Genomic DNA, 56,773 nt, shown 5'->3' on the forward strand with positions numbered 1-56,773 from the left:
CAGAACCTTCGCAAGATGGCCAAGCTGATCCCAATGCCCACCTTGGGGTAGAAACCGCCAAAGCCATTGGGCCGCATCGCGCTGACGCCAATACATCCGATTACTGTTTCCCTTTTTCAACGGAATCGGTCGAAGGCAGACGAAAGTTGTCGCGCGTTGAACGTCGCTCAACTTATCAAAATACGAATTGAGCGGATGAACGCTGCCTGCACGTCGCAAGCTGACCGCTGCCGTTGACATCGCGTGCGCGATGCAAGCGCCGAGAAGCGTGGGTCCTCGATCAAGGCGGGGAGGCCGACGGCACTGCAGAAGCGCGGCCAGTCGCGTTCTCCTGCACCAGGCTGATCATGAACTAGCGGTCGTCGGCACAGCGATAAAAACATGTTAAAGCGTTCCGGGCCGCCGTCCGCGGCAGGCGGTACTGGATTTCGCCACCGCACAGGACAGCCTGAATCGACGCCGCGTTCGACCACGCTCCGTTGGCGAGCAGTGAGGTCGTGACGCAACTGCCTCGCCCGGTTCGCTCCCGGTGTAGAAGCGCGGTGACGATGCCGGCGTAGAGCGTGACGGCCGTCGGCTGATCGCCCATTCCCAGAGTAGGCGATGCAGGAGGACTCTCTCCATCAGGCCGCACGTTGTCGCCAATCCCGATCGAGCCCAGTAGGCGTGGGCGTCGAATCCCGGTCTCTCTGCTTCGGGGCCCGTCTCGCCGTAGCCGGTGAGCGCCGCATAGACGAGACGCGGATTGACCCGCGAAAGCTGCTCGTAGCTGATGCCGAGCCGGGTGCGCGAGGCCGGGGACTGGTTGGTGATGAAGACATCGGCCGAACTTACGAGCTGTGCCAGGATCGTTCGGCTGGCCTCGTTCTTGAGGTCCAGCGCCAGCGCACGTTTGCTGCGCGAGGCAATCGTCCAGGCGTAATTGTAATCGGCCTTCGGCAGGTTCGGGAGACGGCCGAGGACGCGTTGCGGATCTCCGGCGCCGACCGGCTCGACCTTGACGACGTCCGCGCCGAAATCCGCGAGGATCACCGCTGCGGCCGGGCCGGCGACGAAGGTGGCGCTGTCGATGACTTTCAGGCCCTGGAACACGCCGGTCACTAGATCCTCCCTTCCATCGAGCAGACTCGTCGCCGGCTGTGCCAACGCCAGCCGGTCATCTGGTTAAGCCCCATTTAGCGTGTCGCAAAGGTTCAACCATTCAGGCTTGCAGCAATCCTGGCCACGTTGTATCAATGGTCCAACCAATAATAGGAGGATAGCGATCCATGGCAAGACGAGGCATTGCTGCGCTCGCGGGCTTGTTCTTGTCGAGCGGCTTGGCGCTCGGCGAGCCGCTCAAGATCGGTGTCTTGACCGATATGTCGGGCGTCATCGCCGATACGGTTGGGCGCGGCTCCGTTGTTGCTGCGGAACTCGCGGCCAGCGATGCCGGCGGCGCTGTTCTCGGTCGGCCGATCGAGATCGTCTCGGCCGACCACCAGTTGAAGCCCGACGTCGGCCTGACCGTCGCCCGGCGCTGGTTCGATGAGGAGCATGTGGAGGCCATCGCCGACATTCCCGTATCCACCATCGCTCTCGGCGTCCAAAATCTCGCCAAAACCAAGGGGAGGATCGCTCTGATTTCGGGCTCCGGGACACTGGATCTCTACGGCAAGTCGTGCTCACCGACCGGATTTGTGTGGACGTTCGATACCACCGTGCTTCCTCGCGCCCCCGTTCTGACTGCGGCGGAATCCGGTGTGAAGAAGTGGTTCGCGATCGGGCCCGACTACTCCTTCGGACATCAGATGGAGCGCGCGGTCGCGGACGCTGTGAAGGAGACCGGCGGGCAACTGGTCGGCACGCGGCGCGCGGCGATAGGGACCTCGGATTATGCCTCGCTGCTTCTGGCGGCGGAGGAAGCGCGGCCCGACGCGATTGCCTCGTCCTTTGCCGGTCATGATGGGGTGCTTCTCATCGAGAATGCGGTCGAGTTCGGCCTGCTGCAGAAGGGTATTCGCATCGCGGGCCTGATGCTGTTCGAGTCCGACGTGCACAGCCTCGGGCTCGACCGTATGAAGGGCATCTATACGACGACGGCATTCTATTGGGATACCGACGACAATACCCGCAGCTTCGCAAGGCGCTTCCGCGAGAAGATGGGGCGACCGCCATCCGCACTCCAGGCGGGAGTCTATAGCTCGGTCACGCACTACCTGAAGGCCGTCAAGGCGGCAGGCACAACATCCGGCTCCGAAGTGGCAAAGAAGATGCATGAGTTGCCGATCTCGGACCTCACGACGCCATCCGCCAGGATCCGCGCAGATGGCCGCGTCCTGCGCGACATGTTCCTGGTCCAGGTCAAATCGCCGGAAGAATCAAAAGGACCCTGGGACTATTTCAAGATCGTCCGCTCGATGAAGGCGGCAGAATTGATGTCGGAGGCCCCCAATCCGGATTGCAAGCTGCCGACACCGTAGCCCCTTGGGTCTGTCGCAAAAACCCACCCGCTTCACCAGAAGCGCTCGATGTCCCGAACATTGTTTGAGGAATGATGACTTCGCCACTGATCTTTCTCGATCGAACGTCACGCGCCCGCGACGAAGTGCTGAGCAACGCCGCGCGTGCCGCCACCGGGCTGCAAGCTTGCGGCGTTGCCGAGGGCGACACTGTCGCGCTGCTGTTGCGCAACGACTTCGCCTTCGTCGAGGCGACACAGGCCGCCGCCCTGATCGGCGCCTATTGCGTGCCGATCAACTGGCACGGCCGGGCGCAGGAGATCGGCTACATCCTCAAGGATGCGAAGCCAAAAGTGTTGGTGGCCCATGCGGACCTCCTCGCGGCCGCACGCGATGAGCTCCGGGAGATATTGAGCGACATTCAGGTGCTGAGCGTGCCGACGCCGCCAGAACTCATCCGGCAGTTCGGCGTTTCAGCGGGTGCCGAAACACCGATAGCAACGGACCGCAGCTGGCCGGACTGGCTGGCGGAATTCCAGCCCTGGAGCGCTGCCCCGCCACGCAGCCGCGCCACACTGATCTACACGTCGGGCACGACGGGACATCCGAAAGGCGTCAAGCGCGAGCCGGCGACACCCGAACAGACCAAAGCGTATGGCGAGTTGATGCGATCGGTCTACGGCATCACGCCCGGCGTTCGTGTCCTGATCGGCGGGCCGCTCTACCATGCGTCTCCCAACGCCTGCTTGCGTCAGGCCATCACTCAGGCCGAATTGATCGCGTTTCAATCGAAGTTCGAGCCCGAAGACACCTTGGCGATAATCGAGCGAGAGCGCATCACGCATGCCGTCATGGTGCCCACCATGTTCGTGCGTCTGATGCGCCTGCCGGAAGAGATACGCCGCCGCCACGATGTGAGCTCGCTTCGCTGGGTGATCCACACTGGTGCGCCCTGTGCACCGGAAATCAAGAAGGCGCTGATGGACTGGTGGGGGCCGGTCATCTACGAGACCTATGGCGGCACCGAGGTTGGTGCGGTGATGCTGAGCACGCCGGAGGACTGGCTGGCGCATTCCGGTAGCGTCGGGCGCCCCACGCCCGGCGCGCGGATCGCGCTCTATGGTGAGGACGGCCAGCCCGTCGGGCCCGGCGAAATCGGCGAAATCTATGTCCGGCAGGATTCGCTGGCGGATTTCGTTTATCTCAACGACGCGGCCAAGCGCAAATCGGTCGAGCGTGACGGGCTGATCAGCGTCGGCGACGTCGGCTATCTCAAGGACGGCCGGCTCTATCTGTGCGATCGGCGGTCGGACATGGTGATCTCGGCGGGCGTGAATATCTATCCGGCGGAGATCGAAACGGCGCTGATCCAATGTCCGGGCGTCCGGGATTGCGCCGTGTTCGGCATTCCCGATGAGGAATTCGGTGAGTCGCTTGCCGCTGCGATCGAGGCGGAGCCGGGATCCGAGCTGACGACGGACATGGTTCGCGCCTATCTCGCTGAGCGGATCGCCAAGTACAAGGTGCCGCGCCGGATCGACTTCCATGCCGCGCTTCCGCGCGAGGAAAGCGGAAAAATCTTCAAACGTCGGCTCAAGGATCCCTTCTGGAAGGACGCGGGCCGCCGCATCTGATCATCGGCGTGAGCGCCGGAGTGCAGCGCGCTCCGGTGGCCATCGCTTTCGCGTCAGCTTGCGGTTCCGAATGCGCCCGCCGCTGTCAGCTCAGCGACGCGTTCGGGTCCATAACCGAGCACGCGCTCCAGCACCTCCGCCGTATGCTGTCCGAGAGTAGGGGCAGCGACGGGATCGAGGATGGGCGTTTCGCTGAAGCGCAATGGGGATGAGATGTTTGGTATCTCGCCTGCCGTCGGATGCGCAATGGACGACGCGAGCGCACGCTCGGCCATTTCGAAGGAGCTGAAGGCACCCTCGACGGTTCTGACGACGCCGGACGGGACGCCTGCGGCCTTCATTTTTGCGGCCCATCGTTCGCTGGAATCGCTGGCGAGAATCCCTTCGATGATGGCGGTCAACTCCTCGCGATGCGCCATCCGGTCGCGATTGCTCAGGAAGCGCGGATCCTCGGCCAGTCCGGGCCGTTGCAGCGCGTTGGTGACGAGGCGCCGGTAGGTCCGATCATTCGCGCAGGTGATGTAGAGCGGGCCGTCTGCAGTCTGGAAGGTGCCGGTCGGGGTGCTGTCGGCGCTGCGGTTGCCGGCGCGCGTCGGATTGCGGCCCGTCGCGAGATAATTCATGGCATGAAAGCCGAGCATCAGCGCGGCAGTGTCGAACAACGCTGTCTCGACCCGCTGCCCACGTCCCGTGCTCTGGCGTGCGGCGAGCGCGCCGAGCACCGCAATCGCGGCTGTCATGCCGGTTGAGATGTCCATGACCGCAGGGCCGGTGCGAACGCCTTCCTGATCCGGAAAACCGTTCATCGACATGAAGCCGGTCTCCGCCTGGATGACAGGATCGAAGCCCAGGCGATCGGCCATTGCCCCGTCGCGGCCATAGGCCGAGACGCTGCAATAGATCAGGCGAGGGTTGCGTTCATGCATCGCGTCGTAGCCGAGGCCGAACCGCTCCATCACCCCGCGCGAGAAATTCTCCACCAGGATGTCGGCCGACGCCACGAGCTCAACCGCGATTTTTTGCGCAGCCTCATTGGTGAGATCGAGCGCAATGCCCTTCTTGTTGCGATTGACCCAGAGGAACGGCACGCCCTCACCGCCGAGGTGAGGTTGGAAGCGGCGAAAATCGTCGCCGTTCGCAGCGTTCTCGATCTTGATCACCTCGGCGCCCATATCCGCAAGGAAGAGCGTGCACATGGGTCCCGCGATGAAGTGTGAGAAGTCGATGACGCGCAAGCCTTGAAGCGGGGAGGGCGCGCCTGGCGCTCGCGGGCGCGGCGGCGGGAGCTGGGGACGGGCTGTGGTCACATGTCACCTCCAAGCTATCGCGGCAGTCCGAGCCCGCGTTGGGCGATCAGGCTGCGCTGGATTTCATTGGTGCCGATGCTGATCACCCACATCAGCGAATGCCGGAGCATCTGCTCGATCCGCCCGCGCAGGATTGCACCCGGGCTGTGCTCGCTGAGCAGCGCCTCCGGCCCCAAGAGGTCCAGCGCGATCTCCCCGAAACGCTCCATCAGCTCGCCGGAATAGACTTTGCTGACCGCCGCCTCGTCCGGCGGCGTCTCGCCCTTGTCCACCTGCTCGGCGCAATGGACCATCATGCGCCGGCCGGCCTCGATCTCGGCCGCCAGCGCCCCGACCCTGGCGCGCACCAGCGGATCGCGCCGCATCGGCCTGCCGTGACGTTCGGCGGTGCGGATATATTCACACAACAGCTCGAACATGTGGGCAACCTTCAAGACGATGCCACCGCCGATGAAGCCGCGTTCGGTCGCGAGGGCCCCCGTGAGGACCTTCCAGCCTTCGCCTTCGGCGCCGATGCGGTTTTCGGCGGGTACCCGCACCTCGTCATAGAAGACATTGGCGAAGGTGCCGCCATACATGGTCTCGGAGGGGCGGATGATGATGCCGGATGTCGTCATCGGAACGATGAACATGGTGATCCCGGCATGAGGCGGCGATGCATTCGGATCGGTCCGGGTCGCGAGGAGCATGTACTCGCCCCAATAGGTCGTGGTCCAGATCTTCTGCCCATTGATCACATAGTGGTCGCCGTCGCGAACGGCGCGCGTCTTCAGCGATGCCAGATCGGAGCCCGCCTGAGGCTCACTGTAACCCATGCCGTAGATCGCTTCGCCGTGGAGGATTTCCGGCAGATAGCGCTGCTGCTGCTCGGGAGTGCCGTAGACCTGGAGCATGGCAGCCTGCACGGGCGCACCGGCCCGCGGTGCTCCGGAGCGCTCCATTTCCTCCATGAAGGCAAGCTGCTCGAAAGCGCCACGCTCCTGACCGCCGAATCGCTTCGGCCAATTCAGGCCGATCCAGCCGGTCGCACCGAGCGCTCGGGCGAACTCGCGGTCATATTCCCGTTCAGCGAACGAGAGCTGCTCATGCCTGTCGCGGCGCTCGCCCGACCAATGCGTATCGAGCCAGGCACGGACTTCACGACGGAAGGCATTCCCCGCTGGTCCCAGATCGTACTCCGGAAACCGGACGTCGCCGTCGCGATCGAGAAAATGGCTCGCCAGTTGCTCGACCGGCGAGCGCTGGCCGCCGTAGCGAAGCACGCCGACATGCACCTGCCTGAAGTGGCGGGGAGCCTCGTGCTCCTCGCTGTAGCCGATCGCGCCGAAGGCGTGGTGGGTCTCGAGCGACACCCGGCGAAGCGAACTTGCGGCGGTCGCCAGGGCCGCAGCCGCGAACCAGCGCCATGGTGCGGCTTCGAGGTCGTATTGAGCGGCCGCATTCGCGATCGTGAGCTGGACCGCGCGCAATGCGATGTGGCAGTTCGCGAGCTTGTGCTGGATGGCCTGGAAACGCCCGATGGGTTGCCCGAACTGGCAGCGCTCGCCGGCATAGGCGACGACCTGTTCGAATGCACGCTGAGCCGCACCGAAGGCCCGCGCGTCTTCTGCCACGGCCGCGACTGCGAGCAGATCCCGGACCTCGCGTTCGGTGAACGGAACGGTCGCGAGCGGGGGTGCGTCGATCCTGACCCGCCACCAGCCCGGCTTTCCCATCATCGGGGTCGGCTCAGCGGTGACGCCTTCTCCGGTCTTGACGATCACTAGCGCCGGCCCCGGCACGAACACGGCGAGATGTGTGACGATGTCTGCGGATTCGATGAAGGCCAACTCCGCATTCAGGTTGCCACCTTGCAGTTGCGCCCAGCCCGCGGCTCCATCATGATCGAAGCTTGCGAAAGACAGGGCCGTCATCGCCTCGCCGGCATGGAGGTCATCCAGGAACGCACGCAGGGCGGGGGACTCGTTCCGAGCCGCAGGCTGCATGAGGTTGACCAAGCCTGCATCCGCGAGCGGTGCCGGGCAGGCGGCCCGGCCGGCCTCTAGTTGGACCAGCACGATCTCGCGCAAACCGCCTTCGGCGGGGGACGCGGCAATCTGGGTCAGTCCCTGGGCGGCCAGTTGCTTCCAGAGTTGCGCCGTCACCACGACTGCCCTGTCCGACAGGTCCGCAAAAAATCCGCGGACGGCTTCTTGCAGGATCTGGCGATCCTCGTCCGACGGCAACTCCCGCAGCATCCCGCGATCTCTCTTTGGATTTTGGTTCAACCATTCTACTTTTGTACAAGCTGTGGGTCAATGGCAGCGCCCAACTGGCGGGAATCGTCGGCTTCGCCTATATGTCGTTATCTGTCGAACATCCGGGTTGATATGAGCGCTTCACAATTGCCAGCCAAATCCAGCGCCGAGGCTGCGCCGCTGGCACAGTTCCAGCGAATCCGCTCGTCGCGCGCGTTCGACGAGATCGCTGCCCAGATCCGCACCGAGCTCGCCTCCGGCAGGCTTGCGGTCGGCAGCCGCCTGCCGTCCGAGCGGGCGCTGTCGGAGCAGTTTGGCGTCTCCCGCAACACGCTTCGCGAAGCCTTGCGCTCGCTCGAGCATGCCGGGCTGATCCGGTTGCAGAAAGGGGCTCGTGGCGGCGCCTTCATCAGCCAGCACAGTGGCGAAGCGATCGCGACCGGGCTGATGGACATGTACCACGTCGGCACCATCCAGCCGGCGCAATTGACCGAGGCCCGTATCTGGCTCGAATCGATCGTGGTGCGGGAAGCCTGCCGGCGTGCAACGGCCGCCGATATCGACATGCTGAACCGCAATATCGATGAGGCGCAGGAAGCGCGACGGCGCGGCGATTTCGCCAGCCGCGCGGAGCGGCACATCGAGTTCCACAGGATGCTCGCGCGCCTTACCGACAATCCGATCATGGTCATTGTCATGAACGGCGTGCTCGACGTGCTCGCTCATTTCGTGCAGCGGATCGGCGAGTACGACAACAGCTTCGTGTTGCCCTCGCGTCGCCGATTCATGGAGCACTTCGCGGCGGGCGATGCCGACGCCGCCGTGGCCGAAATGGAATCCTGCCTGAAACGGCTGCAGCGAAGCTACATGTCGCGTATTCAGGCTGCTGAAGGCGCGCCGGCGGCCAAAGCCGCTTCACGCGCCCGCCGGAATCCACCGGCCGCCCAGCGCTAAATCCTTCACACCGCGCAAACCGGGTCGCCTGTCGTTCGCGCGGCTAGTCCCACACAAATCCACTTCGGAATGAATGCAGCCCCGCCCATCCCGGCGGGTGATGGCCCACGTCCGAACTGCCGGATGCGAACCGGTGCGCGGCCTCGCGCCGGCCCTTGCTCCGTTGACATCGGGGGCGCGCGTCGATACTGTGGCAATGGTTCAACCAATAGGTCGGAAACGCAAATGTCCGCAAATCCATCCCTCGGTGAGACGCTGGCGGTGTTGCTGGCGCGCGACATGGCCGACGGCGAGAAGGTCATTATCGGGACCAACTCCGACATCCAGCTCGCCGCCTGCAACCTCGCGCGGCGCATGCAGGCGCCGCGGCTATGGTGGATTTCCGGTCCGGGCGGCATGGTCAATCCGACCCGCGATCACCTGTTGTCCACTGCTGACTACGAAAACGTCGAGTCGGCAGAAGCATGGATGGATCTGCCGGTCATGATCGACTTCATCGACTGGAAGGTCCACTTCTTCGATTTTGCCATCCTGTCCGCGCTGCAGGTCGACCGCTTCGGTAACATCAACACGGTCGTGGTCGGCGACCAGCGCAAGCCGCGTGTCCGCGGCCCCGGAACCGTCGGTATTAGTGCGCTCTGCGGTCTCGCCAAGCGCTTCTATGTGTGCCTGACCCGTCATGACCGCAGCGCGTTCGTGCCGCGGGTCGATTTCCTGTGCGGACCCGGTCACATGGAAGGCGGCGATTCCCGCGAGCGCATGGGCTTGCCGCCGGGCGGGCCGAAATTGGTGCTCTCGCCGTTGGGCGTGTTTGATTTTGCGCCCGGCAGCAAGGCCATGCGCGTGAAGTCGATCGGTCCGGGGGTGACGCTGGAGCAGATCCGCGACTGCACGGCCTTCGACGTCGTCATGGACAGCTCGCCGCCGGTGACGACCATGCCCACCGATCAGGAGCTCGCGCTGCTGCGCAAGCATGTCGACCGCCGCGGCGATCTTCGGCGCAAATTTCCCTGAACCTACGGCAGGCGTCCTCCCAATCAGACCGACAGGCAAGCTGAAGTCCCATGACAAAGAGCAAGATCGTTTCTGCCGACGAGGCCGTCGCCGAGATCCAGGATGGAGCCAAAGTTGCGCTCGGCGGCTGGATCTTCAACTCGCAACCGATGGCGCTGGTGCGGGCGTTGATCCGTAAAGGTGCGCGCGACCTGCACCTCATCCCGGCGCCAGGCTCGATCGCGCCGGACATGCTGATCGGTGCGGGGTGTGCCGCCTCCACCGTCTGCGTCTTCATCAGCTTCGAGCAGTTCGGCTTGGCGCCGCATTTCCGCCGTCAGGCGGAGAGCGGCGCGCTCAAGGTTTACGATCTGGATGGACCGGGTATTGCCGGCGGACTGCGGGCAGGAATTTGTGACTTGCCTTACATGCCCGTGCCCGACCTCGGCACCGATCTGCCGAAATTCGCGCCGGAGCATTATTGGCCGCTGCCGTCCAAACCCGGCGAGCGCAAGATGCTCGCGGTCGCCGCCGTCAAGCCGGATGTGTGCCTGCTGCACGCGCAGCAGGCCGACGAGCACGGCAATGTCCAGCATTTGGGGCCGCCCTTCTTCGACGCGATGATCGCGCAGGCGTCCCGGCGGGTCATCGTCTCCGTGGATCGTATCGTCTCGTCCGACACCATCCGGCGCAGCAATCACCTGACCAAGCTGCCGAGCGCGATGGTCGATGCGGTGGTCGAGGCGCCGTTCGGTGCGCATCCGACTGCCTCGCCATCACTCTATCGCTCCGATGAGGCGCATCTGAAGGAGTATGTGATGAGCAGCGCCAGCGTCGAGGCTTTCGGCGGCTATCTGGAGCGCTATGTGCGGAGCGCATCGCCCACGGCGTATCTCGACGTCATTGGCGGCAGCCGGCTGGGTGCCCTTGCCGTGTCCGAAACCAATCTGAAATGAGCATCGACATGGCAGCCGGAGCGGTAACCGGATCGACCCGTCCGGGGATTCTCGACGGAATTCGTGTCCTCGATTTCACCGCCATGATGTCGGGTCCTTACTGTACGCGCCTGATGGCGGATCTCGGCGCCGAGGTCATCAAAGTCGAGCCGCCCGAGGGCGACCACATCCGCTTGCGGCCGCCGCTGCGGCATGGGCGAAGCGCCTATTTCGCCCAGCTCAATGCCGGCAAGAGCAGCATCGCCCTCGATCTCAAGCGGCCTGAGGCGCGCAACCTGATCTACGAGCTGGTGCCGCATTGCGACGTGCTCGTGGAGAATTATCGTCCGGGCGTGATGCAGCGGCTTGCGTTGGACTACGAAGCTGTCGCCAAGCTCAATCCCAAGCTGGTGTATTGCTCGATCTCTGGCTTTGGCCAGGAGGGATCCTGGTCTGGGCGGAGCGCCTATGCGCCGGTGCTGCACGCGACGTCCGGCTACGACATGGCCAATCTCGATTACCAGGAGGGCGACATTGCGCGTCCGCTGAAGAACGGCATCTTCATCGCCGATGTGCTGGGCGGCTCGACCGCCTTCGGAGCCATTCAAGCGGCACTATTTCGGACGCTCAAAACCGGACAGGGCGAATATGTCGACGTCTCCCTGCTCGACGCCATGGTCAGCATGCTGGTGTACGAGTGCCAGGAGGCGCAATTCCCGGCCGAGCGTCGCCGGCCGCTCTATCGACCGACGCAAGCCAGCGATGGCTTCCTGCTCGTCGCTCCCGTGAGCCAGAACAATTTCGAGGCCTTGGCGCGCGGCGTCGGCCATCCCGAATGGATCAGTGACGTGCGTTTCGCAACCAGCAGCGCCCGCGAGCATCACTGGTCGGAGTTGATGAACTTGCTCGACGATTGGGCGGCGTCGCGAACGGCCGCCGAGTGCGAGGCCGTCCTCACCAAGGTCGGCGTGCCGTGCTCGCAATACCGAACGATCCACGAGACGATGACGCTGCCCCCCATCCAGGAGCGCGGCGTTCTCGAGGAGATCGATGATGGGGCCGGGCCGATGCACATTCCCAATCCCGCATTCCGATTCGCGCACAGTGCAGCCCATGTCCGGAACAAGGTGCCTGCGCTCGGCGAGGACGGGCCAGGGCTGTTGCAACGCCTCCTGGGGCTGACTCCTCAGGCGATTGCGACACTGCGCGCGGACAAGGTTCTCCGGGGCGTGGAAGAACAAGCTGTCGCGGCGGCCGAGTAGACGGGGCAAGCACGAGGAACGGAGGGGGCCAGAGTTGAGCGCGGCGAACTTTCCCATCCCCGAGAACATCGTGGCGGTGCTGACGGATCCTGCGGCCTATGGCGATCACCGCATCTTCGACGCCTATCGATGGCTGCGCGCCAACCAGCCGCTCGGGATAGCCAACCCTCGCGGCTTCAATCCGTTCTGGGTCGTGACGCGCCACACCGATATTCAAGTCGTCAGCCAAAACAACCAGCTGTTTCGCAGCAGTGATCGCCCGATAGCTCTGATGAGCAGCAAGGCCGAAGCCAGGATGGAGGCGGCAACGGGCGGTAAAGGCCTGCTCCGCTCGCTGGTGCAGATGGATCTCCCTGACCATCCCAAGTTCCGGGCCCTGACGCAGAAATGGTTCACGCCTGGCAATCTGCGTTCGATCGAAGGCAACGTGCGCGCCATCGCGAAGAGCTATGCGGATCGGCTCGCAGCATCCGGCGGACATTGCGACTTCGTGTCCGACATCGCGCTGGGCTTTCCGCTGCGGGTGGTCATGAGCATTCTCGGCGTCGATGCGGATGACGAGCCCAAGATGCTACGTCTGACACAGGAGTTCTTCGGCACCAAGGATCCCGATAACGCGCGCAAGGGACAGAATGATGGGGTCGCAGCGCTCTCGGACGTCGTGTCGGAATTCGGCGAGTTCTTTTTTTCCGTCGTCACCAACAGGCGCGTCAACCCGTCCGACGATCTCGCCAGCGTCATCGCCAATGCGCAGTTCGACGGCGAACCGATATCCGACCTGGATGCACTCAGCTATTTCGTGACCATCGCGACCGCGGGTCACGACACGACGTCGTCTTCGAGTGCAGGCGGGATGTGGGCGCTTTGCGAGCATCCGGAGCAGTTTGCGAAGCTGAAAGCCAATCCCGCCCTGATCCCCGGCTTCGTCGACGAGGCGATCCGTTGGAGCACGCCTGTCAAGCATTTCATGCGGACGGCGGCCGCCGACACCGAGCTGGGCGGCCGTCCCATCAGCCGCGGCGATTGGCTCATGCTGTGCTACGCGTCGGCAAATCGCGATGAAGCTGTTTTTCAGGATTCGGAGGCGTTCCGGATCGATCGCTCTCCGAACCGGCATCTCGCCTTCGGCTACGGAGCCCATCTGTGTCTGGGGCAGTATCTTGCCAAGCTCGAGATGCGGATACTCTTCGAAGAGTTGCTGCAGCGGATTTCGTCGGTCGAGCTCGACGGCGCAGGCGCAATGACCGTCTCCTGGTTCGTCAACGGGCCCAAGCGACTCCCGATCCGGTACCAACTCCATTGAACCGACTCGCCACCCCGGTCCCGCAGCTTCGGCGGGGACCAGAAAACGAGCAGACACGAGCATGAAAATCACAGCGGCAGTAGCACTTGCGCCGGAGAGTCCGTTCGAACTGATTAGTTGCGATCTGTCCGATGAGCTCGCGCCGGGACAGGTGCTCGTCCGCATCGAGGCCTGCGGCATCTGCCATACCGATCTGGCGGTGAAGCTGCAGCACATGCCGGTGCCGCTGCCCAAGGTTCTCGGCCATGAGGGCGCCGGCGTCATCGAACGTGTTGGTCCTGATGTGGCTGGGCTGGCGGAGGGCGACCACGTGCTGATGAGCTTCGGCTCATGCGGAGCGTGCGGACAATGCCAGCTCGGCGCGCCCGGCTATTGCGACGAGTTCGGTATGATCAACCTGTTCGGCCAGCGGCGCGGTGGGTCGGGGCTTCGCTACCGTGGCGCCGAACTCGGTGGTTCCTTCTTTGCGCAATCGGCGTTCGCGAGTCATGCCATTGCTACTGCGCGGAACGTGGTCAAGATCGACAAGGAGCTGCCGCTGGAACTGCTCGCTCCGCTCGGCTGCGGAATCCAAACCGGTGCGGGTGCGGTGCTGAACGTCCTGGCGCCCCGTGCCGGTGCATCGATCGCGGTGTTCGGCGTCGGCGCCGTCGGAATGGCCGGGGTCATGGGCGCGAGGCTCGCGGGCTGCGGCACGATCATCGCGGTCGATGTCCGCACCGAGCGGCTTACCCGTGCGCTCGACCTCGGAGCAACGCATACCATCGATGGCCGGACACCTGAATTGGCGAGGGCGGTTGCTGCATTGGGGAAAGGCCGTGGTGTCGATCACTCGCTCGATACCACGGGTGTTCCGGAAGCGGTCGCAGCGTCGATCGCTTGCTTGCGGCAGCGCGGCTCGTCCGCTCAGGTCGCCGCCCCGCCGCGCGGGACGCGGTTTCCCGTTGAGGCGAGCATTCTGGTCGGCGGAGGGTTGACCGTGCGTGGCGTCGTCGAAGGCGATGCCGTGCCCAGCCTCTTCCTGCCGCGGCTTATCGACTTCTTCCGCCAGGGGCAGCTGCCGCTCGACAGGATCGTCAGCTTCTATCCGTTCGAAGCGATCAATCGGGCCATCGAGGACATGGAGACCGGCGCAACCATCAAGCCGGTGCTGCGGATGAACTGAATAGCGCAAGAGGGGAGGACACGATGCAGGACGCGACTCTGGATCAAGCGATCGTTGACCACAAGACCTATGGAACTCTCGACAGGCAGCACGTCCTGTTCTCGATGCTTCGCAAGGACGATCCGGTGCATTTGACGGAGCCGTCGGGATTCCGTCCATTCTGGACCATCAGCAAGCACCAGGACATCATCGAGATCGAGCGCCAGAACGAGCGCTTCATCAACGCGCCCCGCACCAAGATCTTGTCCATCGAATTCGAGAACAAGGTGCGCGAGGCGATGGCCGGCCGTCCAATGCTGGTCCGCGCCATCAATCACATGGATAATCCCGAGCATGCCAAATACAAGAAGATCACGCATGCCTGGTTTCAGCCGCGTGAGGTGCGGCGCCTCGAAGAAAGCATCGGGTCGCTCGCCCGCGCGAGCGTCGACCAGATGCTGCAGAAAGGCAATGAGTGCGATTTCTATAACGACGTCGCGGTGTGGTACCCGCTCAAGGTGATCATGCTGATCCTGGGGATTCCGGACGAGCATGGTCAGCGCCTGCTCGACATCACCAAGGCCTATTTCGGCGGCGGCGATCCGGAGATGCAGCGTGGCAGCGACCTGATCGACGCCACGTTCGCCTATGTGAACTTCTTCAGGGAAGTAGCGCAGGAGCGGCGGCAGAACCCGAAGGATGACCTCGCAAGCATCATTGCGACGGCCGAGGTCGACGGCAAGCCGATCGGCGAGTTCGAGACCTCGTCCTACTACGTGGCGCTCGCCAGCGCCGGTCACGATACCGCCAGCGCAACGCTCTCCGGCGGTCTGCTCGCCCTGATCGAGAATCCGGCCGAGATGCAGAAGCTGAGGGGCAATCCCGATCTCATTCCGCTGGCGGTCGAGGAGATGGTGCGCTGGGTATCTCCGGTGAAGCATTTCTTCCGGACCGCGACCGAGACTTACACCTTGCGCGGCAAGACGATCAAGCAAGGAGATAACCTGCTGCTGGCCTACCCCTCCGCCAACCGGGACGAAGACGCCTTCGAGCGCCCGTTCGCATTCGTCGCCGACCGGACGCCGAACCGCCATGTCGGCTTCGGCTTCGGCATCCACGCATGCCTCGGCATGTATCTCGCCAAGGTCGAAATGATCGCCTTCATGCGCGAGCTGTTGTCGCGCGTGGGCAGCATCGACCTCACTGGTGATCCGGCTTGGACTGAGACATCCTTCGTCGGCGGCCTGAAGCGGCTTCCGATCCGCTTCTCACGACTCCATTAACCCGATCTGCAGCGACCGAGATCGGTACATGATCAGGAGCGGAGCATAGGTATGGACTTGGCGCCCACCGAAGCGCAACAGATGTTGCGCCATAGCATCGAACGGTTCGTCGCCGAGCATTACGACTCGGCAGCGCGTCGTCGCGCGATGCAGGCTCCCGAGGGATTTAAGCGCGACAATTGGCGCCGCTTCGCCGAACTGGGCTGGCTCGGGCTGCCGTTTGCGGAGCAGGTTGGCGGTTTCGGCGGAGGCCCGCCGGAAGTGGCCATCCTGATGGAGGAACTTGGCCGAGGCCTCGCGACCGAACCTTATCTCTCGACGGTGCTGCTGGGCGGTGCGCTGATCGCGGAGTGCGGCAGCGAGGAGCAACAAGGGACCTTACTGCCCGCCATCATGAACGGCGAGCGGTTGCTGTCGTTTGCCCATTACGAGACGGACGCAAGAGCGGGCCTTTCGGCGGTTCGAACCATGGTGAGGAGCGAGGACCAAGGTTGGACGCTGCACGGTCGGAAGATAGCCGTCCTCGATGCCACCTCGGCCGACGTCCACCTCGTATCGGCGCGGTTGCCCGATCAGCAGGGCCGAGACCTCGCGCTGTTTCTGGTACCGAAGGACGCGGCCGGTGTGCGCTTGCGCGAAGCGCCCCGCCTGGGCGGAGGCCGCGTTGCGGAGTTGATATTCGAACAGGTTCGGCTTCCCGCGAATGCCCGCCTCGGAACGAGTGCGGATGTGCTGCCCGCGATCGAGGCCGTCGTGGATCGGGCGATCGCCGCACTCGGTGCTGAGGCGGCCGGCATGATGCGAGCCATGTTCGACGCGACCCTCGCATACACCAAGGTGCGCAACCAGTTTGGCCGTCCCCTGGCCGCCAACCAGGTCATCCGGCACAGGCTGGCCGACATGTACATCCAATGCGAAGAGGCGCAAGCGATGGCGGCGCGTGCGGCTCTGCTGATCGGGAACGAGGCCAATGCGACGGAGCGGTCGCTCGTCGCCTCGGGCGCGAAGGTGAAGATCGGTCGAGCCGCACGCTACGTTGCGGAGCAAGCCGTTCAGCTTCATGGCGCGATGGGCGTGACGGACGAACTCGATCTCGGCTTCTATTTCAAACGCCTGCTGGTCTTTGAGGCGCTATTCGGAAGCGTGGACTTCCATCTCCAGCGTCACGCCGCTTTGTTCGGCAACTCGTGCCCGGAATGAGATCGAACGATGTCCCTGTCACTCACCCCCGATGAACTGCGCTTCAGAGATGAGGTGCGAGCCTTCATTGCGGCGCATCTTTCGCCCGAGTCGCGGCGCGCCAGCTTTCTGAATGTCTCCTTCTTCTCCGATCCCGATATCGTCGCGCCCTGGCAAAAGGCTTTGCACGAGCGCGGCTGGGTCGCGCCAGGCTGGCCGCACGAGCATGGCGGGCCCGGCTGGTCGGCGGCGCAGCGCTGGATTTTCGAATCCGAATGTGCGCGCGCCGGCGCACCGCAGCTGTCGCCCATGGGCATCAAGATGGTGGGGCCAGTGTTGATGCGTTTTGGGACCACTGAGCAGAAGAAGTTCTATCTGCCCCGTATCCTCAGCGGCGAGGACCGCTGGTGCCAGGGTTATTCGGAGCCGGGGTCCGGCTCGGACCTTGCTTCGCTGAAGACGCGCGCGGTCCGCCGTGGGGAGCGCTACGTCGTCAACGGCACCAAGATCTGGACCACGCACGCGCATTTTGCAAATCGCATGTTCGCGCTGGTCCGCACCAGCGACGAGCCCCGGCAACAGGACGGCATCAGCTTCCTGCTGATTGATATGAAATCGCCCGGCATCACCATCCGCCCGATCATGATGATCAGCGGCGACCACGACGTCAACCAAGTGTTCTTCGACGACGTCGAAGTCCCCTTGGCCAACCTGGTCGGCGAGGAGGGGCGGGGCTGGACTTACGGCAAGTATCTGCTGGAGTTCGAGCGAGGTGGCGGGGTCAACTCGCCGAAACTAAAATATGCACTGGAGAAAGTTCGGCTACTCGCCAACTCCGACCTGTCCTGTCACGCGATTTCGCGCCCGGAGATCGCAACCAAACTGTCGGAGATCGAGCTTGACCTTCAAACGCTCGAGTTCGCCGAGTTGAAGGTGTTGTCTGCGCTGCAGAGAGGCGACAATCCCGGACCGGTGTCATCAATCCTCAAGCTGCGGGCCAGTGAGGTCCATCAGGCGATCACCCGCGTCGGGGTCGAGATCGTCGGGCAGAATGCGCTGGTGGAGGAAACCCGTCGTCCTCTCCACGCGCTCGATGACGAACCCTTGATTCCGGAAGACGTGCTGAGCGCGGTGCCCCGTCATCTCAACGGCCGCGCTAACACGATCTTCGGCGGGAGTTCGGAAATCCAGCGCGACATCATTGCGAGGCAGGTGCTCGGGCTCTAAGCACAAGCGCTTCGGCGTCCGAAACCGTTCAGACGATAGCGGGGATCTTGCAAGCCTGAGCATATTCCCGCTTCAGCCGAGCAACCAGGTCCGCGACGGCAGGAATGTCGTCGATCAGGTCGATCCCCTGACCGGCGCTCCACAAGGTCTTCCAGGGTTTTGCGCTCTCAGGCAGATGGTCATGCCGCATGCCTTTGCCTTTCGGCTCGGGCAAGACGTTCGGATCGAGACCCGCAGCGCGCAACGATTCGACAAGCCAGTTCGCAGCCACGCCGGCAACCTTTCCAGTGTAGATCAGGCCGGCGGACGTCTGCGCGACGAGCATGCGTTTGTAGTCATCGGGCGCCAGGGACTCGCGGGTTGCGATGAATCGGGTACCCAGATAGGCGAGGTCTGCGCCGAGCACTTCCGCGGCGCGGATGCTGGCGCCGTCGGATATGGCACCGGCCATCACGATCGCGCCGTCAAAGATCGAGCGGACCTTGCGGATCAAGGCCAGGTGGCTGATCGTGCCGGAATGACCGCCGCCGCCGGCCCCGATGCAGATCAGGCCGTCGACGCCAGCCGCAATGGCGCGTTCGGCAAACGGGATGCTGGTGATATCGTGGAACACCTTCATTCCGCGATCATGGGCCTGCTGAACGATGAGCTTGGGATGGCCGCCGACAGTGATGACGATGTCGACGCCTTGTTCGGCGCAGAGATCCAGGTGCTTCCCGATCTCGTTCTCCGGCGTCTTTGCCGACAAGTTGACGGCGAGCGGGCCAATTGGACCCGGCGCCTGCGCGGCGTGTTCGCGCAAATCCTCGCGGATCGCGCGCAGCCAGCCAGCGAACTCTTCGAAGGAGCGGGCGTTCTGACGGGGGCAGGGCGCCGATCACGCCGGCCTTGCACGCCTCGCGAACGAGATCCGCGCCGCTGACCAGGAACATCGGCGCGCAGATGGCAGGCAAGGAAAGCGATTGCCGGAGCCTTGGATCGAGTGTCATGCACGCCTCCTTTGGGAGCGAGATCGGAGCGGTTCGTCAGCCCTGGTCGGGCGCGAACATCGGGATCATCGCCTTGTCCTCGGCTGGCTTGAAGACGACATGGACCCGCTGTCCGATGCGCAAGGAGTCGAGATCGCAATCGACGATGTTGCTCAGCATGGTCACGCCCTCGTCGAGCCGCACGTAGGCGATTGCGTAAGGAATCGGGCCGGCACGGCGGGTGACGCTGACGCTGTAGATCCCGCCCTTGCCGGTCGCCTCGCGCCATTCGGTGTCGCCGAGGCAATAGGGGCAAAGAGCGCGCGGATACCAGTGCGGCTTGCGGCAGGAAATACAGACCTTGATGCGTAGCGATCCGGCCGCTGTCGCGGCAAAGAAAGGCTCGGTTGCGTCGTCATGCACGGCCGAGCCAAGCGGGCGGTCCTGGTAGGTCGTCGTCATCTCACGCGCGCTCCATGATGAGGGTGGCACTGCCGTGGCGGGAGCCGAGCAGGCCTCCGGTGCCCTGGGCCAAAGCGAGGCTGCAATCGCGGACCTGCACCTTCTGATGCGCTTCACCGCGCAGCTGACGGACCGCCTCGATCACCTTGGTGATGCCGCCGCGATTGGCAGGATGGTTGTTGCAGAGGCCGCCGCCGTCGGTATTGAAGGGAAGCTTGCCGACTCCGGAGATCAAATTGCCGTCGGCGACGAAACGCCCGCCCTTGCCCTTTTCACAAAAGCCGAGATCCTCGATCTGCATCAACACGGTGATAGTGAAGCTGTCGTAGATCGAGGCATATTGGATGTCGGACGGCTTGATACCAGCTTCCTCGAACGCGCGCGGGCCGGACCACGCCGCGCCCGAGAACGTCAGGTCGACTTGACCGTTGAGCTGACCCTTGATCGCCTCGCCCGCGCCGAGAACGTTGACGACGGGCCGTTTCAGCGAGCGTGCGATCTCGGGGCGAACGACAACCAGCGCGCCGCCGCCGTCGCTGACGACGCAGCAGTCGAGCCGATGCAGGGGATCGGAGATCATCGGCGAAGCAAGCACGTCGTCAACGGTGACGGGTTCGCGCAGCATCGCGTTCGGATTGTGCTGGGCGTGGGTGGCGGCCGCGACCTTGATCCAGGCCAATTGCTCGCTGGTCGTGCCGTACTCATGCATGTGCCTGTTAGCCGCGAGCGCATACATATTGACCGTGACGGGCGCATAAGGCGCTTCCCACGGCACATCCGGCGTGCCGGCGCCGACCAGCCTCGGCGCCACGCCGCTCGATCCCTCGCTGCGCGGCCGGCCGGCGAGCGTGATCAGCGCGACGTTGCACTTGCCCATCGCAATGGCCTGGGCCGCATGGGAGACGTGAACCAGATAGGCAGAACCGCCGGTATCGGTGCTGTCCACATGGCGGGGCCGAAGTCCCAGATAGTCCGCCATGCTGTTCGCGCCCAGGCCGGGCGCGTCGCCAGCGCAAAAGTAGCCGTCGACATCCTGGAGCCGCAGGCCGGCATCTTCCAGCGCGCCGCGCGCGCATTCGGCATGCAACTGGGCTACGGTTTTGTCGGGCGCCTTTCGCGTCGGATGTTCATAAGCGCCTGCGATGCAGGCCTTGCGTCGAATGCTCATCGGCTCTCTCGCGCTCACGTTCCGTCCGTGGCCGCTTGCGCATCCGGCAACGTTGACCACCACGTGCCGGGTCTATATCATTGGTTCAACCAAAGACCAATAGCGGATGCGTGCCATTTCCCGGGGGAGAGCTGCTGATCATGGTTGACTACGCAAAGACGCGGGCCTGGCGCTCCGGCGACGTCCGCCACGCCTACACGGCACGAGACACCATTCTCTATGCGCTCGGTATCGGTGCCGCGAGCGATCCGCTCGACGCGCGGCAGCTGCGCCTGGTGTATGAGAAGAATCTTGTTGCGCTTCCGACCATGGCGACGGTGCTGGCGTCGCCGGGCGCCTGGATGCGGGACAATGCGGAGCTCGGCATCAATTTCGCGAACATGGTGCATGGCGAGCAGTCCGTGCAGATGCATGCCGCGCTTCCTCCCAGTGGAATTCTGCTCGGCAGGAGCCGTGTCGCGCGGCTGGTCGACAAGGGTGAAGGCAAGGGCGCCGTCATGCATGTCGAGAAGGAGCTATGGCACGAGGCCACCAATCAGTTGGTAGCGGTCAGTGAACAGGTGCTCTTCCTGCGTGGCGACGGCGGCTTCTCGCAAGGCTCGGGCGGCGACGAACCCGCGAGCGCGCCGATGCCCGTTCCCGATCGCGCGCCGGACCGGGTGATCACCTTGCCGACGCGTTCGGACCAGGCGGTGCTCTATCGCCTCTCTGGCGATCTCAACCCCTTGCACATCGATCCCGCCTTTGCTGCCAAGGCCGGCTTTGTGCGGCCGATCCTGCATGGACTTGCGACCTACGGATTTGCCTGCCGCGGCCTGGTTGAAGCCTTCTGCGACAGCGACCCGTCAAAGCTGAAAGCGATCCGCGCCCGCATGTCCGCGCCTGTCTTCCCAGGAGACACGATCCGGCTCGAGTGCTGGCGTCTCGACGATCGCATCGCGTTCCAGGCGCGCGTCACCGAGCGCGAGGCGCTGGTGCTCAGCCATGGCTGGGCGTTGACCTGATGAGCTGCTGACCTTTACCCACGAACAAAGGAATCGCGAATGACGAAAAACATGGTGTCACTGCAAGGCCGGACGGTGGTCGTCACCGGCGCTGCACAGGGGATCGGCAAGGCAACGGCCGAACTGGCGGTCGAGCTCGGAGCGAATGTCGTCGCCGTCGATCTCAATGCCGAAGCGCTCGGGACCGTCCTGGCGGCCCTGCCGGCGGATCGGGTGATGAAGGTCGTCGGCAGCGTCACCGACGCGGAGCTCGCCGCCAGCACCGTTGCAGAGGCCGTCGGTCGGTTCGGCTCGGTAAACGGGCTGGTCAATAACGCCGGTATCATCCGCCCCGCGATGATCGAAAAGATGAGCATGCGTCAATGGCAGGAGGTCATCGACGTCCATCTGACCGGCGCCTTCCTCTGGCTTCAGGCTGTCGGGCGCCACCTGGTCGAGCGCGCTAAGGACGGCGACACCTCGGGCGGAGCCATCGTCAACATCTCGTCCGACGCGGGACGGAAAGGGTCGGTCGGCCAGATCAACTATGCCGCCGCCAAGGCGGGTCTGCTCGCAATGACGATGACCGCAGCGCGCGAATGGGGCAAGTACAACATCCGGACTAATTCAATCTGCTTCGGCGTGGTCGAAACGCCGATGACCGAGGTCGTTCGCGGCGAGAAGTTCAGGGACGGCATTCTGGCGCAGATCCCGCTTGCACGCTGGGCGACGCCGGATGAGGTGGTGCAGACCGTCTGCTTCCTGCTCTCGGATGCAGCCTCATACACGACGGGCCAGCACATCGGAGTCAATGGCGGCTTCCATATCAGCCTTTGATCCGCCTCCGTCCTCCCTAAGCATCACGGCTGTCGCGGTGCCGAAACACGAAGGCCAAACTTGCGGTGGGGCGCGCACCACGAGACGCGAGCCACCGGCTCTTTCTAATCCGCCGTGATCGGCTCGCCGGAGAGCGTCCAGCTCGACCCATCGAAAACGGCAATGCGCAGAGTTTTGAATGGCGCATAGTCCTCGGGCGTGGTGCTGATGGTGATACCGGGCAGCATCATCGGCATGCGCTGGGCGTGGAGCGATGTCGCCTGACGAAGCAGGCCCTCGCGGGTCAGATCGTCGCCGCATGCCTTCAACACGGCCCCGAGCGTGTTGACGTTCATATAGGCGACGAGAACGGAGTAATCGTCCGGGTTCACCGATGGCGCGTAGTTCTTGAGGAATTCCTTGTACGCCTTGACCTCGTCGTCATTGGCCCAGGCCGGATCGCCCGGTTGCTTGAGAAATTGCGTGGTGACCAATCCGCGAGAGGCGTCGAGCCCGGCCGGCTTCAGCACCGTCTCGACTGACGCAGTCGAGCCGCCGATGATGTGCAGCGGATGCCAGTCCAGCTCGTGGACCTTGCGGATCGATTGTGCTGCTGCCTTTGCCGAGGACTGCTCGATGAGGGTGTCGACGCCGGCGGATTTCAGCTGCACGATTTGAGAGTCGATGGTCGGGTCGGCGATTTCATAGGAGACCTGGGCGATGATTAGACCGGCCTTCTCGCCCAGCCCGGCGCGTAGCCCTTTGACATAATCCTTTCCGAAATCGTCGTTCTGGTAGAGAACGCCGATCTTCGCGTCCGGCTTGGTTTTGAGGATGTACTTGGCGATCGCCTGGCCTTCCGTCTCGAAGTCGGGATAGAGCGGAACGGTCCAGGGAAATTGCTTGGGATCATTGAAGCGGCGCCCTCCTGCCGTGATCAGGAGTTGCGGCACCTTCTTGGAGTTCAGATATTTCTGGATCGCGACGTTCGGAACCGTTCCAATCGTGCCGACCTCTGCCAGCACGCCGATATCCTCGATGAGCTTTCGGGATTGCTCGATGGCCTTCGGCGCACTGTAGGCGTTGTCGAGCTGGGTGAAGCTGATCTTGCGTCCGTTGATGCCGCCGCGCTCATTGAGCATCGTGAAATAGCCGACCACCGCACGTCCGGCGCCCGCGCCGAATGCGGAGGCCGGTCCGCTGAGCGGCGTCGACTGACCGAGCTTGATCTCGGTGTCACTGACGCCGGGCCCATAGGCCTTCTGGGCATGTGCGTTCGCAAGCGACAGCAGTGCGGCGACGACGACAAAACACGACAGAGCGGATCGACGGCTCACGGTAGTTCCTCCCATTTGTGCTTTTATAGTGTTTTGATTTATCGAAGCAGTTCGCGGGCGATCACGAGGCGCTGGATCTGGTTGGTCCCCTCGAAGATCTGCGTCAGCTTGGCGTCCCGCATCATCCGTTCGACGGGATAATCCATGGTGTAGCCATAGCCTCCGAATATCTGCACCGCGTCGGTGGTGACCTTCATCGCCATGTCGCTGCCGAAGCATTTCGCCATGCTCGCAAGCAGGTTGAGGCGCTGCCAGTCGCCGACGTCTCCGGCGCGGGCGCATTCATAGACCAAGGCGCGCGCCGCCTCTATCTGCATCGCCATGTCCGCCAGCATGAACTGGACGCCCTGGAATTCGGAGATGCTCTTCTTGAACTGCTTGCGTTCCTTGGCGTAGGCGAGGCTGGCCTCGAACGCGCCTTGCGCCAGCCCGACGCATTGAGCGCCGATCGTCGGCCGATTGAGGTCGAGCGCGCGCATCGAGGCCTTGAAGCCTTTGCCTTCCTCGCCGACGAGATTCTCGGCAGGGACGCGGACATTATCCAGGAAGATCGGCGTATTCGGTGCGCCGCGGAAACCCATCTTGCGCTCGTGGCGGCCGAAGCTGATACCGGGCATCTTCTTCGGCTCGAGAATGAAGGCGCTGATGCCGTCTGAGCCGGGACTGTCGCTGGTGCGCGCCATCAGCACGATGTAGTCGGCGGCAACGCCATAGCTGCACCATTGCTTGCGGCCGTTGATGACGTAGCTGTCACCGTCCTTGCGGGCTCGCGTATTGAGCGCCGAGACGTCCGAGCCTGCCTGCGGCTCGGAAATGGCGATCGCCGTGACCACGCCGCCTCTGGCGACGATCGGCAGGAACCGCTTGCGCTGCTCTTCTGAGCCGAAGTGCAGCAACGGCATGATGAACATGGTGTTGAGGCCGGCAATCGAGGCACAGGCCGGCGAGACCTTCGAGATCTCCTCCCTCGCGATGCACATCATGGTGAGGTTGCCGTTGGGACCGCCATATTGCTCGGGGACCCAGAGCTGCATCAGGCCCATGTCACCAAAAATCTTCACAATCTCCTCGGGGAAGCGGTCGGTCTCATCGATCTCGGCCGCGATCGGCGCGATGTGCTTGGCGACGACTTTCTGAATGCTGTCGCGAAAGGCGACCTGCTCCTCGGTGAAGCTCATGACGCTGCAATTCTCCTGGACATATCTCAATGGTTGGACCAATATAGGTGCAGAATAATGCCCTGTCGAGGGGCGAAATGCGCCGGGACCCTGCATGCGGGTCTTGCGCGCAAACTGCGCCGGGCGGGTCAGCGGAGGCGAATGGGAAGAGCGCAAGGCAGCAGTCGCGCCGAATTCATTCGGTGCAGGGAGGGATCGGACTTGGCGTATTCACCTCGCCGGCCGCGACGGGTTCAGGTCCGGGCAGATGTCACGCCCCTCGGCCGGGCATTTTGCTCCAATGCCGGCCCGGCAGCCGGCGCTTACGCATTCGCGCGCGGGCATTCGAGAACATGAGCGCGGCGAGGCGTCCCTGGGAGATGGCGATGGGACTGCGAGACCTGTTGTCGATACCCTATCTCTTGCGGGCCGAGGCAACCGAGAGTGAGCCCGGCCAATGGCGGATTCGTCTCGCTTACCCCGAGCTTCCCGGGTGCTCGGCCGAAAGCGCCGTGGTCGAAGATGCTCTGAGAGAGCTCGAGTGCAGGCGAATAGAAATCATCGTAGGACTCGTTGAACAGGGCAACCAGCCGCCCGTCCCACGTCGGCCACTCTCGACATCCGCCCCAATTTGGACCGCGCGTGAGCTGGGTCTCGCGGAGCGCGTGGCTCGGCTGCTGGACCGGTCGCCGCAACAATGATCGCGCAATCGCCTACGGAGGACGCCCATGCTCACGCACGAAGACAATGAGCGACTGGTCAGGGTCGGAAAGGGGACGCCCCTCGGCGATCTGTTCCGACTGTATTGGATTCCGTTCCTGCCGTCCGCCGACCTTGCCGCCGACGGTCAGCCCAGGCGCATCCGGTTGCTCGGCGAGGACCTCGTTGCATACAGGGACAGCGAAGGGCGGGTCGGCCTGGTCGACCAGGCATGCCCACACCGCGGCGCACCGATGGTGTTTGCGCGCAATGAAGATTGCGGTTTGCGCTGCGTCTATCACGGCTGGAAGTTCGACGTCGCCGGCGCAGTGACGGACATGCCGGCCGAGCCGGTGCGCAGCCGCCTCAAGGAGCGGGTGCGGATCAAGGCCTATCCCTGCAGGGAGCGCAACGGGATGATCTGGGCCTATATGGGGGCCGAGCAGCTCGAGCTCCCGCCGCTGCCCAATGTCGAGTGGAATCTGGTGCCGCAGGATCAGGTGCATATCTCGCTGCGGGTCCAGGAATGCAACTGGCTACAGGCCGTCGAAGGCGAGATCGACTCGGCGCATGCGCCGTTGCTGCATGGACGCCTGGATTCGCAGGGCACGACCAGCGCCTGGATCCAGAAGCGCGATCTCCGCCCGACCTTCGAATGCATCAAGCAGGATTTTGGGATGAGCATTGCGGCGCGGCGCCACTATGATGCCAACACCTTGTACTGGCGGGTCAACCAGTTCCTGCTGCCGTTCTATACGCTGGTGCCGCCACTGTCTCCGTTCCCAGATTTGAGCGGGCACGCCTGGGTCCCGATCGACGACGAGAACACGCTATGCATCATGTTCTCGTATCATCCGTCGAAGCCGCTGCTGGCGAAGACGCGCCAGGTGTTCGCGGAGGGGCACAACGGCCGCGAGAGCGGACATGCCAGCCGCCATGCCCTGGTCGAGCAACCGGTGACGGTTCCTTTTGCCGGGTACTGGACCAGGTACAACCCGCAAAACGGCTTCCAATTTGATTACGAAGCGCAGCGGACCACCTGGTTCTCGGGCCTGCCCGGGCTTTGGGTGCAGGATGGCGCGTGTCAGAGCGGGGTGTCGCCGATCTTCGATCGTACCAGGGAAAATCTCTGCGCGAGCGATACCGGCATTGCGATGACGCGGCGATTCATTCTCGAATCGCTCGGTGCGTACAGAGACCATGGCGTGAAGCCGAAGGGTGTCACCGATCCCGACGTGTTCATGGTCCGGGCGGTGTCGTTACGACTGCCGCCGGAAGAGCAATGGGCTGACGTTGGCGCGCCCTTCATGAAGGCCAGGCTCGGGGCCGATTTCGGCTATGAGGTGTGAGGCCGCGATGCTGCAGCTGCGTGTGAAGCGGATCACCCCCGAGGCAGAGAGCATCAAATCCTACGAGCTCGTCCCGTCTGATGGCGCCGAGCTCCCGGCCTTCACGGCCGGCGCTCACATCGATCTGCACCTGTCGAACGGCCTCATTCGTTCCTACTCGCTGGTGAACGACCAGCGCGAGCGGCATCGTTACGTGATTGCAGTCAACAAAGATCCGGCAAGTCGCGGTGGCTCCGCTTTCATCCACGACCAGATCCGTGCAGGAGATACAGTCACCGCGTCCGGCCCGCGCAACAACTTTGCGCTCGTCGAGCACGCGGATCATTCGATCCTGATTGCGGGCGGGATCGGCATCACCCCGCTGCTCTCGATGGTCCGTCGGCTCGAGGCACTCGGACGGCGCTGGCAGCTGTTCTATGCCGCAAGAACGCGGCGGGCGGCGGCATTCCTGGACGAGCTCGAGGTAGGTCGGCCAGACGTCCTGCATGTTGATCTCGACGACGAGCGGGCGGGCCAGCTATTCGACCTCAACGGCATCGTGGCCCAGGCGCCGGCGAACGCCCATCTCTACTGCTGCGGTCCAACCCCAATGCTGGAGGCGTTCGAGGCGGCAACAGCCGAACGGCCCGCCGATCTCGTTCATGTCGAGTACTTCAAGCCGAAGCAAGAAGCGGCGGTGGAAGGCGGCTTCGAGATTCGCCTCGCCCGCAGCAATCGCGCCATCCTGGTGGAGCCCGGCAAATCGATCCTCGATGCGCTGCTGGAAGCCGGGATCGCCGCGAGTTTTTCCTGCATGGAAGGCGTCTGCGGCACCTGCGAGACGCGCGTTCTGGAGGGCATACCCGACCACCGGGACCAGTTTCTCAGCGAGGAGGAACAGGCGACGAACAAGACGATGATAATCTGCTGTTCGGGCACGAAGACGAAAACACTGACTTTGGACCTCTAGATGCGCAACGAGGACACGAGAGTTTGAGGTCAACGCAGAGATCAGAGCGCACGCTGCGAGGCCGGGTCGCCGTGATAGGCATCGGCGAGACCGAGTATTACCGCCACGGGACCTCACCTGATCCGGAGTTCAAGCTGGCCCTCAAGGCGATCCTCGCCGCTTGCGAGGATGCCGGGATCGATCCGCGTGAGCTCGACGGTTTCTCGTCCTATGGCGATGACCGTAGCGAGGCGTCTCGCCTCGCGGCCGCGCTCGGCATCCGTCAGCTTCGCACGGCCACGATGCAATGGGGCGGTGGCGGTGGCGGCTGCTGCGCCGCTGTGGCCAATGCCGCGGCCTCTATCGTCGCCGGCCTCGCCGATTGCGTGGTCGTCTTCAGATCTCTGGCCCAAGGCCAACACGGCCGCTTCGGCCAGGCCGCAAACATCGACACGATCTCTGGCGAGAGGGCCTACTTGATGCCGTATGGCGTGCTGGCTCCGCCTCAACGCTTTGCCATGCGCGTTCGTCGTTTCATGCACGAGCACGGCGTACGCCAGGAGGCGCTACGCGCGATCGCGCTGGCGTCATACCATCACGCCCAGGCTAATCGACGCGCGGTCATGTACGGCCGTCCGCTCGATCCCGAAAAATACGACACCTCGCGCTGGATCACCGAGCCTTTCCACCTATATGATTGCTGCATGGAGAATGACGGCGCGGCAGCGATCGTGCTCGTCGCTGCGGACCGCGCCGGCGAGTTTCGCAGCAGGCCGGCCTACCTATTGGGCGCAGCGGTGGGATCGGGATATCGCGCCAGAGCTGTGCCGCACAACGCGCCCCAATATGCCAGTGCGAGCTTCGATACGGTCGCAGCCGATCTCTATCGTATGGCTCGTCTCGGGCCGGCCGATGTCGGTGTCGTTCAGTGTTACGAGAACTTCACGGGTGGCGTGGTGATGGCGCTGGCAGAGCATGACTTTTTCGCGCCGGGCGAGGCAAACGATTTTCTGACGCTCGAAAATCTGCTCGCGCCTTCCGGACGCCTTCCGCTCAATACCAGCGGCGGCAATCTTGCCGAATGTTACATGCACGGTTTCGAACTGGTGCTGGAAGCCGTGCGCCAAGTGCGCGGCACGTCCGTGAACCTCGCCGAACGCAAAGACGTGGCGATGGTGATCGGCGGGCCGATGGTCACACCGGTCAGCAATCTTCTCCTCGGCTCGGAGGCAACGCTGTGAGCGGCTCGGAAAACTCTTTCCATCTGCCCGAGGGGCTTCCGATCCCAACGGCCGAACCGGACAGGTTATCAGCACCCTATTGGGAAGGCTTGCGCCAAGGGCGGCTCCTCGTACAGCGTTGCAGCGGGTGCGGGACCTGGCAGTTTGGCCCCGAATGGATCTGCCACCGATGTCACGCCTTCGATCCCGACTGGGTCGAGATCGCCCCGCGCGGCCGCATCTTCAGCTGGGAGCGTGTCTGGCATCCGTCGCACCCGGCACTCCGGCAGCACGGACCGTATCTCGCAGTCCTGGTGGAGTTGCCGCATGCCGGCGGGATCCGCATGGTCGGCAACCTCCCGGGCGATCCTATGCAAGAGGTCGCAATCGGGGCCGACGTGGTTGGGTCGTTTGAACATCACCCGGGCTCGGACCCACCATACTCATTGCTGCAGTGGCACCGGCGCTAGGCGTACGGCGGTGAAGATGGCAGCTCAGGAAGTACGTCCCCTATCGTTGGTCGCGCCTAGAGGACTTAGACGGCACTTTTTGGTTGGATATTTCGGAGCATGCCATTGATCTCTAATGATCGGCTTTTGGCTCAGTTGGAAAAATTCTCTCGTAAAATCAATGATCTTATCATGTCTCTTAATCAGCGGGCCCCAGGTTCGAGCCCCGGTGCGCCCACCATATAAATCAAGACCTTAGCCAGAAAACCGTTTGAGAGGACCGAACCAAAACGGTTTTTCAAACGGTGTATTTTCGAGCATTTGCTCAGCCAGCTCAATAATGTGAAACGCCGGCGACCCGTTTCGAGAAACGAATGGGCATCAGTGAAGAGCAGCAAGGTAAGGTCTGAGTATGCGGGTATCGTTCGACAGCAATGCTTGGGAAAAAATATTCGATCCAGCAGACCGCGATTGGACCTCAATTCGTGCGGCGTTAGCGAAAAGCCAGATCGCGGGAGGAAGCCGAATTTCCCAACGTCGTGCAATCTTGGTCTGACCGCCTCCACCCAAATGACGCTGCAGCGACATTCGCCGCGTTTGGTTCGACTTGCCAGACCGGCGTCGGCTACGATGTGAAGTACCGCTTGAAGGTTAAAGACGGAAGTTATCGTTGGTTCCGAGCAACAGGTGGAGTCGTGTTGGACGAGAAAGGCCGGCCGCGGCGCGCCTGCGGATCGTTGGTCGATATCGACGAGCTCATGAAGGCGGAGGAAGAGAAGAGCGGGATGGTCCGTCGATTGGCGGTCGACCTTGAAAGCGCGATCGGAGAAATCGTCGATACCGTCTCCTCAGCTTCAAATGAGCTCGAGAGCTCTGCGAGTAGTCTAAGCAGCACGGCCGAACGCTCGCAAAAATCAACCACTGTCGCCGCTGCTGCCTCCGAGGCGGCGTCTAGCAACGTCCAGGTGCGGCGACGCAGGAGATTGCGCGCAACGTTCAGCAGGCTGCAAGCGGCACCCAGCGCGCCTCCACCAACATCATAAATGTGCAGCGCGAGGCCTCCGAAACTGGTTCTGCGTCTTCGCAAGTCTTGTCGGCAGCTCGGTCGTTATCGAGCGAGAGCAATCGCCTCAAAGACGAAGTGAGTCGGTTTCTCAAGACGATACGTGCTTGATGACAAAGGTATTGGCGAGAAAGTAATTAGAAATTGGCTGAAGTTCGGTCCTGATTGCCAAGTGGGGGGCGTTGCTGTGGTGAGACGAGGCTAGGCCTACGATCCCGCGACAGCGATTTCGGAGCCGGGCCTGACGGGCAACCGGAGAAGCGAAGGATAGGACGGTCCATGCCAGATCCCAATCGTAATAACCACGGCATGCGTCTTTGGCGTGCTCGCCGGATCTTCGCCCGTTCCCGGATTGACGGGATAGGCCGGATAATCGGCCCCCGCGACGGAGAGGCGGAGCCGCTCACCCTTCTTGAGTGTCGCGCACGTGGTAGTCAGTCTCAGCTTGTATCGGCCTGCCGTCGCGGCGCGATAATGCGCATACCCGCTCGAGATCTGAAGGACCCGTTCGTCAGGAGTGACGAGTGAAAGGATGCAGCAAAGGTCGAAGCTCGGACGGTCGCAGCTCACCTCGAGTTCGACCTCGGGTTCGCCGACCACCTCGACGGCGTCGTCAAGAGTTTTCGTCGTGAAGGTCAGAACGTCGCCCCGTTCATCGGCGACCCGGCGGTCGACTGGTCCCGTCGGAGCGCCGTAGTAGCCGCCGACAGTAGGTGAGGGTCGCCAGGGGTCGTGGACGATATGCTCGACATTCTCCTCCGGGCCCGGCCGAAGACCGAGGGTGCCGTCCTGAGCGTCCAGCGACGCTCGACCCGTGCCACCAAGGAACAGCGTCTGCGTGTTTGCCGGCAGATCCTGATATTGCTGCCATTTTTTCAAACCCATATCGAACAACTCGATCCGTCGGTCATCGGCCCGGCTCGGCGAACCCTTGAGGATTCGGTCAAAGAATCGGATGTGATCGATGTCGACATTGCGGTCTGCCTCTGGCCCGAAATCGACCGAGCCCACCTTCCGCGTCCACGGAAAATGGATCCAGGGGCCGACGATGAGCCTGGTGTCATCGCAGCTGCCTGCAACAGCTCGGAAGGATTCGATCGTGGCCGGCAGGAAGGGGTCGAACCAGCCACCGACGAACAGCATCGGCAATTGGCGGGCACGAATGGCGTCCAGATGTGTCCCAGGCGAAATGCGGTCCCAATACGAAGAATCGGGGGGCGTTTCGAGCCAGTCCATGACGTGCGAATAATGTCGGTACTTTTGCAGCAGCTGTGGCATTGCCGCGATCGGGCCGCTGAGCGGCAGGCTGGTCCCGGCGGCTTGCAAGGCGCTGAACGCCTCGTCGTCGCCTGCGCGCCGCGCCGCCTCTGCGGTGATCTGGATGCCCCAGCCGATCATGTGCTTCATCTGCAGGGCGCCGTTCTCGTAGGCCCAATGTGCGGGATTCCACGGCCCCATCACCGGCGCGAGAGCCTTCAGCGACGGGCAGTCTCCCGCCGCGGCGAGCAGTTGGTTGTAAGCCTGATAGGAGAAGCCATACATCCCGACGTCGCCGTTCGCGCCATCGAGACGCGCCGCCCATTCGACCGCCTCCGCGCCGTCCTCGATTTCGGTTTCACCCGGGCGGAATGTTCCCTCCGATGTGCCGCGTCCTCTGACGTCCTGCACCACGACGATATAGCCATGTGAGGCGTACCAGGAGGGATGCGCGTGGCAGATGCTGCATGCGATGCGTCTGCTATAGGCTTGGCGCTGAAGCAGAACCGGATAGGGTCCCGGCGCCGCCGGACGGTACACGTCGGCATCGAGCCGCGTGCCATCCTTTAGCGTCATGGTTTCGATTTGCGGGGGCAGGACGGGCAATCGAAGTGATTTTGCTGACATCTACGGAAGCTTCATCGTGAATTCATGCGCATACAGGCGCGGTGTGTCGAAAATCCCGACTACGGGGTCGGCTCATTCGTTGCCGATCTGATCCGTGACATCGGATACTGCTCGACCTCCGTGATCAGCTTGATCAAGCGGCTGGCCGCGCGTTCGATAGCCGCGCGGCCGCGCTCGGCATCTGCGAGCGCGGCGTTGCCGCAGGCTCCTTTGGGGTTGATGTCCTGCATTTGCCAGCCGAATCCAACCGGACCTTCCGGCATGAGGATCTCGCATTCCCTCTCCAGGGTCTGGGAGAGAGACCTGAAATCCTCCGCGAGCGCCATGTCGACGAGTTCGGGATGCAAATGGCACATTACGCTGGTCTCGATTTCCCCGCCGTGGATTCCATGCTTGCGTTCGGCCGCATTGAAGAAGTCCGACAGGTCCGTGAAGCGCGACCATTGCGACGAGACGGCCAGCATGCCGAGCCTGACCCGGAGCTCGCGGCAGACGATCTCCATGACCTGCGGCTGGCCGCCATGCGAGTTGACGAAGACGATCTTGCGAACTCCGGCCCGGTGAACGCTCTCGCAGACCTCGTACCAGACGCGGCCCAGCGTTTCGGCCGAGAGCGTCAGCGTGCCGGGGAACGCAGAGTGCTCATTCGACTTGCCGATCGACATCGTCGGCAGGATGAGGGCCGGGAAATCGTCGGCCATCTGCGCAACTGCGTGCTGGATTATACCTTCGACGATCGCCGTATCGACGCGGACCGGCAGATGCGGCCCGTGCTGCTCGACAGCACCGACCGGCAGCACGGCGACGATCCTGCTCAGATCAAGTTGACGGAAATCCTCGGCCGACAGGTCCCACCACCAATGCGACTTCAGTTTCATCTCGGTTGCCTTGTCGGTTTCCTTGGCTCGAATTGGCAGACAAGCCGGCGAGGCTTCGTCGCCCAGCGGCCTGTCAATCATTGTTGGGCATCTTCGGAAGCATGAAAAGTGCTTAATTTCGTCTGTTGTGTTGCCATATTGGCAACGCGCGCCGAGCGGGCCCTGATGGCAGCCGTGACGATCGTCGCGACCGTCTTTGCCGGTTCAGCCGGCAACCTCGCGGATCATCGCCTTCAGCATCTCCGCAAGCACGCTCGCGATCGCGCTGGTGCCCCGGACATGGCCGATCAGCATCAGCGCCTGCGCGTCCTGCGCAAGCTCGCGAGCGGGAACGTAGGTCAGCCGCCCGGCACGCCGCTCGGATTCCACGTCGAAGGGGGTCAGGAAGGTGATGCCGTCGTTCAGGATGACGGCGTGCCGCATGATCTCGATCGAATTGGTCTCGATCGCCGGCTGCAGGTCGATCGCGACCCGTGCGAAAGCCGAGTCCAGATAAGGCCGGATCGCACTCGTGCCGTCGGCGATGACGAGCGGGTAGTCGACGCAATCGCTGAGGCGGACGTTGCTTCGCTTTGCCAATGGATGGTTGGGGGTCATGACGGCGCCGAGCCGGCCGACGGCGCGCGCGAGGACCTTCAGATTGCTGTCCTTGCCGAAATCGAACCCGATACCGAGGTCGGCCTCGCCGCTGGCGACCGCAACCTGAATCTCCGCCCCGGTATTGAAGAGCGTCAGGTTGAGCTTGACGCGCGGATTGGCCGCGCGAAACTCCTTCACCTTATTCGGGACGAGGTTGGAGGCGAGGCCGCTCATCATCGCCAGTGTGATTTCGCCGCGTCGCAAGCCCTTCAATTCCTCGATCTTGACTTGGGTGCGGGTCAGCTCCTTGAGCGTCTGGCGGACATGCCCGATCAGCACTTCCCCTGCGGCGGTCAGGATCAGCTTCTTCGGAAGACGCTGGAAGATCGGCGTTCCCAATTGCGTTTCCAGTGCGAGAATCTGGCGGCTGATTGCCGACGCCGCGACATTGAGACGGTCCGCCGCCTTGCGGATCGAGCCGGTGCGGGCAACCTCGTCAATGTAGTTCAACAGCCGGCTGTGCAGCATGTGTCTGGCCCCGATCAATTTCCCCAAGGTGATGGTTTGTTGCCGAAAAGGCAACAGGTCTGTCGAATTAAAGCGCTTTGAGGCGATGCGTTGTCATGCGACATCCGTCATGACGAGAGTGCACTGTCCGAGGAAGTGATCCCATGTCGTTCAGCGTCGCCGATCTCACGCATGCGAAAGTCTTCCGCATCGCGCCGAAGGACACCAATTATTTCGCAGTCCTGTTCGACCAGGTAACGGATCGGATCGGCAACATCTTCGTCATCGAAATTTTCCAGCCTGGCGGGGCGACGCCACCCAATGAGCACGCCGTCGCGCACGAGTTCTTTCACGTGCTGCACGGCGTCGGTGTCGCGCGCTGCGACGGCAAGACCCTGCCGATCAAGAAGGGCGACTCGCTTCTGCTGCACCCGGGCTCAGAGCACGTCATCGAGAACACGGGGCCGGGCAAGCTCTACACGCTCACCGTGATGACGCCCAACGAAGGCTTTTCCGAGCTGATCCGCAGCGGTGAGCCCGTCGCGCTCGACGCCGAGGACATGCGCGCGCTGCAAGGGCTCTGATCGATGGACGGCGCATCATCCGATCCCGCCTTGAACGAAGGCCTGCTGCCGCTCGGCTCAAGCCGCGCGAATCGCTGGATGGTGGCCGAGGGCCGGGCCAATCTGGTGCGCCAGCCGGTCCTGCCGCGCCCGGCGACGGTCAAGACCCAGGGCAAGCTTGTCACGTTCGACCTCGCGCGCACCGCGCTCGTCGTCGTCGATATGCAGAACGACTTCTGCCATCGAGATGGCTGGCTGGCGCATATCGGCGTGGACGTCGCGGCGGCACGGCGCCCGATCGCGCCATTGCGGCGATTGCTGCCGCTGTTGCGCGGCTGCGACGTGCCGGTCATCTGGCTCAACTGGGGCAACCGGCCCGACCGGCTCAATCTCAGTCCGTCGCTGCTGCATGTCTACAATCCGAACGGCGCCGGTACCGGCCTCGGTGATGCGCTGCCCGGCTCGGGCGCGAAAGTACTGGAGCGGGGCAGTTGGTCTGCGGCCATCGTCGATGAGCTTCCGACCGAGCCGACGGACATCCACGTTGCCAAGTACCGGATGTCGGGCTTTCAGGATACCGAACTCGACAGCATTCTTCGCAATCTCGGTGTGAACACTTTGATGTTCGCGGGAGTCAATGCCGATCAGTGCGTGCTCTGCACGTTGCAGGATGCAAACTTTCGCGGCTACGACTGCCTACTCCTGGAGGATTGCACGGCCACGACGTCACCCGACTATTGCATGGCGGCGACCATCTACAATGTGAACCAGTGCTTCGGCTTCGTCGTCGGATCCGAAGCAATCGCGGCGGAGCTCGCGAACGGTGCATCGAAGGGGACCAATCGTGACTGATCTCGCATCTGATGCGCTGGACCGGCTGATTGCCGATCTCGGCGACATTCCCGTGGTGACCGAAGAGAAGGTCGTGCGCCGGCGCTCGCGCGACTTCTTCTGGTATAGCCCCATTCTCAACGCACAGCTCGACGGCAAGTCGGCCGACCTGATCGTGCTGCCGCGCGACGAGCAGGACGTGATCCGCATCGCATCGGTCTGCGCGCGCCATCGCATGCCGATCACCGTGCGTGGCGGCGGCACGGGCAATTACGGACAGGCCGTGCCGCTCGAGGGCGGGGTGTTGCTGGATATCTCCGGGCTCGAAAGCATCGAATGGATCAGGCCAGGCGCGATGCGCGTCGGTGCCGGCGCCAAGATGCACACGATCGATGCGGCCGCGCAGGCGCAGGGGTGGGAGCTGCGGATGCATCCATCCACGAAGCGCATGGCGACGATCGGCGGCTTCGTCGCTGGCGGATCGGGCGGTATCGGCTCCATCACCTATGGCGGCCTGAGGGAGCCGGGGAACATCCTGGCCGCGCGCGTCGTCACGGTCGAGGAGGAGCCGCGCATCATCGAATTGCGCGGGGATGCGGCCCAGAAGGTCAACCGCGCCTATGGCACGACCGGGATCATTACGGCGCTCGAAATGCCGCTCGCCCCTGCATGGAAATGGATCGACGTCGTGGTCGCCTTCGACGATTTCATGGAGGCCGCAACATTCGGCTATGAGGCGGCCTTGGCCGACGGGATCGTGAAGAAGGTGCTCTCGCCCATCACCTGGCCGTTGCCGTCCTATTTCGGGTCGCTGAAGCCGTCCTGTCCCGAGGGAAAGAGCGTGCTCATGGCGATGATCGCCGAGCCTTCTCTCGATAGCTTCAAGTCGCTCCTCGGCGGTCGCGGCACGATCACGCTCGAGACACCGACGGACGAGAGCCCCGGCCGTGTCCCGCTCTACGAATATTGCTGGAACCACACTACGCTCCAGGTGCTGAAGAGCGATCGTTCGGTAACGTACCTGCAGTGTCTATACCCGCATGACCGCGTCCTGGAGAAGGTCGCCGAGATGCGGCAGCTATTTCCGGACGAAGTGCTGCAGCACCTCGAATTCATCCGCTTCGGCGGCCGCGTCACCTGCAGCAGCCTGCCGGTCATCCGCTATACCAATGCAGATCGGCTGAACGAGATCATGCGGCTGCATGAGGAGCGTGGTGTCTTCATTGCCAACCCGCACGTCTTCACGGTCGAGGACGGCAGCCGGTACAAGCGCGCCGATGCCGATCAGCTCGGCTTCAAGCATGAAGCCGATCCGCATGGCCTGCTCAATCCCGGCAAGATGCGAAGCTTCGTGAGCAGAAGGTGATGCGCGATGCACGTGCTCTACGTGTATTGCCATCCGCTCGCCGACAGCTTTCACGCGGCCCTTCGCAGCGAGGCGCTGGCCGGGTTGGCCCAGGCCGGCCACACGCTCGATCTGCTCGATCTCTACGCCGAGGGGTTTGATCCCGTCCTGAACGCCGAACTTCGCCGCGACTACCACGATCCCGTGCTGAACCGGCGCAAGAACGAGTCCTACGCCGCGCGCCTGATGGCGGCGAACGCGCTGATCGTACAGTTTCCCACTTGGTCATTCGGGCCACCCGCGATGCTCAAGGGCTGGTTTGATCGCATGTTCGGCCCGGGCATCGCGCTCGACCTGTCCGATCCCGCCCATGCGAAGCCGATGTTGCAACACATTGAACGCATCGTCGGCATTGCGACCTACGGTCGGCCGCGCTGGCAGGCGATCGGCATGGCCGATCCGCCGCGCAAGATCATCAAGCGCTATCTGCCGTGGTTCACCGGCGGAAAGGCGCGCGTGCGCTACTACGCGCTCTATCACATGAATGTCGCCACCGCGAACAAGCGCAACCGCTTTCTTGCAAAGCTACGGCGGGACATGGAGCGATTCTAGTCGCGCCTTGCAAAGCGGCGCCACGTCATCTGCGCTGTTGCTTCTTCGAAACCACCACCAACGAAAATGGCGGCACGCCCGACGCAGCTCGCGTACGAACATTGTCGCACCGGCGGGGTCGTGCCTCGCATCGTGCAACGACGTGCGTCATCCGAAAGGCAACGCAATGCGCGAATCAAAATGCTTCTAGGTATTGCCCTGCCTGTGCATCTTGAGTCCGGGCGAGGACGCAGTCGTCGGGGGACGGCTCCTTGTAAAATGCTCGAGCGGTAGCCGTGACGACGATGTCGTCGTTGCGAACGGATGCGAGCGCCCGCTTGTCAAACCAGGGGCACACACAATGTTCGATATTCGACGCTTCTTCACTGCCGCGGCTCTGTCGCTGATCGCTGGGGCATCAGGCAGCCTCGCGCGCGCGGACGACCTCATGGTCAAATCCGCCAAAAAAACGACCGATCGTCCCTTCTTCCTCGTTGTGGATGATCGCCTGACATATGCGTGGATGCCGAAGGCCACCGATCCGGGTCTCTTCAGTGTTCAGCCCAATGGCGCCATTAATGGAACGACAGCGAAGCAGGTGTACGCGTTCACGCATTTTGACGTCTGGGCGTACGGCACCAACTTCCTCTCGCTTTCGATGTTCAAGTCGGATCACAACGATCCTGCCAACCCCTGCGTAACGAACGCGTCTGGTGCGATCGTGAGCAGCGTCTCCGGCCTGCCGGCCAGTTGCGCCGGGATGACGGAAATCTACGGCCTGTTTCGCTCGACGTTCAGCGGGAACGACATATTCAACACAAAAGCCTTCGCGATCGGCCCGCTTCACAACATCTCGTTCGAGGTCGGGATGGATGCGAACACCGAGAATAGCTTTCTTGCGAACTCCAAGCGTGCTGCCGTAGCGGGTCTCCAGTTTGCGTTCGACCTCCCGTACAAGGGCTACTTTAACGTGGCGCCGCTCGCCTATTGGGAATTCTCGAGCCGCAATGCCTTCGCCCAATGCGGCTTGTTCGGTGCCGGCGTTCCGTACCCCGCGCTGGGAGCCACCTGTCTCGCCGATGGCGAGCGGAGCTTCGATGTGACATGGTCGGTGGAGGCGAATTACTACATGGATCTGGGCTTCTTGCCGGAGAGCATGCAGTTCTGGTCGATCAGCGGGCGCGCTGCCTGGCAGGGACCGAAAGGCTACGAGAAGAACCCGGTCGTCAGCACGCCCACCGTGGTGACGTTGAACTCCGAACCCATTCGACTGACATTCGATGCCAGCAAGGCACTCTGGGGACCGCGATATGCCCACTTCGTCGATCTCTGGGTTGCCTATCGCTATTGGCAGAACAAATTCGGCCTCGATCACAATCGGAGCGCGAGCTGTCTGTTCAAGGGCACCAGCAACAATAGCTGTACGGAAGAGACGGTTTACGCCGGCGTGACCATGAAGTTCTGACGGACCTCGGGCCGGTGACCACCCGGTCACCGGCACACACCGTTCATCATTCTTGCGGCCACCTCATGCCCAATTTTCCATGACGGATCGCTCACGAAACCGGCATGGCTGCGGAGGCAACAAAGCACGCGGTATCTCTGCTCCTTTTCTGCCAAGTCCTTGCGCGGTTGGCGTATCGGGCGAGGCCCTGCAAGGCGAATGTGGTCATGATGCCTGCTAGATCCCGGTAGGACCCGTCCGTCTGCCCACGAAAGCGGCGTTGCTTCAAAGGCAACGGATTGCTCGAATCTAAATGCTTTGAGGTGACAGCCTTTCCGAGCATCCTCACGCTTGGAAAGTCTCGCAGCGCAGTGCTCGCCGGCTGATCCCGGCGAGCTGCAGAAGGGCAACCAGCATGGCCACGACGAATCTGTCCCGAATGATCTCAGCCGGTCTGCTGGTGGGCGCAGCACTGGTCGCCTCCCTCGCGCCGGCGCGGGCCGCCGACAAAGTCACGTTCCTGACGAACTGGTTCGCGCAAGCTGAACATGGCGGCTTCTATCAAGCCAAGGCAACGGGCCTGTACGAGAAGGCCGGGCTGGATGTCACGATCAAGATGGGGGGGCCGCAGGTGAACGGTTCGCAACTCCTGCTGGCTGGCGACACCGATTTCATGATGGGCTACGATATCCAGGTCCTCAAGGGTCGCGAGAAGGATCTGCCTCTCGTGACGGTCGCTTCCTCGTTCCAGTTCGACTTGCAGGGCATCATGGCCCATGACGACTTGGCAGATCTTGCCGCGCTCAAGGGCCGGCCGATCCTGATTGCCGGATCGTCGCGAACGACGTTTTGGCCCTGGCTCCGCACAAAATACGGCTACACCGACGATCAGATCCGCCCCTACACCTTCAATCTCCAGCCCTTCTTCGCCGACAAGACCGTCGCGCAGCAGGCCTATCCGTCCTCCGAGCCGTATCAGGCCGAGCAGCAGCAGGAGAAAGTCAAGTTCTTCCTGCTCGCGGACGGAGGCTATCCGCCCTATGGGTCCACGATCGTCACCACCGAGAAGATGATCGCCGAAAAGCCCGGTGTGGTGGAGCGCTTCGTCAAGGCCTCGCTGGAGGGGTGGTACGATTACATGAAAAATCCGGCGCCCGGCAATGATCTGATCAAGGCGGCCAATCCCAAGATGACCGACGGCCAGCTCGCATTTGCCCTCGACCGGTTGAGAGACATGAAGGCCATCGACCGCGGCGATGCCGCGACGCTGGGCGTCGGCATCATCACGGCAGACCGATACAGGCAAATCTACGAATTCCTCGTCGCGGGCGGCCTGCTCGACTCCAAGGTGGACTGGCAGAAGTCGTTCGACGATCGTTTCGTCAAGAACCTGAAGATCGGGCTGAAATAAGGATGCCGACATGAGGGTGCTGTCGTCCGTTAAACCGCTCGACGAAATGGCAAAGCAGATGACGACAGCTGACGAGCGGCCGCCGGCCGTCGAGGTTCTGTCCGCCGAGAAGGTGTTTGCCAACGGCGCGCGCGGCCTGGCGCCGATCGACCTGTCCATCGCCGACGGCGAGTTCCTGACCCTGATCGGCCCTTCCGGCTGCGGCAAGAGCACGCTGCTCAAGCTGGTCGCCAACCTCATCGAGCCCTCCGACGGACGGTTGCTGTGGTGGCGCGGCGACTTCGCGCAAGTGGGGCAGGAGGGGCGGCGCCTCGCCTTCGTATTTCAGGAGCCGACCCTGATGCCCTGGGCCCGGGTCGAGGCCAACGTCCGTTTGCCGCTGGAGTTCGGCAACATGCCGCGAGCCACGGCGGATCCCAAGGTGGCGGACGCCATCGCTCACGTCGGCCTCTCCAAGTTCAACCGGCACTTCCCGCGGCAGCTGTCCGGCGGCATGAAGATGCGTGTCTCCATCGCGCGCGCCCTGGTCACCGATCCCAACCTTCTGCTGATGGACGAACCGTTCGGGGCCCTCGACGAATTCACGCGCAACAAGCTGGACGACGACCTCGTCAACCTGTCGTGGGAGCGCAAGCTGACCACCGTCTTCGTGACGCATTCGATCTACGAGGCCGTGTTCCTCTCGACCCGGATCATCGTCATGGCCGCGAACCCGGGGCGCATCTTTCGCATCATGACCATCGACCAGCCGCAGCCGCGCGACCAGGGTTTCCGCGACAGCTCGAAATTTGCGGCCTGTTGCCGCGAATTGTCGACCTGGCTTGCCGAAGCATCGCTGCAATCGGCCGGTGGAGGCGAGTCATGAAGCCGTTGTTCGAATCCGAAGCGTTCGTGCGGATCGCCGCCCCGGTTGCGGTCGGCATCGTCCTGTTCGCGGTGTGGGAGGTCGGCTTCCGGCTAGCGTCCGTTCCCGTCTACCTGTTTCCAAAGCCGACGGACATCTTCGCAAGCCTCCTGCACAATGGGCCTTCGCTCCTGCGCGCACTCCTCGTGACCTTGCGCGTCACCCTGCAGGCCTTCGTCGCAGCCGTCATTCTGGGCACGCTGATCGCCTTCATGTTCGTGCAGAGCCGGGCGATCGAGGTCAGCCTGTTTCCCTATGCGGTGCTGCTGCAGGTGACGCCCGTCGTCGCCATTGCGCCTCTCATCATCATCTTGGTGAAGAACACGCAGCTGTCGCTGACCATCTGCGCGACCTTGGTGGCGCTGTTTCCCATCATCTCGAACACGACGTTGGGCTTGCGCAGCGTCGACCCGGGACTTGCGAATTTTTTCCGGATGAATCGTGCCAGCCGCTTCAAGACGCTGGTGAAGCTGCGCATTCCGGGAGCGCTGCCCTATTTCTTCGGCGGCTTGCGGATATCGAGCGGCCTGGCCTTGATCGGTGCGGTGGTAGCCGAATTCGTGGCAGGCACTGGTGGGCGATCATCGGGGCTTGCCTACGAAATTCTCGATGCGGGATTCACGCTGGACATTCCTCGCATGTTCGCGGCTTTGTTCCTGATCACCCTGACCGGAGTTCTGCTGTTCGCGGCCATGGTTGCGTTGTCGCAGTGGGCTTTGTCGGATTGGCACGACAGCGAGACCAGGGCCGAAGCATGACCGCCATATTGATCGACAATGCCGCCGGCATCTTCACCGGCCTGCCGGGCGTCGCCATGCGCGCCGCCGGGCAGATTCGCATCCGTGATGGCGTCATCGTCGAGATCGGCGCGCTGGAGCCGCAGCCGGGCGAGCAACGCCTCGATGCCCAAGGCGGGGTGATCTATCCCGGTCTGGTCTCGACTCATCATCACCTGTTCCAGAGTGTGCTGAAGGGCGTGCGGTCCGGCATCGACCTGCCGCTGGCCGGCTGGCTGCGCGCCGTGCCATACCGGTTCTGGTCGAAATTCGACGAGGAGGCGCTTGCCGTTGCGGCCCGGATCGGGCTCGCGGAGCTGCTTCTTTCGGGTACGACGACGGTCGCTGACCATCACTACCTCTTTAGCGACACGTTCGGCTTCGACCCCGCGCAGGTGATCTTCGAGGTGGCACGCAGCCTCGGCATCCGCCTGGTGTTTTGCCGCGGCGGCGGCACCACGGCGCGCCATGTCGATACCGACAGGTTTGCGGCGATGCCCGTCGAAACGCTCGATCGCATGTTGCAGTCGGTCGAGGCCTGCGCGCAGCGCTTCCACGATGCATCCCCGAATGGTCTGTCGCGCGTTGCGCTGGCGCCAACCACGCCGACCTGGTCGCTCGACCCCGGCGAACTGCGCGAGGTCATTGCGGCGGCGCGCCGCATGGGGGTGCGGCTCCACAGTCACTTGTCGGAGACTGCCGACTATGTCGATTTCTGCCTGTCGGTGCACGGCAAGCGGCCTGTGCATTGGTTGGCCGATCATGGCTGGCTGGGCGAGGACGTCTGGTTCGCGCATCTGGTGCATCTCGACGACGACGAGGTGCGGATTCTCGCGAGCACCGGAACCGGCATGGCGCATTGCCCGCAATCCAACTGTCGCCTCGGCTCCGGCGTCGCGCCCGCCGATGCCATGGCGCGCCTCGGCGGCGCGGTCTCTCTCGGCGTCGACGGGGCAGCCTCCAACGAGGCCGCCGACATGCTCTGCGAGATGCACAGCGCCTGGCACACCCATCGCGCCATGAAGGGGGCGGGCGCGGTGACGGCCGAGGACGTCGTACACTGGGCGACAGCGGGTGGCGCGCGCGTGCTCGGCATGCCTCACGTCGGCACGCTGGCGCCGGGGCAACAGGCGGACATTGCCATCTTCAAGCTCGATGACGTCAGGCATTTCGGCATGCATGATCCCCTGATCGCGCCGGTGACCTGCGGCGGTTCGGCGAAACTTCGCTATCTCCTGGTTGGCGGCCGCATCGTCGTCGCAGACGGCACCATCCCCGGCCTCGACCTGCAAAAGCTCAAATCGGATGCCGCGCGTGTGGTCACGCGACTGGCCGCCTGATCGCGGAGGATCACCATGTTGAGCACGAAACAGCCCGTGCTGCGCCGTTTTTGGTATGCGCTGATGCCGCTGGATCACCTCAAGGATGGGCCAAAGCCGTTCACGCTGCTCGGCGAGCCAATCGTCCTGTTCCTCGACGCCGAGGGCCAGCCGGCCGCGCTGGAAGACCGGTGCTGCCACCGCACGGCGAAGCTTTCGAAGGGCTGGTGCAAGAACGGCAATATCGTCTGCGGTTATCATGGATGGGAGTATGACCGCGACGGTAAGCTGGTGATGATCCCGCAGTTTCCGTTCGAGCAGCCGGTCCCCGACGCGACGGCGCGCTCGTTCCGCGCCAAGGCTCGCTACGGCTATGTTTGGGTTGCGCTCGACGAGCCCTTGGCCGACATCCCCGAAATTCCCGAGGACGGCATGCCCGGCTATCGCCGCATCAACCAGTTCTACGACAAATGGAACACGGCGGCGCTACGGCTGATGGAAAACTCCTTCGCCAATGCGCACTTCGCCTTCGTCCACAAGGGCACCTTCGGCGACATCAATCAGCCAAAGCCGGAGAAGTACGAGGTCGTCGAGACCGATGTTGGCTTCGATGCCGAGACCATCATCACGGTTCGCAATCCGGCCAATGCCTACAGGATCACCGGGACGAGAGAGCCGATGACCAGGCGCCATCAGCGCAACAAATGGTTCATGCCGTTCTGCCGGCGTCTCGACATGGAATATCCGTCCGGCATCCGGCACATCATCTTCAATTGTGCGACGCCGATCTCGGACGGCCAGATCCAGGTGGTCCAGCTGCTGTTCCGCAATGACGGCGAGGCGGACTGCTCGACACAGGAGCTGATCGATTGGGATGCCGCGATCATCGCCGAAGATCGTGACATGCTGGAATCGACTGACCCCGACGCCATTGTCGACATGGGACGCAAGATAGAGATGCACATGCCGTCTGATCGGCCGGGCATGATCATGCGCAAGCGGTTGCTCGACCTCCTTCACCAGCATGGCGAAGAAGAGCGGCCGCGCCAATAGTCGGCCGTAGCTCGAACGGTGGGTCTCGAAAGATCGAAAATCCCTTATTTTTCAATGGGAATTGACTGACACCCACTCCGCCGCAGTGCTTCTCCACTAATATCCAACCGTTCGAAGCGACAGCAAAACATAAATGCTGCGCGGCAACGGTTATCGCGATGATGAGTGATGTCACCCGTAGTAACAGTGCAAACCGCAGCCTCGGAACGTGGGGTCGAAGGACGGATTTCGCCTTCAAGGCATCGATCTGCTTACGTCGATGCGCGTACGCGCGCAGCCCCCGTATTGTTCAAAGCCGATCTTCGCTGGCGAGGCGCTCTGTTATTTGGAAATGCCTGCTAAGCAATTGATATTACTATCAGCGTATCCGGCTATTTTTTCCAAATACCCATTGAAATCGCTGAATAGTCAGGCAGGTTTTGATTCCGCCATTCGGAGGTTCGATCCCTCCCGCCCCAGCCAGCAGCTAAGTTGCTGAGTTCGCTATATAAGCAGCTCCATTCCCACGAAATCTTTTGGCGCGTTTGGAAATAGTTTCCTTCCGCTTTCGTCCCAATATAGACCCCGGACGCCCACTCGAGCAGCTCTGCTGCAATCTCATCGTAGAACCGGGTACTGCCGCGAACAAATCGGACAACCGGTAGGCATTATGCATGTGTGCGCAATGGCACCGTGCTGTAGTTCGCCCAGCCATTACGCTCGGGGTGGAGTCGCTTCCCACTATCGCCTTAGTCAGCCACCGCCGCCGGCACCGGCAGGGCCGTGATCGACTTGATCTTCTCCATCGCAAAGCGCGAGGTGACGTTCTTGAGCGGCACGGCGTGGATCAGTTTCTTGTAGAACACGTCGTAGCTCTGCATGTCGGGGATCACGACGCGCAGCATGTAGTCGACGTCGCCGGCCATCCGGTAGAATTCCATCACCTCGGGCATGGCGCTGACCGCCGCGGCGAAGCGCTTCAGCCAGGCGTCGGAGTGATCGGAGCTTTCGACCGAGACGAACACCGAAAGGCCGAGGCCGATCTTGTTCTGGTCGACCAGCGCGACGCGCTTCAGGATCACGCCGTCGGCCTCCAGCCGCTGAATGCGCTTCCAGCATGGCGTGGACGACAGGCCGACGCGATCGCCGATTTCGGCCACCGAGAGTGAGGCGTCCTCCTGAAGCACCGTCAGTATCTTGCGGTCGATGGCATCGAGGCGGCGGCCAGTCTCGGCGAGCTGCAACGCAGCGTCGGTCATTGTCTGATTACCTTTGTGTCAATGGAAGCTCGGGCCCGGCGCTTGTGCAGAGTTGTCAGCCGTGAGGCCCGAACAGGAATATCTCGTAAAGGTCGTCCTGATGGCCGCCCTGGTCATCGTTCGGGCCGCCCGTCTGCGGCTTTAGTGAGCGCCGGAACCATCCGCGTGCCTGTTCGAGCAAGCTGGCGATGCCTAGATGCAGCGAGACGAGGTAGCTCATGTTCACTCCGGACATCATTGTAGGGCGAGAACCCTGCAAGGCTATCACGGGCGACAAGACGTTGAACATCGCCTGGCGTTGGCGAGGATCAGTTTGGTTGGATCGTACTGAAGCTGTCATCTGTCCGAGCAGAAAATTCCATGGTGACGTTTCGCAAGGAACGATTTTCATGCGGTACACCGGGTGCGGAGCGTTGGATCAGTCATCTGTGAGTAGCGCGAGCACGTCGGCGTGCCGCAGGCGCGGGGTGGAACCGGCGTTCAGAGGGCGGCGACACGAGTCCGGCACCACGGCAAACATAGGCATACCCATGCTGCCGAACGATGCGTACAGCAGGCTCCGGTCGGCACGCTCATGCAGATGCGCCCCTGTCCTGAGGCCAAGCACGAACAGGAATGCGATCATCAGCACCAGCGGGAGGATCAATGCCTCATGCTTGCCGATGCGATCGGTCACCGCTCGCGCGTCGGCCGCCCGCTCGGCGGGAGAACGAAGGCCAGTCCATTCCAGAGCAAATTCGAACATGCCGTATGTCGCTATTGTTCCGCCATCCCTTCACTTCATGTAGTCGGGCAAGGTGAAGCCGTCATAGAAACGGTCGGCCTTAATCGCCGTCTTGAATGCGGGGGACTTGTAGCCGGCGACGATGTCCTGGGCCCATTCGGCATTGGCATTGGCCTTCTTCACCGCGAGCACGTTGATGTAGGGCGTCGTCATCTTCTCCAGCGCGAAGGCGTTGGTCAGCTTGAGCCCGCTGAAGATGGCGAAATTGCCCTGGATGGCGGCGAAGTCGACGTCGTCGAGCGCCCGCGGCGCCTGCGCGGCCTCGAGCGGGACCAGCTTGATGCCGCCGGGATTCTTGATGACGTCGAGCTCGGTGACGTCGACCGGCTTGCTGTCGCGGATCTCGATCAGGCCGAGATCGCGCAGCACCCACAGCGCGCGCTGGAGATTGACGGGATCGTTCGGCACCGCGACGCTGGAGCCCGGCTTGATCGGCGTGCCCAGCGGGTGCTTTTTCGAATAGAGGCCCATCGGTGGTGTCGGGACGTGGACGATGCCGACGAGATCGGTCTTCTGGCGCTCGTTGTAGGACTCGAGGAAGACCGTGTGCTGCATCACATTGGCATCGATCTCGGACTTGAACACCGCGTTGTTGGCTTCAAGGCCGGTCGAGAATTCGACGTAGCGGATCTTGTAGCCCTTCTGCTTCAGCTCGGGCTCGACGCCGATCTTGAACTCATCGATGTACGGCCCCGGCACGAAACCGACCCGCAGCTCGGGCTTCGCCGGTTGCTGCGCCATGGAGTTTCCGGCGGCGAGCGGAGAGAGAGCCAAAAGGCCCGAGAGGAGAAACAACGCGATCTTCATGTCTTCTTACAATTTTCCAGTTTGGAGGGGAGAACGGTATCAGGCGATTGCCTTGACCTCGTTCGAGTAGATGCTGGCGGGACGGGCGAGGCCGTAATGCTCGCGCAGCGTCGTGCCGGTGTAGTCCTCGCGGAACAAGCCGCGCTTGCGCAGGATCGGGACGACCTGCTCGGCAAAGACATCGAAGCCGCCGGGGAGCCAGGGCGGCATCACGTTGAAGCCGTCGGCCGCGCCTCCCTCGAACCAGGCCTGGATATTGTCGGCGACCTTTTCCGGCGTGCCAGCGATGACCCAGTGGCCGCGCGCGCCGGCCAGGCGCTGGACGAGTTGGCGGATCGTCGGTTTCTCGCGATCGACGATGTCGACCACCAGCTTGAAACGGCTGGCGACGCCGCCCGCACTGGCGGTGTCGATCAAATGGTGTGGCACGGGACCGTCGAGATCGTAGCCGGTAAGATCGACGCCGATCATCTGGCGCAGCTGCGTCAGGGAATATTCCGGCTGGATCAGCTCGTTGAACTCGTCCTGGAGCCGGTCCGCCTCGACCTGCGTGCTGCCGATGAAGGGGCTGATCCCGGGCAGAATCTTGATTTCGTCGGGACCGCGGTCGAAGGCGCGGGCCTGGCGCTTGATGTCGGTATAGAACGTCTTTGCCGAGTCCAGGGTTTGATGCGCGGTAAAGATCGCCTCCGCATACCGGGCGGCGAAGGCGCGGCCGTCGTCGGAGGCTCCGGCCTGCACATAGACGGGCCGTCCCTGCGGCACGCGCGAGATGTTCAGCGGGCCACGCACGCGAAAATGCTTGCCGACATGGTCGAGCGTATGGATCTTGCTCGTGTCGGCAAAGATACCGGAGGCGGGGTCGTTGACCAGCGCGTCGTCCTCCCAGCTATCCCAGAGGCGCGAGATCACGTCGAGATATTCACGGGCGCGCTCGTAGCGCTCATGATGCGGAGGATGCTCGGGCAGTCCGAAATTCTGCGCGGCCTGCGGTACGCTGGTGGTGACGATATTCCAGCCGGCGCGGCCCCGGCTGAGATGATCGAGCGAGGCAAACAGGCGCGCCAGATTGTATGGTTCGGTATAGGTCGTGGATGCCGTGGCGATCAGCCCGATGCGGCTGGTGACGGCGGCGATCGCAGCCAGCCAGGTGATCGGCTCGAAGCGAAAGCGCTGGGCGTAGCGGACGTTGTCGGCCAGCGCCGGGCCGTCGGCAAAGAAGATGGCGTCGAACTTGCTCGCCTCAGCGCGCTGCGCCAGCTCCTGGTAATAGGTGATGTCGAGAATGCGCTCCGCCGACGACCCCTTGTAGCGCCACGCGGCTTCGTGATGGCCGCCGGGATAGATGAAGAGATTGAGAACAAGCTGCCGTGGGTTGCTCATGGTTCGATGTCCAGATGCGATGGCTGGGGGGAGGCTGGCGGCTACGAGATGGAAGTGGTGGCTTGCGATCCCGGCTTCCGGGCGAAAGCGAAACGCAGATATCGTTCGAGATGCAGCCCCTCCGGCGTGCGCTTCGTCTCGACCAGCGCGGCAAAGGCTGCGTCGATCGCTGCTCGTTCCGCTTGCGAAAAGCCGCCGAGGAAATTGCCGAATGCGCTGGCTTCGGACCAGCCGAGCACCGAATTCACGTCGCCGTGGAGATCGACGAGCGAGCGCAGGTCACTTCGGTAATCGGAAAAGCCGGTCTCGGCGAACAGCGCCCTGAGCTCCTCGTCGGTGGCTCCGAGCACGCGGGTCGACTCGCTGCTTCTCTCGCTGAACCCGGCCTGCTCAATGGCCTGGCGGAGCAGGGTGCGTGACTCGTGAGGTTTGGTCGGATCCTGCACATTCAGTCCGATCCGACCGCCCGGCTTGAGGACCCGTTCGATCTCAAGCAGCGCCTGCCGCTTGTCGGCGATCCAGTGGAAGACGCTGTTGAGGTAGACGGCGTCGAATTCCGCCGGCCCGAAGCGCGAGAGGTCCTCGGCACGTCCGACATCGAAGGTCAGCGTCTGCGATGCGCGCAGGCGCGCGATCGCGATCCGGTTCTCCAGCGGGTCGATGCCGACCACGCGGCCGGTCGGGCCGACAAGTCCCGCGACGAATTCGGTCAGGCGGCCGGTGCCGGCACCGATATCGAGCACGTGATCACCGGACTTCAGAACCAGCGGTCCGATGAGGAATTTGCCATGGTGAAACTGGAGGACGCCGGCCCGCTCGTAGGTGCGTGCAAGCTCAGGCGTGTCCCGTTCGAGGCTGATGACGCCGGCGGTCGACATCGTACTTTCCAAAATCTCCAACGCGCCGTCGAGACGGCTTGATCGAGACGAACTCTATGTTGTCGAGGCGACAAAAGTCGATGAAATGGATTTGCGTTGTTCGGTGCGACGCGAGCATGAATCTAGCGACGGGAGCGCATTGAGGAGATGATGTCGCGAACCGATCATCTCAACTGAAGGCGGCGCGGCGATCGAATGTCCCGTCGCCCTTCCTGGCTCGCTTCGCGCCGTCGACGCAAATCTTTCAACGCGCCGTGACCCAGCGGTGGCTTCGTTGTTCGGGCAGCCAAACAAAGCCCATTCCATTTCATTGACTGAGTGGCGCTGGCTTCTACGATTTGGTCGCATCTAATGCAGAGAAATCCGGGTGCAACATGTTTCAGTCCGATATCGACGCCGCTGCGCGCGAGACCTTGCGTCTGATTGGTCCAGATCCGCAGAACTGGGTCCCGGATCGTCACGGGACCGACCACAACGTCGCCATCATCGGGGGCGGGCAATCCGGAAGCGCTTTCGCCTTCGCATTGCGCCGTGCCGGCATCGGCAAGGTCACGGTGATCGATGCAGCGCAGGATGCGGCGTCGTCCGGCCCTTGGCTGAGCAGCGCGCGCATGCACAAGCTGCGGACGCCGAAGAGCCTGCCCGGACCTGAGCTTGGTCTTCCGGGGCTGAGTTTTCAGGCCTGGTATGAAGCCCGCCATGGCGCAGTCGCATATGAAGCGATCGACCGCATTTCCCGCGTGGATTGGGCTGCCTACCTCGATTGGTATCGCCAGGCGCTCGGCATCGAAGTGCGCTATCGTACTAGGCTTGTGCATATCGAGCCGGCGCAGGATCATCTGCGGCTTCATCTCGATGTGGCGGGCCAAGCGAGGACGGAAACAGCCCGCAAGATCATTCTCGCCAGTGGCTTCCCCAGTAACGGAGGCCCGTCCGTTCCCGACGTGCTGTCGCGCAACCTGCCAAGGGGGCTTTATGCGCATACGTTGGAGACGATCGATTTCGAGAAGCTGCGAGACAAGTCAGTCGCGGTGCTGGGCAGCGCGGCCTCCGCGTTCGATGCGGCGGCGGTTGCGCTTGAGGCCGGGGCGAGGGAGGTGCACCTGTTCGCACGCCGCGACAAGATTGCTTCGGAGCCCGTGATCAGGACGCGCGGATATCCCGGAGCCTACGACAATTACGGGGCGCTGCCGGACGCGGTCCGTTGGCATCAGTCCATCCGCTTTCGACGCGCGGGATCGACGCCGCCGCCCGATGCTATCGCGCGCGCTGTCAAGTTCCCGAACTTCCATCTTCATCTGGCGGCAGCGTGGACCTCAGCCAAGCCGTTCGGGCGGCGGTTGCTTGCAACCACGCCGCAGGGCGATATCGCATTCGATTTCGTCATCGCCGGGACGGGCTATCAGGTCGACCTCGCAAAGCGTCCGGAACTGGCCGCCTTCTCCGACGAGATCCTGCTATGGCGCGATCGCATTTCGCCGGCAGCGAGCGAGCAGGACGACGCCCTGGGTGCGCATCCTTATCTCGGCGCGGGTCATGAATTCCTGGAGAAGGAGCCTGGTCGCGCGCCTTACTTGCGGAACATCCACGTGTTCAACCCCGCGGCGTTCGTCAGCTTCGGTCTACCGATTGGAGACGTGCCGAGTTTCAAGCGCGACATTCCGGGCGTCGTCGCGCGGATCAGCAGGGATCTGTTCCTTGACGATCTTGCGGCGCATGAGACGCGGATCAACGGGCCGATCGTCGACGACTTCGAGCCGTCGCTCTATGCGTCGGCCGTCTGGCGTTCGCCCAACATCGTCGCTGCGGAATAAAGCAGAACGCAAGTCGCAACTGGAGACGCCATGACCGCAGATGCGTCTGTTTCTCAACTGCCTCGAACTTTGGAAGCTATTTCCGAAGTCCTTGAGTTAGCATCGTGTGACTGAACAAGAGGCTGCATTGATGCAGCCTCCACCGAAGATCCCGCCAGACGCGATTGTCGCCAGAGCAGACGGCAATCCTGCAAGAGGATCGATCGCAACATCACTGTCCTTCACTCCGTCATCGCATCAGCGATCGGCGTACGGCGGAGCCTTGTCCAAATCGGATCGCGGTCTTGGGGTAGATGATATGACGGACGCAATCACCATCGACAACGTCATTCCGCGCGCGGATATCGTCAAGCGGACGGCGCGTATCGGCGCCGAAATCAGGAACATCAAGCTCTCCGGCGACCTTCCGGACCGGACAATTGCTGCGATCAACCAGGTGCTGCTCGAGCACAAGGTCATCTTCTTCCGGGATCAGAACCATCTCGACGACGCCGAGCAGGAGCGGTTTGCCGTCCGCCTCGGCAAGCTGGTGCCGCACCCGACGGTCGGCGCCACCAAGGGCACTGCGTCGATCCTCGAACTGGATTCCGGGCGAGGTGGCGGGCGCGCCGATCAGTGGCACACCGACGTCACCTTCGTCGATGCCTATCCCAAGATTTCCGTCCTGCGCGGGGTGGTGATCCCCGAGTTCGGGGGCGACACGATCTGGTCCAACACGGCGGCCGCCTATCTCGATTTGCCGGCTCCATTGCGCAAGCTCGCAGACGAGCTCTGGGCGGTGCACAGCAATGCATATGACTACGCGGTCAAGACCCGCGCGACCGAAGCCGACCGGAAGCAATTCGAAGAAGTCTTCACGGCGACGATCTACGAGACCGAGCATCCGGTCGTTCGCGTCCATCCCGAAACGGGCGAGCGGACGCTGGTGCTCGGCAATTTCGTCCAGCGCTTCGTCGGCCTGCCGAAATACGACAGCCAGAAGCTGTTCGACCTGTACCAGTCACACATCACGGCTCCCGAGAACACGGTGCGGTGGAGCTGGCGGCAAGGGGACGTGGTGATCTGGGACAATCGCGCCACTCAGCACTACGCCGTCAACGATTACGGCGACCAGCACCGTGTGGTGCGGCGTGCCACCATCGACGGCGAGGTGCCGGTCAGCATCGACGGCCGCAACAGCGTGACCCGCGTCAAGGCGGCCAAGCCCCAGGCGAAGGCCGCCTAAAGCGAGCAATGGAGTGAAGCCAATGAAGATCGCTATCTCTGCGTTGCGTCGTCTGGTTGCCGGCCTGCGGGCAAGAGGTCGACAATTCGGCCTGGCCGGCCTTGGCCTGACCGCTCTTGTCGGCAGCGCCATGGCCGAGCCGCAGCTCGAAAAGATCGAGATACGCTACCAGGGCTGGGCCGGGCAGGTCACCTTTATCGAGCTGGCCGACGATCTCGGCTATCTCGCGCCGCTCAAGCTGAAATGGATTGGCAACACCATCAGCGGTCCGCAGGACATCCAGACCGTCGTCACCGGCGACATCGACATCGGCGGCGCATTCTACGGCGCGATCATCAAGCTGATTGCAGCCAAGGCGCCGATCAAGGCGGTGGTCGGCTATTACGGCTCGGACGACAACACCTACAACGGCTATTACGTGAAGGAGGACAGCCCGATCAAGTCTGCGCGCGACCTGATCGGCACGAAGGTCGCCGTCAACACGCTCGGGGCGCATCTCGAATTCGTGTTGCGCGAGTATCTGGCGCGCAACGGGCTCACGCCCGCCGAGGCGAAGCAGGTGACGCTGGTCGCGATCCCGCCGGTCGCGGGCGAGCAGGCGTTGCGGCAGGGGCAGGTCGAGGTGACCACGCTGAACGGCATTCTCCGCGACAAGGCTCTGGAACGCGGCGGTATCCGCAGGCTGTTTGCGGATACCGACATCTTCGGGAACTTCACCGGCGGCTCCTATGTGTTGCGGGACAAGTTCATCAAGGAGAACCCCAACACCTCCCGCAAGTTGATCGAGGGCGTCTCGCGCGCCATCGCCTGGGCGCAGACCACCCCGCCGGAGGAGGTGCGCGCACGCTTCGAACGCATCATCGCGGATCGCAAGCGCAATGAGGACGCCACTCCCATCAAGTACTGGAAGAGCACGGGCGTCGCGACCAAGGGCGGCGTGATCGGCGATGGCGAGCTCCAGGTGTGGATCGACTGGCTGGTCAAGGACGGGCTCTTGAAGCCGGACCAGCTCAAGCCGTCGGACCTCTACACCAACGAGTTCAACTATTTCCGTCCCGGCAAGACCGCGGAGGCCAAATGACATCGGCCAAGATTTGCTTCGAGCACGTCCGCAAGGAGTTTCTGGTCCGCGGCAAGGATGGCGGGCCCGCGCAGAGCTTTACCGCGCTGGAGGATATCACGCTGGACGTTCGTGCCGGCGAATTCCTGGCGCTGGTCGGGCCGAGCGGCTGCGGCAAGTCAACCTTGCTGGATCTGCTCGGCGGACTGGCGGCGCCGAGCAGCGGACGCATCCTGCTCGATGGCAAGCCCATCGAGGGACCGGCGCGCGATCGCGGCATCGTGTTCCAGCAATACGCGCTGTTTCCCTGGCGCACGGCCGCGCAGAATGTCGAGTTCGGGCTCGATATCGCCGGTCTGAAGGCCAGGGAGCGGCGGGAGAGGGCACTGCTCTATCTCGATCTCGTTGGTCTGTCCGGCTTTGCCGACCGCTATCCGCACGAGCTGTCGGGCGGCATGAAGCAACGCGTCGCAATCGCACGAAGCCTTGCCTACGATCCGGAGGTGCTCCTGATGGACGAGCCCTTCGCCGCGCTCGACGCCCAGACACGCGAGACGCTGCAAGGCGAGCTGCTGCGAATCTGGCGCAGTACCGGGAAGACCATCCTCTTCATCACCCATGGCATCGATGAAGCTGTCGTCCTTGGTCAGCGCGTGGCGGTGATGACCTCGCGTCCCGGGCGGATCAAGCAGATTGTCGACATTCCCGCCGAGCTGCACAGCGAGACCGAGGACGTTCGCTCGCTGCCCCAGTTCGGGCAAGTCCGGCACGAGGTGTGGTCCTTGCTGCGCGATGAAGTGTTGAAGGCGCAAAGCTCTCAAGCGGCGACATCGGGCGGCGGGCGGGTCGCCAAGGCGAAGGAGTTGGCCCATGTCTAATCTGGAAATCCTGACGCTGCTGGAACTGGCCGAGGGGAGTCCGAAAGATCGGGCCAGACAACGTGCCGGCGCGGTTGCGACCGCGACGGGCAGCCTGGTGCGATGGTTCGGCACCATCGGGCAACGATACCTGTTACTGCTGTTGTTCCTGGCCCTCTGGGAGACGGCGCCGCGCCTCGGTCTCATCGACGTGACCTTCCTGCCGCCGTTCTCCGAGGTGATCGCCGCAGGCTGGCAGCTCGCGCAGACCGGGGAGCTCTATGACGATGTCGGCGCCAGCCTGCTTCGAGCCCTGAGCGGCTTCCTGATTGCCATTGCTCTGTTTGTGCCGCTGGGGGTCTTGACGGGATGGTACGCCCGACTCGGCGATCTCCTGAACCAGATCATCGAGATCGCGCGCAACACGGCGCCGCTGGCGCTGCTGCCGGTCTTCATCCTGCTGCTGGGGATCGGCGAGCTCTCGAAAGTCACCATGGTGGTCTACAGCTGCGCCTGGCCGTTGCTGCTGAACACGATCGCCGCGGTCCGCCAGGTCGATCCGCTTCTGGTCAAGTCGGCACGGACGATGGGCGCAACGCCGAGCCAGCTGTTCCGGAAGGTGATCCTGCCGGCCTCACTGCCGACGATCTTCGTCGGCATTCGCTTGGCAAGTGCCTCCGCGATGCTGGTGCTGGTAGCCTCGGAAATGGTCGGCGCGAAGTCGGGGCTCGGCTATCTCATCATCAACAGCCAGTACAGCTTCCTGATCCCGCAGATGTATTTCGGCATCCTCGGAATCACCGTGATTGGTCTCGTCTTCAACGCCATTCTCGAGGCGCTGGAACGCCGTTTGATGCGCTGGAAGGCGCCGGCCGTCTAACCCTGCTTGTTGCGGGCAGTTGCCTGCGTCACGATGCTGTTTGGCGGCACGTCCTGGGTCACCCAGACGTTGCCGCCGATGGTCGAGCCGCGGCCGATGGTGATCCGGCCCAAAATCGTGGCGCCGGCATAGATGACGACGTCGTCTTCCACGATCGGATGGCGGGCGTCGCCCTTGATCAAACTGCCATCGTCGTCGGTCGGGAAGTGACGGGCGCCGAGCGTGACGGCCTGATAGACGCGGACATTGTCGCCGATGATGGCGGTTTCGCCGATCACGACACCGGTGCCGTGGTCGATGAAGAAACCCGAGCCGATGCTCGCGCCGGGATGAATGTCGATCCCGGTGCGGGTATGCGCGATCTCGGCGATCAGGCGGGCGACAAGCCGGGCGCCCAGTCCGTGCAGGATATGGGCGAGGCGGTGATGAATGATCGCCGTCATTCCGGGATAGCCGATCAGGATCTCGGGAAAATTCCGGGCGGCCGGGTCGCCGACGAAGGCGGCCCTGAGGTCGTTGATGAGGAGCCCGCGCACGATCGGCAGACGCGAGCCGAAGGTCCGTGTCAGTTCGACGGCGTCCTCGCGGCGGAAGCCAGCGGTGAGCTCGTCGCCGATGAAGAGGGCGCCGCGATGGATCTGGTCGCACAACGAGTCCATGGCGACACTGAGCGTGTTTCCGACGAAATAGTCGATGTTCTCGCCGTCGAGCTCGGAGCGACCGTAATGCCGCGGAAACAGCGCTGCGGTGAGGCCATTGAGGACCGCCTCCAGCGCATCGCGCGAAGGGGCCTGGCGTGCTTCGCCGTCCCTGCGAATGCTGTGTGTCTCCTCCCGGGAGACACGTAGTTCGGCCACGATCCGGTCGAGCTGCCACCGCCTGGTGGTTGGCTCCAGGTCCGCTGTCGGAATTTCGCGTTTCATGCTGCCCTCGTTTGATGCCGGAGATCGAGAAGCTGCAGGAGCTCTCCTACCTGACATGCGCCAGGGGGATGCTGATCTCGGCGAGCAAATCCAGATCGAAATCGTGCTTTATCTCGATGTATTGACCGTTCCAGTATACCAGTCCCGACAGCTCGGGCGACAGTTCAAAGCTTAAGATGCTGCCGACGATGATCCCATGCGAATATCGCTCGATGATCTCCTCCACCTGGCACTCGACCGTCGCCAGTGAATTGCCAAGCAGAGGGACGCCGGATACCCCAGCCGTCCAGGCGACGCCTTCATAGCGCTGCGCCCCCTTCAGCCTGCCATTGCTGAACCGG

At 63.0% G+C, this 56,773-nt stretch carries 53 protein-coding genes and 1 pseudogene (1 of these 54 cut by a window edge); 34 read left to right on the forward strand and 20 right to left on the reverse strand.

Annotation, left to right across the window (positions count from 1 at the left end):
* Positions 1–191 (forward strand): hypothetical protein (locus B5V03_RS42040; RefSeq protein WP_206736161.1); only part of this gene is annotated, 191 nt, incomplete at its 5' end.
* 161 nt (positions 192–352) lie between these two features.
* Here the strand turns inward: B5V03_RS42040 and B5V03_RS43035 are convergent.
* Both B5V03_RS43035 and B5V03_RS18245 read right to left on the reverse strand, forming a co-directional pair.
* Positions 353–589 (reverse strand): CoA transferase, encoded by a 237-nt coding sequence (locus B5V03_RS43035; protein ID WP_129271796.1) that lies wholly within the window; start codon positions 587–589, stop codon positions 353–355.
* Positions 590–627: 38 nt separating this feature from the next.
* A pseudogene (locus B5V03_RS18245) lies at positions 628–1,101 on the reverse strand (CoA transferase); the annotation flags it as partial.
* Positions 1,102–1,268: 167 nt separating this feature from the next.
* Between B5V03_RS18245 and B5V03_RS18250 the strand changes: the two are divergent.
* Together B5V03_RS18250 and B5V03_RS18255 are read left to right on the forward strand one after the other, a co-directional pair.
* Positions 1,269–2,462, forward strand: coding sequence for an ABC transporter substrate-binding protein (locus B5V03_RS18250; RefSeq protein WP_129271797.1), 1,194 nt, complete (start codon positions 1,269–1,271; stop codon positions 2,460–2,462).
* 74 nt (positions 2,463–2,536) lie between these two features.
* Positions 2,537–4,075 (forward strand): acyl-CoA synthetase, encoded by a 1,539-nt coding sequence (locus B5V03_RS18255; protein ID WP_129271798.1) that lies wholly within the window; start codon positions 2,537–2,539, stop codon positions 4,073–4,075.
* A 53-nt stretch (positions 4,076–4,128) separates the two neighbouring features.
* On the opposite strand, the gene B5V03_RS18260 is transcribed toward B5V03_RS18255, so the two are convergent.
* Positions 4,129–5,382, reverse strand: a complete 1,254-nt coding sequence (locus tag B5V03_RS18260) for a CaiB/BaiF CoA transferase family protein (protein ID WP_129271799.1) — start codon at positions 5,380–5,382, stop codon at positions 4,129–4,131.
* Positions 5,383–5,396: 14 nt separating this feature from the next.
* Positions 5,397–7,619 carry an acyl-CoA dehydrogenase gene (locus B5V03_RS42740; protein WP_129271800.1) on the reverse strand — a complete coding sequence of 741 codons (2,223 nt, stop codon included), beginning with the start codon at positions 7,617–7,619 and terminating at the stop codon, positions 5,397–5,399.
* 60 nt (positions 7,620–7,679) lie between these two features.
* On the opposite strand from B5V03_RS42740, the gene B5V03_RS18270 reads away from it, so the two are divergent.
* From B5V03_RS18270 to B5V03_RS18310, 9 genes are all read left to right on the forward strand, one after another.
* A complete protein-coding gene (locus B5V03_RS18270; RefSeq protein ID WP_245502258.1) occupies positions 7,680–8,573 on the forward strand; it encodes a FadR/GntR family transcriptional regulator in 894 nt (297 codons plus the stop codon).
* Between the two features lie 261 nt (positions 8,574–8,834).
* Entirely contained in the window at positions 8,835–9,587 is a 753-nt protein-coding gene (locus B5V03_RS18275) for a CoA-transferase (RefSeq protein ID WP_245502259.1), read from the forward strand.
* A gap of 50 nt (positions 9,588–9,637) precedes the next feature.
* Positions 9,638–10,522, forward strand: a complete 885-nt coding sequence (locus B5V03_RS18280; RefSeq protein ID WP_129271802.1) for a CoA transferase subunit A — start codon at positions 9,638–9,640, stop codon at positions 10,520–10,522.
* Positions 10,523–10,530: 8 nt separating this feature from the next.
* Positions 10,531–11,763 carry a CaiB/BaiF CoA transferase family protein gene (locus tag B5V03_RS18285; RefSeq protein ID WP_245502260.1) on the forward strand — a complete coding sequence of 411 codons (1,233 nt, stop codon included), beginning with the start codon at positions 10,531–10,533 and terminating at the stop codon, positions 11,761–11,763.
* 34 nt (positions 11,764–11,797) lie between these two features.
* Entirely contained in the window at positions 11,798–13,066 is a 1,269-nt protein-coding gene (locus B5V03_RS18290) for a cytochrome P450 (RefSeq protein WP_129271804.1), read from the forward strand.
* Between the two features lie 61 nt (positions 13,067–13,127).
* Positions 13,128–14,231, forward strand: a complete 1,104-nt coding sequence (locus tag B5V03_RS18295; protein ID WP_129271805.1) for an NAD(P)-dependent alcohol dehydrogenase — start codon at positions 13,128–13,130, stop codon at positions 14,229–14,231.
* 23 nt (positions 14,232–14,254) lie between these two features.
* Positions 14,255–15,493 (forward strand): cytochrome P450, encoded by a 1,239-nt coding sequence (locus tag B5V03_RS18300; protein WP_129271806.1) that lies wholly within the window; start codon positions 14,255–14,257, stop codon positions 15,491–15,493.
* A 51-nt stretch (positions 15,494–15,544) separates the two neighbouring features.
* Positions 15,545–16,693 carry an acyl-CoA dehydrogenase family protein gene (locus B5V03_RS18305; protein WP_129271807.1) on the forward strand — a complete coding sequence of 383 codons (1,149 nt, stop codon included), beginning with the start codon at positions 15,545–15,547 and terminating at the stop codon, positions 16,691–16,693.
* A 9-nt stretch (positions 16,694–16,702) separates the two neighbouring features.
* On the forward strand, positions 16,703–17,899 hold the full coding sequence (locus B5V03_RS18310) for an acyl-CoA dehydrogenase family protein (RefSeq protein ID WP_129271808.1): 1,197 nt from the start codon (positions 16,703–16,705) through the stop codon (positions 17,897–17,899).
* A 28-nt stretch (positions 17,900–17,927) separates the two neighbouring features.
* Here the strand turns inward: B5V03_RS18310 and B5V03_RS18315 are convergent, their stop codons facing one another.
* The 3 genes from B5V03_RS18315 to B5V03_RS18325 form a co-directional block, all read right to left on the reverse strand.
* Positions 17,928–18,701: an NAD(P)H-dependent flavin oxidoreductase gene (locus B5V03_RS18315; protein ID WP_349643396.1), complete on the reverse strand. Its 774-nt coding sequence runs from the start codon at positions 18,699–18,701 to the stop codon at positions 17,928–17,930.
* Positions 18,702–18,924: 223 nt separating this feature from the next.
* Positions 18,925–19,329, reverse strand: a complete 405-nt coding sequence (locus tag B5V03_RS18320) for a Zn-ribbon domain-containing OB-fold protein (RefSeq protein ID WP_129271809.1) — start codon at positions 19,327–19,329, stop codon at positions 18,925–18,927.
* A gap of 1 nt (position 19,330) precedes the next feature.
* Positions 19,331–20,497: a thiolase domain-containing protein gene (locus tag B5V03_RS18325; RefSeq protein ID WP_129271810.1), complete on the reverse strand. Its 1,167-nt coding sequence runs from the start codon at positions 20,495–20,497 to the stop codon at positions 19,331–19,333.
* Positions 20,498–20,637: 140 nt separating this feature from the next.
* Here B5V03_RS18325 and B5V03_RS18330 point away from each other — a divergent pair, with 140 nt between their 5' ends.
* Both B5V03_RS18330 and B5V03_RS18335 read left to right on the forward strand, forming a co-directional pair.
* Positions 20,638–21,501: a MaoC/PaaZ C-terminal domain-containing protein gene (locus tag B5V03_RS18330; protein WP_129271811.1), complete on the forward strand. Its 864-nt coding sequence runs from the start codon at positions 20,638–20,640 to the stop codon at positions 21,499–21,501.
* Positions 21,502–21,540: 39 nt separating this feature from the next.
* Positions 21,541–22,317, forward strand: coding sequence for an SDR family NAD(P)-dependent oxidoreductase (locus B5V03_RS18335; protein ID WP_129271812.1), 777 nt, complete (start codon positions 21,541–21,543; stop codon positions 22,315–22,317).
* Between the two features lie 104 nt (positions 22,318–22,421).
* Here B5V03_RS18335 and B5V03_RS18340 read toward each other — a convergent pair whose 3' ends face one another.
* Both B5V03_RS18340 and B5V03_RS18345 read right to left on the reverse strand, forming a co-directional pair.
* Positions 22,422–23,633 carry an ABC transporter substrate-binding protein gene (locus tag B5V03_RS18340; protein WP_129271813.1) on the reverse strand — a complete coding sequence of 404 codons (1,212 nt, stop codon included), beginning with the start codon at positions 23,631–23,633 and terminating at the stop codon, positions 22,422–22,424.
* Positions 23,634–23,671: 38 nt separating this feature from the next.
* On the reverse strand, positions 23,672–24,811 hold the full coding sequence (locus B5V03_RS18345) for an acyl-CoA dehydrogenase family protein (RefSeq protein ID WP_129271814.1): 1,140 nt from the start codon (positions 24,809–24,811) through the stop codon (positions 23,672–23,674).
* Between the two features lie 707 nt (positions 24,812–25,518).
* Here B5V03_RS18345 and B5V03_RS18355 point away from each other — a divergent pair.
* The 5 genes from B5V03_RS18355 (at position 25,519) to B5V03_RS43040 (ending at position 30,478) form a co-directional block, all read left to right on the forward strand.
* Positions 25,519–26,838 (forward strand): Rieske 2Fe-2S domain-containing protein, encoded by a 1,320-nt coding sequence (locus tag B5V03_RS18355; protein ID WP_129271816.1) that lies wholly within the window; start codon positions 25,519–25,521, stop codon positions 26,836–26,838.
* Positions 26,839–26,845: 7 nt separating this feature from the next.
* Positions 26,846–27,787, forward strand: a complete 942-nt coding sequence (locus B5V03_RS18360) for a PDR/VanB family oxidoreductase (protein ID WP_129271817.1) — start codon at positions 26,846–26,848, stop codon at positions 27,785–27,787.
* A 71-nt stretch (positions 27,788–27,858) separates the two neighbouring features.
* On the forward strand, positions 27,859–29,007 hold the full coding sequence (locus B5V03_RS18365; RefSeq protein ID WP_245502261.1) for a thiolase C-terminal domain-containing protein: 1,149 nt from the start codon (positions 27,859–27,861) through the stop codon (positions 29,005–29,007).
* Entirely contained in the window at positions 29,004–29,456 is a 453-nt protein-coding gene (locus tag B5V03_RS18370) for a Zn-ribbon domain-containing OB-fold protein (RefSeq protein ID WP_129271819.1), read from the forward strand. Before B5V03_RS18365 ends, B5V03_RS18370 begins: the two co-directional genes overlap by 4 nt.
* 518 nt (positions 29,457–29,974) lie before the next feature.
* Entirely contained in the window at positions 29,975–30,478 is a 504-nt protein-coding gene (locus B5V03_RS43040) for a PAS domain-containing protein (protein WP_433995341.1), read from the forward strand.
* Positions 30,479–30,705: 227 nt separating this feature from the next.
* On the opposite strand, the gene B5V03_RS18380 is transcribed toward B5V03_RS43040, so the two are convergent.
* From B5V03_RS18380 to B5V03_RS18390, 3 genes are all read right to left on the reverse strand, one after another.
* Positions 30,706–32,382 (reverse strand): CocE/NonD family hydrolase, encoded by a 1,677-nt coding sequence (locus B5V03_RS18380; RefSeq protein ID WP_129271820.1) that lies wholly within the window; start codon positions 32,380–32,382, stop codon positions 30,706–30,708.
* A gap of 59 nt (positions 32,383–32,441) precedes the next feature.
* The gene (locus tag B5V03_RS18385; RefSeq protein ID WP_129272028.1) at positions 32,442–33,260 is read right to left on the reverse strand and encodes a creatininase family protein; all 819 of its coding nucleotides are present in this window, start codon (positions 33,258–33,260) and stop codon (positions 32,442–32,444) included.
* A gap of 204 nt (positions 33,261–33,464) precedes the next feature.
* Positions 33,465–34,367, reverse strand: coding sequence for a LysR family transcriptional regulator (locus tag B5V03_RS18390; RefSeq protein WP_129271821.1), 903 nt, complete (start codon positions 34,365–34,367; stop codon positions 33,465–33,467).
* Between the two features lie 143 nt (positions 34,368–34,510).
* Between B5V03_RS18390 and B5V03_RS18395 the strand changes: the two genes are divergently transcribed.
* The 10 genes from B5V03_RS18395 to B5V03_RS18440 all read left to right on the forward strand — a co-directional run bounded on the left by B5V03_RS18395 (position 34,511) and on the right by B5V03_RS18440 (position 44,583).
* Positions 34,511–34,930 (forward strand): cupin domain-containing protein, encoded by a 420-nt coding sequence (locus B5V03_RS18395; protein ID WP_129271822.1) that lies wholly within the window; start codon positions 34,511–34,513, stop codon positions 34,928–34,930.
* A 30-nt stretch (positions 34,931–34,960) separates the two neighbouring features.
* Positions 34,961–35,761: a cysteine hydrolase family protein gene (locus B5V03_RS18400; protein WP_245502262.1), complete on the forward strand. Its 801-nt coding sequence runs from the start codon at positions 34,961–34,963 to the stop codon at positions 35,759–35,761.
* Positions 35,754–37,106, forward strand: coding sequence for an FAD-binding oxidoreductase (locus B5V03_RS18405; RefSeq protein WP_129271824.1), 1,353 nt, complete (start codon positions 35,754–35,756; stop codon positions 37,104–37,106). The genes B5V03_RS18400 and B5V03_RS18405 overlap by 8 nt, the downstream gene beginning before the upstream one ends.
* A gap of 6 nt (positions 37,107–37,112) precedes the next feature.
* Positions 37,113–37,697, forward strand: coding sequence for an NAD(P)H-dependent oxidoreductase (locus tag B5V03_RS18410; protein ID WP_129271825.1), 585 nt, complete (start codon positions 37,113–37,115; stop codon positions 37,695–37,697).
* 340 nt (positions 37,698–38,037) lie between these two features.
* Positions 38,038–39,141 carry a hypothetical protein gene (locus B5V03_RS18415; RefSeq protein ID WP_129272029.1) on the forward strand — a complete coding sequence of 368 codons (1,104 nt, stop codon included), beginning with the start codon at positions 38,038–38,040 and terminating at the stop codon, positions 39,139–39,141.
* Between the two features lie 394 nt (positions 39,142–39,535).
* Positions 39,536–40,531, forward strand: coding sequence for an ABC transporter substrate-binding protein (locus B5V03_RS18420; protein WP_129271826.1), 996 nt, complete (start codon positions 39,536–39,538; stop codon positions 40,529–40,531).
* Between the two features lie 46 nt (positions 40,532–40,577).
* Positions 40,578–41,396: an ABC transporter ATP-binding protein gene (locus B5V03_RS18425; protein WP_129272030.1), complete on the forward strand. Its 819-nt coding sequence runs from the start codon at positions 40,578–40,580 to the stop codon at positions 41,394–41,396.
* Positions 41,393–42,193 (forward strand): ABC transporter permease, encoded by an 801-nt coding sequence (locus B5V03_RS18430; RefSeq protein ID WP_129271827.1) that lies wholly within the window; start codon positions 41,393–41,395, stop codon positions 42,191–42,193. The genes B5V03_RS18425 and B5V03_RS18430 overlap by 4 nt, the downstream gene beginning before the upstream one ends.
* Positions 42,190–43,551 carry an amidohydrolase family protein gene (locus tag B5V03_RS18435; RefSeq protein ID WP_129271828.1) on the forward strand — a complete coding sequence of 454 codons (1,362 nt, stop codon included), beginning with the start codon at positions 42,190–42,192 and terminating at the stop codon, positions 43,549–43,551. The genes B5V03_RS18430 and B5V03_RS18435 overlap by 4 nt, the downstream gene beginning before the upstream one ends.
* 15 nt (positions 43,552–43,566) lie before the next feature.
* The gene (locus tag B5V03_RS18440; RefSeq protein WP_129271829.1) at positions 43,567–44,583 is read left to right on the forward strand and encodes an aromatic ring-hydroxylating oxygenase subunit alpha; all 1,017 of its coding nucleotides are present in this window, start codon (positions 43,567–43,569) and stop codon (positions 44,581–44,583) included.
* 728 nt (positions 44,584–45,311) lie between these two features.
* Here B5V03_RS18440 and B5V03_RS18445 read toward each other — a convergent pair.
* The 6 genes from B5V03_RS18445 to B5V03_RS18465 all read right to left on the reverse strand — a co-directional run bounded on the left by B5V03_RS18445 (position 45,312) and on the right by B5V03_RS18465 (position 49,673).
* Positions 45,312–45,821 carry an Lrp/AsnC family transcriptional regulator gene (locus B5V03_RS18445; RefSeq protein WP_129271830.1) on the reverse strand — a complete coding sequence of 170 codons (510 nt, stop codon included), beginning with the start codon at positions 45,819–45,821 and terminating at the stop codon, positions 45,312–45,314.
* Between the two features lie 55 nt (positions 45,822–45,876).
* On the reverse strand, positions 45,877–46,041 hold the full coding sequence (locus B5V03_RS41515; RefSeq protein WP_164988110.1) for a hypothetical protein: 165 nt from the start codon (positions 46,039–46,041) through the stop codon (positions 45,877–45,879).
* A gap of 198 nt (positions 46,042–46,239) precedes the next feature.
* Positions 46,240–46,566, reverse strand: coding sequence for a hypothetical protein (locus tag B5V03_RS18450; protein WP_129271831.1), 327 nt, complete (start codon positions 46,564–46,566; stop codon positions 46,240–46,242).
* Between the two features lie 30 nt (positions 46,567–46,596).
* Positions 46,597–47,412, reverse strand: coding sequence for a MetQ/NlpA family ABC transporter substrate-binding protein (locus B5V03_RS18455; protein ID WP_129271832.1), 816 nt, complete (start codon positions 47,410–47,412; stop codon positions 46,597–46,599).
* A gap of 39 nt (positions 47,413–47,451) precedes the next feature.
* Complete coding sequence (locus B5V03_RS18460; protein WP_129271833.1) at positions 47,452–48,795, reverse strand: LLM class flavin-dependent oxidoreductase; 1,344 nt, start codon at positions 48,793–48,795, stop codon at positions 47,452–47,454.
* Between the two features lie 41 nt (positions 48,796–48,836).
* The gene (locus B5V03_RS18465; RefSeq protein ID WP_129271834.1) at positions 48,837–49,673 is read right to left on the reverse strand and encodes a class I SAM-dependent methyltransferase; all 837 of its coding nucleotides are present in this window, start codon (positions 49,671–49,673) and stop codon (positions 48,837–48,839) included.
* 374 nt (positions 49,674–50,047) lie between these two features.
* Between B5V03_RS18465 and B5V03_RS18470 the strand changes: the two genes are divergently transcribed.
* From B5V03_RS18470 to B5V03_RS18490, 5 genes are all read left to right on the forward strand, one after another.
* Positions 50,048–51,487, forward strand: a complete 1,440-nt coding sequence (locus B5V03_RS18470; RefSeq protein WP_129271835.1) for an FAD-dependent oxidoreductase — start codon at positions 50,048–50,050, stop codon at positions 51,485–51,487.
* A 298-nt stretch (positions 51,488–51,785) separates the two neighbouring features.
* Positions 51,786–52,712: a TauD/TfdA dioxygenase family protein gene (locus tag B5V03_RS18475; RefSeq protein WP_129271836.1), complete on the forward strand. Its 927-nt coding sequence runs from the start codon at positions 51,786–51,788 to the stop codon at positions 52,710–52,712.
* A gap of 22 nt (positions 52,713–52,734) precedes the next feature.
* Positions 52,735–53,793, forward strand: coding sequence for an ABC transporter substrate-binding protein (locus B5V03_RS18480; protein ID WP_164988111.1), 1,059 nt, complete (start codon positions 52,735–52,737; stop codon positions 53,791–53,793).
* Positions 53,790–54,650 carry an ABC transporter ATP-binding protein gene (locus B5V03_RS18485; protein WP_129271837.1) on the forward strand — a complete coding sequence of 287 codons (861 nt, stop codon included), beginning with the start codon at positions 53,790–53,792 and terminating at the stop codon, positions 54,648–54,650. Before B5V03_RS18480 ends, B5V03_RS18485 begins: the two co-directional genes overlap by 4 nt.
* Positions 54,643–55,509 carry an ABC transporter permease gene (locus B5V03_RS18490; RefSeq protein ID WP_129271838.1) on the forward strand — a complete coding sequence of 289 codons (867 nt, stop codon included), beginning with the start codon at positions 54,643–54,645 and terminating at the stop codon, positions 55,507–55,509. The genes B5V03_RS18485 and B5V03_RS18490 overlap by 8 nt, the downstream gene beginning before the upstream one ends.
* On the opposite strand, the gene epsC is transcribed toward B5V03_RS18490, so the two are convergent.
* Entirely contained in the window at positions 55,506–56,432 is a 927-nt protein-coding gene (epsC, locus tag B5V03_RS18495; protein WP_129271839.1) for a serine O-acetyltransferase EpsC, read from the reverse strand. The two genes, B5V03_RS18490 and epsC, sit on opposite strands and share 4 nt — an antisense overlap.
* Before the next feature lie 46 nt (positions 56,433–56,478).
* Positions 56,479–56,773, reverse strand: the 3' portion of a protein-coding gene (locus B5V03_RS18500) for a flavin reductase family protein (protein WP_129271840.1). It continues 278 nt past the right edge of the window; the window shows 295 of its 573 coding nt (coding positions 279–573); its start codon lies off the right edge, out of view; it ends in the stop codon at positions 56,479–56,481.

This window comes from Bradyrhizobium betae (genome assembly GCF_004123905.1).
GTDB lineage: Bacteria > Pseudomonadota > Alphaproteobacteria > Rhizobiales > Xanthobacteraceae > Bradyrhizobium > Bradyrhizobium betae_A.

Excerpts from the sequence above, each read along its gene's own strand:
- B5V03_RS43035 (WP_129271796.1), bottom strand. The coding sequence starts at position 589 with ATGGGCGATCAGCCGACGGCCGTCACGCTCTACGCCGGCATCGTCACC.
- B5V03_RS18250 (WP_129271797.1), top strand. The coding sequence starts at position 1,269 with ATGGCAAGACGAGGCATTGCTGCGCTCGCGGGCTTGTTCTTGTCGAGC.
- B5V03_RS18255 (WP_129271798.1), top strand. The coding sequence starts at position 2,537 with ATGACTTCGCCACTGATCTTTCTCGATCGAACGTCACGCGCCCGCGAC.
- B5V03_RS42740 (WP_129271800.1), bottom strand. The coding sequence starts at position 7,619 with ATGCTGCGGGAGTTGCCGTCGGACGAGGATCGCCAGATCCTGCAAGAA.
- B5V03_RS18270 (WP_245502258.1), top strand. The coding sequence starts at position 7,680 with ATGGCAGCGCCCAACTGGCGGGAATCGTCGGCTTCGCCTATATGTCGT.
- B5V03_RS18280 (WP_129271802.1), top strand. The coding sequence starts at position 9,638 with ATGACAAAGAGCAAGATCGTTTCTGCCGACGAGGCCGTCGCCGAGATC.
- B5V03_RS18285 (WP_245502260.1), top strand. The coding sequence starts at position 10,531 with ATGGCAGCCGGAGCGGTAACCGGATCGACCCGTCCGGGGATTCTCGAC.
- B5V03_RS18295 (WP_129271805.1), top strand. The coding sequence starts at position 13,128 with ATGAAAATCACAGCGGCAGTAGCACTTGCGCCGGAGAGTCCGTTCGAA.
- B5V03_RS18300 (WP_129271806.1), top strand. The coding sequence starts at position 14,255 with ATGCAGGACGCGACTCTGGATCAAGCGATCGTTGACCACAAGACCTAT.
- B5V03_RS18305 (WP_129271807.1), top strand. The coding sequence starts at position 15,545 with ATGGACTTGGCGCCCACCGAAGCGCAACAGATGTTGCGCCATAGCATC.
- B5V03_RS18310 (WP_129271808.1), top strand. The coding sequence starts at position 16,703 with ATGTCCCTGTCACTCACCCCCGATGAACTGCGCTTCAGAGATGAGGTG.
- B5V03_RS18320 (WP_129271809.1), bottom strand. The coding sequence starts at position 19,329 with ATGACGACGACCTACCAGGACCGCCCGCTTGGCTCGGCCGTGCATGAC.
- B5V03_RS18325 (WP_129271810.1), bottom strand. The coding sequence starts at position 20,497 with ATGAGCATTCGACGCAAGGCCTGCATCGCAGGCGCTTATGAACATCCG.
- B5V03_RS18330 (WP_129271811.1), top strand. The coding sequence starts at position 20,638 with ATGGTTGACTACGCAAAGACGCGGGCCTGGCGCTCCGGCGACGTCCGC.
- B5V03_RS18335 (WP_129271812.1), top strand. The coding sequence starts at position 21,541 with ATGACGAAAAACATGGTGTCACTGCAAGGCCGGACGGTGGTCGTCACC.
- B5V03_RS18345 (WP_129271814.1), bottom strand. The coding sequence starts at position 24,811 with ATGAGCTTCACCGAGGAGCAGGTCGCCTTTCGCGACAGCATTCAGAAA.
- B5V03_RS18355 (WP_129271816.1), top strand. The coding sequence starts at position 25,519 with ATGCTCACGCACGAAGACAATGAGCGACTGGTCAGGGTCGGAAAGGGG.
- B5V03_RS18360 (WP_129271817.1), top strand. The coding sequence starts at position 26,846 with ATGCTGCAGCTGCGTGTGAAGCGGATCACCCCCGAGGCAGAGAGCATC.
- B5V03_RS18380 (WP_129271820.1), bottom strand. The coding sequence starts at position 32,382 with ATGTCAGCAAAATCACTTCGATTGCCCGTCCTGCCCCCGCAAATCGAA.
- B5V03_RS18385 (WP_129272028.1), bottom strand. The coding sequence starts at position 33,260 with ATGAAACTGAAGTCGCATTGGTGGTGGGACCTGTCGGCCGAGGATTTC.
- B5V03_RS18390 (WP_129271821.1), bottom strand. The coding sequence starts at position 34,367 with ATGCTGCACAGCCGGCTGTTGAACTACATTGACGAGGTTGCCCGCACC.
- B5V03_RS18395 (WP_129271822.1), top strand. The coding sequence starts at position 34,511 with ATGTCGTTCAGCGTCGCCGATCTCACGCATGCGAAAGTCTTCCGCATC.
- B5V03_RS18410 (WP_129271825.1), top strand. The coding sequence starts at position 37,113 with ATGCACGTGCTCTACGTGTATTGCCATCCGCTCGCCGACAGCTTTCAC.
- B5V03_RS18415 (WP_129272029.1), top strand. The coding sequence starts at position 38,038 with ATGTTCGATATTCGACGCTTCTTCACTGCCGCGGCTCTGTCGCTGATC.
- B5V03_RS18420 (WP_129271826.1), top strand. The coding sequence starts at position 39,536 with ATGGCCACGACGAATCTGTCCCGAATGATCTCAGCCGGTCTGCTGGTG.
- B5V03_RS18425 (WP_129272030.1), top strand. The coding sequence starts at position 40,578 with ATGGCAAAGCAGATGACGACAGCTGACGAGCGGCCGCCGGCCGTCGAG.
- B5V03_RS18430 (WP_129271827.1), top strand. The coding sequence starts at position 41,393 with ATGAAGCCGTTGTTCGAATCCGAAGCGTTCGTGCGGATCGCCGCCCCG.
- B5V03_RS18435 (WP_129271828.1), top strand. The coding sequence starts at position 42,190 with ATGACCGCCATATTGATCGACAATGCCGCCGGCATCTTCACCGGCCTG.
- B5V03_RS18440 (WP_129271829.1), top strand. The coding sequence starts at position 43,567 with ATGTTGAGCACGAAACAGCCCGTGCTGCGCCGTTTTTGGTATGCGCTG.
- B5V03_RS18445 (WP_129271830.1), bottom strand. The coding sequence starts at position 45,821 with ATGACCGACGCTGCGTTGCAGCTCGCCGAGACTGGCCGCCGCCTCGAT.
- B5V03_RS41515 (WP_164988110.1), bottom strand. The coding sequence starts at position 46,041 with ATGAGCTACCTCGTCTCGCTGCATCTAGGCATCGCCAGCTTGCTCGAA.
- B5V03_RS18450 (WP_129271831.1), bottom strand. The coding sequence starts at position 46,566 with ATGTTCGAATTTGCTCTGGAATGGACTGGCCTTCGTTCTCCCGCCGAG.
- B5V03_RS18455 (WP_129271832.1), bottom strand. The coding sequence starts at position 47,412 with ATGAAGATCGCGTTGTTTCTCCTCTCGGGCCTTTTGGCTCTCTCTCCG.
- B5V03_RS18460 (WP_129271833.1), bottom strand. The coding sequence starts at position 48,795 with ATGAGCAACCCACGGCAGCTTGTTCTCAATCTCTTCATCTATCCCGGC.
- B5V03_RS18465 (WP_129271834.1), bottom strand. The coding sequence starts at position 49,673 with ATGTCGACCGCCGGCGTCATCAGCCTCGAACGGGACACGCCTGAGCTT.
- B5V03_RS18470 (WP_129271835.1), top strand. The coding sequence starts at position 50,048 with ATGTTTCAGTCCGATATCGACGCCGCTGCGCGCGAGACCTTGCGTCTG.
- B5V03_RS18475 (WP_129271836.1), top strand. The coding sequence starts at position 51,786 with ATGACGGACGCAATCACCATCGACAACGTCATTCCGCGCGCGGATATC.
- B5V03_RS18480 (WP_164988111.1), top strand. The coding sequence starts at position 52,735 with ATGAAGATCGCTATCTCTGCGTTGCGTCGTCTGGTTGCCGGCCTGCGG.
- B5V03_RS18485 (WP_129271837.1), top strand. The coding sequence starts at position 53,790 with ATGACATCGGCCAAGATTTGCTTCGAGCACGTCCGCAAGGAGTTTCTG.
- B5V03_RS18490 (WP_129271838.1), top strand. The coding sequence starts at position 54,643 with ATGTCTAATCTGGAAATCCTGACGCTGCTGGAACTGGCCGAGGGGAGT.
- epsC (WP_129271839.1), bottom strand. The coding sequence starts at position 56,432 with ATGAAACGCGAAATTCCGACAGCGGACCTGGAGCCAACCACCAGGCGG.